Source organism: Streptomyces sp. NBC_00250 (genome assembly GCF_036192275.1).
In the GTDB taxonomy this organism is placed as follows: domain Bacteria; phylum Actinomycetota; class Actinomycetes; order Streptomycetales; family Streptomycetaceae; genus Streptomyces.
This window is the reverse complement of the sequence record NZ_CP108088.1, coordinates 7,944,634-8,002,304: the sequence shown is the minus strand read 5'-3', so window position 1 is coordinate 8,002,304 and position 57,671 is coordinate 7,944,634. Positions and strand designations below refer to the sequence as shown.

Here is a 57,671-nt window from a genome sequence, read left to right as displayed (position 1 = left end):
GCACGGAAGGGATCCCCGGGTACCGGGCGTCCGGTCACCTCCGGCAGGACGGTCCGCTCCCGTACGCCAGCGGATACGTCCGCGCCAACGGCGGCACCGGCAACGTCTGGACCGGCCTCGCGCCCCGGATGCTCCCGGAGGACTTCGACACCGAGACCTTCGGGTACGGGCGGCGGTGGCCGCTCACGTACGACGATCTCGAACCCCACTACCGGGCCGCCGAGGAGGAGTTGGGGGTGGCCGCCGACGCCGACGAGCAGCGCGAGCACGTCGGGCTGCCCTTCCCCGACGACTACGCGTTCCCGATGCGGGCCCTGCCGGCCGCGCGTCTGGACCGCGTGCTCTCGGCCCGCCTCGACGGGCGGCGCGTGAAGGATCCCGTGGCCCGGCGCGAGGTCGAGCTGCGGGTGGTGGGCACCCCGCACGCGCGCAACGGCGTCCCGGATCCCCGGTACGACGCGGGGCGCGGCTACGTGCCGCGCGGCCGGGACGGGCGGCCGGACCCGGACAGCCGGTGTGCGGGCAGTGCCAGTTGCATCCCGCACTGCCCCTCGTACGCGAAGTACACCCCGCTCAAGACGCAGGGACGCTGGAGCGCGACCGTCACGCTCCGGGACCGGTCCGTGGTGAGCCGGGTCCTCGTCGACGCGGGCGGGCGGGCCACGGGCGTGGAGTACCGCTCGTACGACGGGAGGGCGTCCGTCGCGCACGCCGACGTCGTGGTGCTCGCCGCGCACGCCGTGGAGAACGCCCGGCTGCTGCTGCTCTCCGGGCTCGCCGACCGCAGCGGCCAGGTCGGCCGCAACCTGATGGACCATCCGGTCCTGCTGACGTGGGGCCTGCTGCCCGAGGACGCCGGGCCCTACCGGGGCCCCGGCTCGGTCTCCGGCTTCGAGGGCTTCCGTGCGGGCCCCGCGCGCCGCCTGCGGGCGCCGTTCCGCGTCGAGTTCGGGACGTGGGGCTGGATCTGGGCGAAGGGACCCGTCGACACGGACGTGCACCACTTCCTCACCGAACGGGGCCTCATCGGGGCGGAGTTGCGGCGGGCGGTCGGTGACCGGATCCGCCGTCAGTTCACCCTTCAGTTCGAGATGGAGCAGAGCGCCGACCCCGCGAACCGGGTCACCCTCCACCCGCACGAGCGCGATGCGCTGGGCCTGCCCCGCCCCCTCGTCACGTACGACCTCGACGAGCACGTGCGTGAGGGGATGGTGGCGGCCCGGGCGGTCTCGGACCAGATCTTCGAGCTGCTCGGCGCAGAGGACCACACCGACTACGCACCGGTGGCGGCCTGGCCGGGGCGCTTCGAGCACGGCGGCCGCACGTACGGATACCGCGGGGCCGGCCATGCCGCCGGCACCCACATCATGGGCGACTCCCCCGCCACCTCGGTGGTGGACGGCCGGCAACGCTGCTGGGACCACCCCGGTCTGTACGCGGTCGGCTGCGGCAGCATGCCCTCGGTGGCCACCTCCAACCCGACGCTGACCATGGCCGCGCTCGCACTGCGCAGCGCGGAGCACATCGAGGCGGACCTGGCGTCCCGCGACCGCCCGGTGTCCCTCGATCCTCCTCCGCCGCCTTCCGTGACCAGCGAGACATCACCGACCTCCCGAGGAGCCTCCGCATGACCGCCCCGCTGCCCCTGCCGCCCGTCAGCGATCCCTTCCGACTCCCCTTCCATTACGGGGCGTTGCACCAGGTGGGCATCGACTGGCTGGTCGAACCGGGACCGGTTCGCGAGCTGCTCGCCAAGCACCACCCGGAGCTGACCGCCGCCGTGTTCGAGGACGGGCGGGCGCTGGTCTCGCTCAACTACCAGCTGTACTTCGCGCAGTACGCGTTCGGTGGCGGCGTCACCCAGGAGATCGAGTTCAACGTGATCGCGTTCCCGACGGGCGCGGAGGGCCGGCTGCCCCGCCTGAGCTACGCCCAGTACGCGCAGGGCTGGGACCAGACGAAACTGCTCGGCATCGCTCGCGTCCACGTCGTCTGCGACAACCCGTTCGCGATCAGGGCCGGGCGCGAACTCTACGCCGAGCCCAAGTTCCCGGGCCGGTTCGAAGTCGGCCTGCCGTCGCTCAACGGGCCCGCGGGCGAGACCTGGAACGTCGCATGCAAAGCGGCCGCGATCGGCCCGGACGACACACTGCGGGAAGACCTGGGGCCCCTGCTCGACATCACGGCGGGCCTCGACGGCCTCACCCCCGTCGCCGCCAACTCCGCTCCGATCACCGGCTACGGCACCGACCGCGAGGGGCGCCTGCTGGCCGGCCCCATGAACGTCTACCAGCCGTACCGCTGGTACGACCTGGCCGCCCCCGAACACGCCGGCCGCGCACGGCTGGCGGTACACGCGCCGGAGAGCGATCTCGGCTCCGACGTCCTCTCCCTCCTCGGCGACGGAACCGACGGACCCGACGGAATCGCGGTGACACCGGCCGCCGGCGCCTGGACCTACCAGTCGCCTCCCGTGGCAGCGCACAACCGCCCGTACTACGTGCCGACCGGGCGGCGCCCCTGATCTGCGCCGGAGTGAGGGTCCGGGGACTCCCCCGCTGCGGTACGAGCGCCCCCAGCCGTCGTCTCCGCGGTCACCCGGCAGGCCGGGCCGCTCTCGGTGTCGTGTGCCGGAGCGGTCCTCCGCGATCGAACATACGATGGGCAGGAGCCGGTGTCGGCAGCTCGTCGTGCCGGTCGTCCGGAGCGAGCAGGGCGGAGACCGCATGGCACAGGCCACCGACGCGGCACGGACCGTCATCCTGACGGTGGACGACGACCCGGGCGTGTCGCGCGCCATCGCCCGCGACCTGCGGCGCCACTACGGCGGCGGGTACCGGATCGTACGGGCCGAATCCGGCGAGTCCGCTCTTGAGGCGCTGCGCGAGCTGAAGCTGCGGGGCGACCTGGTGGCCGTGATCCTCGCCGACTACCGCATGCCGCAGATGAACGGCATCGAGTTCCTGGAGCAGGCCCTCGGCGTGTATCCGGGGGCGCGGCGCGTGCTGCTCACCGCGTACGCCGATACGAACGCGGCCATCGACGCGATCAACGTCGTCGACCTCGACCACTACCTGCTCAAGCCGTGGGACCCGCCGGAGGAGAAGCTCTACCCGGTCGTGGACGACCTCCTCACGGCCTGGCGCTCCAGCGACTACCGCCCGGTTCCCGCCACGAAGGTGGTCGGGCACCGCTGGTCGGCCCGCTCCTCGTACGTGCGCGAGTTCCTGGCCCGCAACCAGGTGCCCTACCGCTGGTACTCCTCCGACGAGCCGGAAGGGCGGCGGCTCCTCGAGGCGGCCGGGGTCGACGGCCATCGGCTGCCGCTGGTGATCACCCCGGACGGGACCGTACTGGTGGAGCCCGATGCCCCTGGGCTCGCCGCCCAGGTGGGTCTCGCGACGACACCGGCCGCCGATTTCTACGACCTCGTCGTCATCGGCGGCGGCCCGGCCGGGCTCGGCTCGGCGGTGTACGGGGCCTCCGAGGGACTGCGGACCGTGCTGGTCGAGCGCTCGGCGACCGGCGGGCAGGCCGGCCAGAGTTCCCGCATCGAGAACTACCTCGGCTTCCCGGACGGCGTGTCCGGCGCGCAGCTCACCGAACGCGCCCGCCGCCAGGCGAGCCGCTTCGGTGCCGAGATCCTCACCGCGCGCGAGGTCACGGGCCTCGAGGTGAACGGCGCGGCCCGCGTCGTACGGTTCTCGGACGGCTCGGAGGTCGCCGCGCACAGCGTGATCCTGGCGACCGGGGTGTCCTACCGGCAGCTCCTGGCGCCGGGCTGCGCCGACCTGACCGGCCGCGGCGTGTACTACGGCTCCTCCCTCACCGAGGCGTCCTCCTGCGAGGGCCAGGACGTGTACATCGTCGGGGGCGCGAACTCCGCCGGGCAGGCGGCCGTACACCTGGCTCGGGGTGCGAAGTCGGTGACGCTGTTGGTGCGCGGGGAGTCCCTGACGGCGTCGATGTCGTACTACCTGATCCAGCAGATCGAGGACGCGCCGAACATCACCGTGCGGCCCAGGACCGTCGTCGAGGCGGCGCACGGCGACGAACACCTGGAGCGGCTGACCCTGCGGGACGCCGGGACCGGCGCCACGGAAGCCGTCGACGCCCAGTGGATGTTCGTCTTCATCGGGGCGGCCCCGCTGACCGACTGGCTCCACGGGACGGTGCTGCGCGACGAGCACGGCTTCATCCTGGCCGGACCGGACCTCACGCCGGACGGGCGACCGCCGCCCGAATGGGCACTGGACCGGCCGCCGTACCACCTGGAGACCAGCATTCCCGGCGTGTTCGTGGCGGGCGACGCCCGCGCCCAGTCCGCGAAGCGCGTCGCCTCCGCCGTAGGAGAGGGAGCCATGGCCGTGATGCTCGTCCACCGATACCTGGAGCAGTCATGAGCGGTCGGGTCATGCCCTGCGACCAGCACGAGATCGCCTCGCTGTTCCTCTTCGAGAAGCTCTCGCCGGAGCAGCTCGGACGGCTGTGCGCCGAGGGGCGGGTGGAGTTGTTCGGGCCCGGCCCCGTCTACACCGAGGGCGACCCGGCCGGCTGCTTCTACGTGATGATCGAGGGCACCGTCGTCCTGTACCGCCGGGTCGGCGGCGACGACGTCGAGGTGAGCCGCACCTCGCAGCGCGGGGTGTACGCGGGTGCCATGCAGGCGTACCTGGGCGACCGGGTGCCGCAGACGTACAACAACTCCATGCGGGTGACCGAGCCCACCCGGTTCTTCGTGCTGCCCGCGCAGTCGTTCGCGGACATCATGCGGGAATGGTTCCCGATGGCGGCGCACCTGCTGGAAGGGCTCTTCTTCGGCTCCAAGAACACTCAGCGCGCCATCGGTCAGCGTGAACGGCTGCTCGCGCTCGGATCGTTGTCGGCCGGACTCACCCACGAGCTGAACAACCCGGCGGCGGCGGCCGTCCGGGCCACCGCCGCCCTGCGGGAGCGGGTCGGCAAGATGCGGCACAAACTGTCCGTCATCGCCCGGGGCCCCTACACCCGGGAGGCCCTCGCCGAGCTCATCGAGATCCAGGAGCGCACTGCCGAACGGGTCGCCAAGGCACCGGTGTTGAGCCCTCTGGAGGCGTCCGACCGGGAGGACGAACTCGCCGACTGGCTCGAGGACCACGGCATCCCGGAGGGCTGGCGGATCGCACCCACCTTCGTCCAGGCCGGTCTTGACACGGACTGGCTGGAGCAGGTGGCGGCGACCGTGGCCGATGACGTCCTGCCGGGAGCCGTCGGCTGGCTCAACTACACGGTCGAGACCGAGCAGTTGATGGACGAGATCGACGACTCCACCAACCGGATCTCCCATCTGGTGGACGCGGCCAAGCAGTACGCGCAGCTCGACCGTGCACCGCACCGCGACGTGGACGTGCACGAACTCCTCGACAGCACCCTGTTGATGCTGTCCGGCAAGATCGGTCGCCGGGTGCGTGTGGTCAAGGACTACGACCGTTCCCTTCCCGACGTGCCCGCCTATCCGGCGGAACTGAACCAGGTGTGGACCAACCTGATCGACAACGCGGTGTCCGCCATGGGGAGCACCGGCGGCGACGGCACCCTGACGGTCCGTACGGCCCGGGAGGGCGACCGGCTGCTCGTGGAGTTCCGCGACACCGGCCCCGGCGTTCCCGAGGACATCCGCAGTCGCATCTTCGACCCCTTCTTCACCACCAAGCCGGTCGGCGAAGGCACCGGTCTCGGCCTCGACATCTCCTGGCGGATCGTGGTCAGCAAGCACCACGGGAGCCTCCAGGTCGAGTCCGTCCCGGGTGACACCCGGTTCCAGGTGCTGCTGCCGCTGACCGCCCCGGAGACCGAGACGGAGACCGAGCCCGAAGCCGAGACAGAAGCACGGCCCGAGACCGAGACCGCCGAGGAGCCCGCATGACCGAGACCGACGGAATCGACGGAATCGACCCGGGCGTCCCGCCCAGCGGCGCGGGCTGCGCGGACTGCGACGCGGTGGGCGGCTGGTGGTTCCACCTGCGGCGCTGTGCCCAGTGCGGCCACGTCGGCTGCTGTGACTCCTCGCCGGCCCAGCACGCCACCGCGCACTGGAAGTCGACCGGGCATCCCCTGGTGCAGAGCTTCGAGCCCGGCGAAGAGTGGTACTGGAACTACGCCACCGACGGCCTGTACGACGCCGGCCCCGCGCTGGCGCCGCCGGGCGGCCACCCGGCCGACCAGCCCACCCCGGGCCCGGCAGGCCGTGTCCCGCAGGACTGGCAGCAGCGGCTGCACCGCTGAGCACCGGCCGGCGGCCCGATGCCGCAGCCGGCTCACATCTGGTCGCGCAGTCCCCACGGAGACCCGTACGCGTTCAGCAGGTCGAGGAAGGGGCGCGGCGGAAGGGCTTCCGGGCCGAGGACGCCCTGCCCGGCCCAGGCGCCGGTGGCCAGGAGCTCCAGGGCGACGACGGGGTTGACGGCCGTCTGCCAGACGACGGCCTGGGAACCGTACTCGCGCATGGACCACTGGTTGTCGACCACGTGGTAGAGGTACGTCTCCCGCGGCGCGCCGTCCTTGGTGCCCTTCACCCAGGTGCCGGCGCACGTCTTGCCGGTCATGCGCTCCCCGAGCGTCGCGGGGTCGGGGAGGCAGGCGGCGACGACGTCGCGCGGGGAGACGCGTACCGGCCCGTCCTTGCCGGGCACGGTCACTTCGGCGGTGGAGTCCAGGCCGAGCTCGTGGAGCGTCTTGAGCTTGGCGATGAAGTCGTCGCCGAGGCCGTACTTGAAGGTGACGCGGCGCGCGTCCACCCAGCGCGGGACCAGCAGCACCTCCTCGTGCTCGACGTTCACGCACTCCACCGGTCCGATGCCCTCGGGGAAGTCGAAGACCTCGGGCTCGCTGAACGGGGCGGTGGTGAACCAGCCCCGGTCCCGCTCGTAGACCACGGGCGGGTTGAGGCACTCCTCGATGGTCGTCCAGATGCTGAAGGACGGGGCGAAGTCGTAGCCCTCGACGGTCAGGTTCGCGCCGTCACGGATGCCGATCTCCTCGATCTCGTCGAAGAGTTCGTCGGCGGCGTAGCGGGCGAACACATCGGACAGGCCGGGTTCGACACCCATCCCGACCAGGGCCAGCCTGCCGCTCTCCTCCCAGCGGCCCGCCAGCGCGAACTGTTCGTCGCCGAGCTTCACACCGCACTCCTCGTGAGGACGCTCCGGGTGGGGCGCCGACAGGGACATGGCCATGTCCACGTAGTGGGTGCCCGCTTCCAGGGCGGCCCCGAAGAGGGGCATCACGAACCTCGGGTCGGTGGCGTTGAGCAGCACGTCGCAGTTCTGCTCGGTGAGCACCCGCTCGACCGCCTCCTGGTCGGACGCGTCCAGGCGCAGCGCGCTGAAGCGTCCGCCGCGCTCGCCCAAGGCCGCGACGGCGGCCTCGGCCCGGGCGGGGTCGTAGTCGGCGACCACCATGTGGGTGAGGAAGGCCCTACGGGCCGCGATGCGGGTGACAGCGGTTCCGACGCCGCCTGCGCCCACGAGAAGTACTCGCACGTCAAACACCTTCCTTGCGGGGAGGCGGACGCCTCCGGGCAGGGCTGATGCAACGGGATGGCACACGTTAAGGTCAATGCTGTTGGCATAAGGCGTGTCGCGGGCAGAAACCGGCGTACGGACCGGATGCGACCGCCGTACGGGCGGGACGCGGCAGGAGGACGACCGGACGACGAGAGCGGGTGGCGGGCGTGGCCAAGCAGGTGGTTCCGGAGGGGGCGCGCCGTCGGCGACGCCCCACCCAGGGCGGCACCGTCCTGTCCGAGGAGCTCTTCGTGCAGGCCGCTCTGCGGGTGCTGCGGGAGCACGGCATCACCGGATTGACGGCCCGCCGTCTGGGTACCGCGCTGGGCGCAGACCCGAGCACCCTCTACCGGTATTTCGCCGGGATGGACGACCTGACCCGCGCCATCGGGGACGAGTTGATGGGGCGGGCGCTCGACAGCTGGGAGGCGACCGGGGACTGGCGGGTGGATCTGAGGGCCCTCGGCCTGGCCGTCCACGCCTCGTATCTCGCCCATCCACAGGCGGCCGTGCTCACCGCCAGCCGGGTGAGCGGCCGGCCCCGCGAGATCGCGGTGGACGAGGCGGTGCTCGGCATCCTGCGGGGCGCCGGGCTGTCCGATCCGGCGGCGGTCCGCACGTATCACGCGTTCATCGACCAGAGTCTCGCCTTCGCCGCCCTGGACGCGGGCTCGCTTGCCCTGACGGACGAGGCCCGCGCGGAGGACGAGGCGATGTGGCGGTCGACGTACGCGCGGCTGCCCGCCGCGTCGCATCCCCACATCGCCGCGACGGCCGGCCTTCTCGCCCGGAGCATGCCGTACAGCGCCTATCCGGCGGTTCTGGAGATGCTGCTGGAGCACACGGCGGCACAACTGGCGCGAGCGGATCCCGCCGCGGGCACATCAGGGGTGTGACGGCTGTCGCCCGCCGCGCGAAGCCCTCCCGGGCTCCGCGTCGACCTCTGTCCCGTCTGCGCCATAGACTGGGAATGAGAGCGATCGCCCCCGGGAGACAGCCACATGGGCGACAGCTACCTGGACAGCACCGACCAGGATAGGATCTACGGCGGCATCGCGTGCCGGTCACCGACCGGGTGCGGCATGGAGGTGTCGGGAGATGCCTTCGGAGGCATTCCTTGTCAGTCGAGTTGAACCACACGATCGTCCACGCCCGGGACAACCGGGAATCCGCGGAGTTCTTCGCGAACCTGCTGGGCCTTGAGATCACCGCCGAGTGGGGTCCGTTCGTCGCGGTCGGTCTGAGCAACCACGTCACGCTGGACTTCGCCACGATCCCCGCGGACAGGATCACCCCCCAGCACTACGCCTTCCTGGTCTCCGAGGAGGAGTTCGACGCGGCGTACGCGCGGATCAGGCGGGACGGCGTCGAGCACTATGCCGATCCGCACCGGAAGCAGCCCGACACGGTCAACCACCATGACGGCGGCCGCGGCGTGTACTTCCTCGACCCGGTGGGTCACCTCATGGAACTGATCACCGTGCCGTACGGCGGCTGGACCTCGTAGGCGACCCCGTCGGGGGCCGCATCCAGCGCGGAGTGCGGCCCCTGACACTCCCTCGACCACGCACACTCCCTCGGTCTCGCCCTCGCCCTCGATCGCGCCGGGATCGGATCCGTGCGGTCACCCGGTGACGGCGGCGGGCACGTCGTCCCAGGCCAACGAGGACATCCGCCATCCCGCCGGGGTCAGGAGGTACTGGGTGGTCTTGTGACCGGAACCCTCGAACCACTCGCCGTTGTGATAGCCGGACTTGCGGTACTCGCTGAACCGATGGGCGATCGATCCGAAGATCTCGGTGCGCGCGGCGACCTCCCGTTCGGAGAACTCCGTCAGCGTCCCGTCGGTGAGCATCCTCTGGCGGGGTTCGATGAACGCGTCGAGGTCGTAGATCACCGGTTCGTCCCCGACGTTCGCGATGATCATCCCCTGCGGGATGAAGACGTCGCGGATGACCCCGAGGTCGGGCCGCCTGCCGCCGGTGTTGGTGAAGGCATCGACGAACACGCCCATCAGCCGGTCGAGTTCGGCCTGGACGCCGGACGCGGACCCCTCCCCGGCAGACGGCCACTCCTCGGACAGGACCGACCAGACCTCGATGTCGTGCCGCACCCCACGGTACGGAGAATGCCGCCGCAGCACGCCGTCGCGCGTCATGCCGAGCCGGCGCGCGGCCCCGATGCTGCGGGCGTTGTGCGCCGCGACCCACCATTCGACCCGGCTCATGCCCCGCTCGGTGAAGGCCCAGTCGATCAGCGTCCGGCAGGCCCGGTTCACCAGGCCCCGCCCCTCCCCCGCCTTCTCGAGCCAGCAGCCGATCTCACACACCCCGGAGGCGCTGTCGAAGCGGGTGAACATGACGCCGCCGACCAACGTGCCGTCCAGCCAGATGCCGAAGATCCCGCCGTTGTCGGTGGCCTGCCGGTCGGCATAGCGCTGGAGGGTGGCCGTGGCGGACGGCAGGTCGGTGCTGAAGGTCGCCCAGGGGATCCACGGGTCGACGCTGTCCCGCGCGCGGTCGATGTGGGCGAGGAACTCCGGCGCCTGCCAGGGCTCCAGGGGGCGGAGCCGAGCACCATCGCCGATGGGCAGAGTGAACATGTGGGCATCGCTCCCTCGGTGCGTAACAAGCGTTCGGTACGTAAGCTAGCAGCATGCCGCCCGCACCTGGAGACCGCGATGCCCGCCGCGAGGACGTATCCGAGACGGTGTGGCAGGTGCTCGCCGACAAGGGGTTCGGCGGGCTGACCCTGCGCGCCGTCGCGACCGCGATGGGTGTCTCGACCGGGATGCTCATGCACTACTTCCCGACCAAACGGGCCCTGATCACCCACGCCCTGGACCTGCTGGAGAAGCGCACCGCGGGACGGCCCCGCCGGGCCCGTCCCGCCGCGGGCCTCGCCACGGTGCGCGTCATGCTGCTGGACATCCTGCCGCTGACTCCGGGCGACACCGCGCGCAACCGCATCTGGGTCAGCTCCTGGGACCTCTCCCTCGCCGACGACGACCTCACCGCGGAGCAGGCCGGCCGCTACACCCGGCTGCGCTCGACCCTGCTCCCCCACCTGGAGGCCGCCCGCGACCTCGGTGAGCTCCCGGCAGACGTCGACCTGGAACAACTCGCCGCCACCACCGTCGCCTTCACGCACGGCCTCGTCGTCCAGGCCCTCTTCGACCCCGCCCGCTTCCCGGAGGAGGTACAGAGCGCGATGCTCGACGACTTCCTCGCGACGACCGCGCTGCCTCGTCCCGGCACCGGCGACCACCGGCGGCCCCGCGGCCGCCGGTAGACCCACGCGCAGGCTCGGCCGGGGAAGTCCACCTCGACAGAACTCTTGCCGGGGCGACGTGTGCTCTCTAATGTGAACCTTCAAATCCAGGGATCGTCATGCAGTTGAACACTTAGAGGACCGAATTTGAACGCTCAAATCCCTGTCCCGTCCGATGCCGCCACCCGCGCGGCGTCCGGCCGGGCCGCCCCCGATCACGGGCCGATGCCCGGCTACCTCGACCACGCCAGGATCGGCCCGCTCTCCCGCCGGGCCGCCGACGCGCTCGCCGCCGCGACCGCACTGGCCGGCCGCGCGGACCCCGCCGACCTCGACCGGCTGTTCGCCCTCGGTGACGCCGCCCGGACCTCCGCGGCCCGGCTCCTCGACGCCCGGCCCCACGAGATCGTCCTCGCCCCGTCCACCAGCAACGGCCTGTTCACCGTGGCCGCCGCGCTCCAGGGTCCCGGCACCGTGCTCGTGCCCCGCGGCGAGTTCCCCGCCAACGTCTATCCCTGGCTTCGCTTCGCCGGCCGCGGCGGCCCGGACGTCCGCCTTGTCGATCCGGACGGGCAGCGCCACATCACCGCCGAACTTCTGCGCCGTCATCTCACTCCCGACGTCACCGCCCTCACCGTCAGCGCCGTCGATTCGCTGACCGGCCATGTGGCCCCGCTCGCCGCTCTCAAGGAGGTCCTCGGGCCCGACCGGCTCCTGATCGTCGACGCCATCCAGGGGCTCGGTGCCGTCCCGCTCGAAGCCGACGCCGCCGACGTCCTCGTCAGCGGCGGCCAGAAGTGGCTGCGGGCCGGCTGGGGAGCCGCACTGCTGCTGATCCGCGACCGGTGCGGCCAGCGTCTCGCTCCCGGGCTCGGTGGCTGGGCCGGTGTCACGGAGCCCTTCGCCGTACGGCATCCGGCGCCCTCACTGCCCGGGGCCGCCGCCCACCTGGCCACCAATCCGGACTTCCCGGCCGCCGCGGCCATCGGCGCGGCCGTGGACGACCTGCTCGACCAGGGCGGCCCGGCCGTCGTCGGCGCCCGGATCCGGGCCACCCTCGCGGAACTGCTCGACCGGGCGCGGCGGGCGGGCGCCGAGGTCCTGTCGGACGGGCTCGGTCCCCGGGAGCGCGGAGGAATCGGCACCTTCCGCCTCCCCGGTCATGACCCCAGCACCGTCCATCGCACCCTCGAAGCAGCCGGGGTGATCGCCACTCGCCGAGACGAGTGGATCCGGATTTCTCCTCATGCCTCCACCCCGCCCGTCGCGGCGGACCTGTTCGCTGAGGCACTGCGCACCCTCACCCACGGCACCACCGGCACCACCGGCACCACCGGCACCACCGGCACCACCGGCACCACCGGCACCACCGGCACCGAAAGCAGCACCCACACTCGTACCGACGTCCAGGAGCCGACATGTCCCACCAGCTGACCCGCCGACAGATCCTGCACCTCGCCACCGCATCCGCCGCCGGGTTCGGCCTGGCCGCCTGCGGCAGTGGCGGATCCGGCGGCGACGCCGCCGGCGCCGACGGCGACAGCGGGAAGATCACCGTCTGGAGCTGGACCTCCGCGGCGGAGGCCCTGCGCGGAGTCGTCCCCTCCTTCGAGCGGGAGAACCCGGACATCAAGGTGGAGATCCAGGACGTCGGCGAACCGGCCATCTGGGACAAGATCACCGTCGGCCTGGCCTCGGGCGGCAAGGGCCTCGCTGACGTTCTCCACATCGGCGTCGACTACCTGCCCGGATACCTGGAGAAGTTCCCGGAGGGCATCGCCGACCTGTCCCGGCTCGGCGCCGACAAGCACAAGGACGCCTTCGTCGAAGGCCTGTGGCCAACCGTCATAGGGAAGGACAGAGCCGTCCACGCCCTGCCCTGGGAGGTCAACCCCCTCGGACTGTTCTACCGCCATGACTTCTTCGAGAAGGCCGACGTCGACCCCGCCACCATCACCAGCTGGGACGACCTGATCGCCGCCGGACCGAAGATCCGCGCCGCCACCGGCGCCCAGCTCATCGGGCTCGACAAGCCCGGCACCACCCAGGACATGGACTTCTTCCAGAACCTGATGCAGCTCCAGGGCGCCTTCTACTTCGACCAGGAAGGCAAGGTCACCCTCGCCTCCCCGGCGGCGGTCAAGGCCCTCACGATCATCAAGCGGCTCAACGACGGCGGCCTGCTCGCCGACACCGCCGGCCAGGGCACCTGGAAGCGGCTGGTCAGCCAGGGCAAGCTCGCCACCGCGCCGGAGGCCGCCTGGGCGGTGGGGTACATGGCGGAGAAGTTCCCCGCCCAGAGCGGCAAGTGGCGCGTCATGCAGCCGCCGGCCGCCGTCCCCGGGGGAGGGCGCAGCGTCATCGTCAACTCCACCTACCTGGCGGTCTCCGCCGCCGGCAAGCGCCGCAAGGCCGCCTGGCGCTTCATCGAGCACGCGCTGACCAAGCCGGCCGAGATCAACCGCATGTACTCCTCCGGCAGCGTCTTCCCCGCCCTCAAGGCGGCCTACGCGGACCCGATGTTCGACGCGCCGCACCCCTTCTACGGCGGGCAGCGCGTGCTGAAGTCCCTCGTCGAATCACTCTCCTCCGGATCCGAGGCGACCAACTTCACCAGCGACTACAGCCGAGCCCTCAAGCTCGCCAGCGACGCCCAGAGCCAGGTGCTGCTCAAGGGTGCCGACCCGGCCGGCGCCCTCAAGGCAGCCGCCGCGCAGCTCGCCCAGCAGACCGGCCGGCAGCAGGCAGCCTGACCATGGCCCTCGCACCTCCTGAACCCGCCCGCGCCACCGGGACCGTCGCCGCCACCCGTGTCGGTGCCGGCACCCCACCCGGCCACCGCGCCACCCCACGCCCCGGCCGCACCCGCCCCGGCCGACGCCGGCTGCTGACCCGCGGCTCCGTCCCGTACCTGCTGATCATGCCCGCCGTGCTGGGGTTCGCGATCTTCAAGGCGTACCCGATCGCCGCCTCGTTCTGGATCAGTCTCACGACCGGGAACGGCGACGCCAGGCAGTTCACCGGACTCGCCAACTACCGGCGGCTCATGGACGATCCGCTGTTCTGGACGGCGCTCAGGAACACCGCGCTGATCCTCGTCGTCCAGGTGCCGCTGATGCTCGGCCTCGCCCTGCTCGTCGCCCTCGGCCTCAACTCCACCAAGGTCTGGCTGCGACCGCTCTGGCGGCTCGGCGTCTTCGTCCCCTCGCTGACGGGCCTGGTCGCCGCCGGCGTGATGTTCTCCGTGATCCTCAACCGCGACGCCGGACTGCTGAACTGGGTCCTCTCCTTCCTCGGCATAGACCCGGTGAACTGGCTCGGCAGCCCCTTCTGGGCCCGCGTCGGCGTCGTTCTCGTCATCACCTGGCACTACACCGGCTACAACGCGGTGATGTACCTCGCCGGTCTCCAGGGCATCCCCAAGGAGCTGTACGAGGCCGCGATGGTCGACGGCGCGGGGCCGGTCCGCCGCTTCTTCTCCATCACCCTGCCCCAGCTGCGGCCGATCCTCCTGCTCACGGTGGTGCTCTCCACCATCGGCACGCTTCAGCTCTTCGACGAGCCGTACGTCCTCACCGGCGGCGGCCCCGACAACGCCACCCTCACGGTCACCATGTACCTCTACAACAACGGCTTCAAGTACTTCGACTTCGGCTACGCCTCGGCCCTCGCCTACGCACTCGCGCTGATCGTGTCCGTCCTCGGCATCCTCCAGGTCCGCCTGATGGGAGAGCGCCGATGAAGTCCCGCGGCCCCCTGCTCACCCTGCTGCTCGCCGGTGCCTTCGGGCTCTGCGTCGGCCCTTTCTACTGGCTCGCCATGGCCGCCACCCAGGACGACAAGGACGTGTTCTCCTGGCCGCCGAAGCTGCTGCCCGGCGGCCACCTCATGGAGAACCTCCAGGGCCTCCAGGACTCCATCGGTCTGACCCGGGTCCTCTTCAACACCGTCCTGGTGGCGGGCCTCCAGACCGTCGGTGCGGTCGTCGTCTCCGTCCTCGCCGGCTACGCCTTCGCCAAGTTCGACTTCCGCGGACGCAACCTCTTCTTCGTCCTGCTGCTCAGCACCCTCGTCATCCCCGACACGGTGATGCTGATCCCGATCTTCCAGATGATGATGGACCTCGGCATGATCGACTCCTACGAGTCCGTCATCCTGCCCGGGCTGGTGACGCCGTTCGGCATCTTCCTGATGCGGCAGGCACTGCGGTCCATGCCCGACGAACTCCTCGACGCTGCCCGCGTCGACGGCGCCGGCGAACTGCGGGTGCTGTGGCGGATCGTCATCCCGGTCAACCGGCCGATCATCGCGGCGCTCGCGCTGTTCGTCTTCCTCGGCGGCTGGAACCAGTTCGTCTGGCCGCTGATCGCGCTCCGCAGCCCCGAGATGTACACGCTGCCCGTGGCCACCGCCACCCTCCAGGGGCTGTCCACCACCAACTACGCGCAGGTCCTGCTCGCCAGCGCCATCGCCGCCATCCCCGTGATGGCCCTGTTCCTCGTCCTGCAACGCCAGTTCATCTCCGGCCTGCTGGCCGGGGCCACCAAGGAGTGACCACCGTGACCACCGCATCACCGCACCCGGCTCCCGAGGGCGCGGGGGGCGACGCCGCTCCGCAGCTGCCCCTCCCCGTCTGGCGCCCCAACGCGACGGCCGACGACGTCCCCGGCGCCGTCGTCCACCGGCAGCTGGCCACTGGGCTGCTCCACTCCACCGGGGCCCCGCTCACCGTCCATCTCACCGGCCTCGGCAGCGACGCGTGGGAAACCGCCGTCACCCAGGTCGACCACGGCGTGGCCCTGATCGAGGTCTCGGCGGCGGAGGCCGTCACGCTCCGCGCCGAATGGCATGTCCCCTGCCTCGGAGCCACCGCCTACTGGACCCCGAACACCGACGCCTCCCGCTGGCTGCCGCCGTCGTGGATCGCCCCCCGCACGGTCTCGCTCGCCCTCGGCGCCCCCGTCACCAGCCTGGTCGGCGCCCACGACCGCGCCCTGTGCACGGCCGCCGCCGGAGAGACCGCCGCGCCCGTGCGCGTCGGCGCCGGTGTCGTGGAGGAGAGCGGGGAGTTCGCCTTCACCGTCGAGCAGGACCTCGCCCCGGACGGGCCCCCGATGCGGCTGCGGATCGACCTCAGCGGCCGCCACTTCGCCACCACCCTGCGTGCCGTCACCGACTGGTGGGCCGAGGGCGTGGACCACCCCGGCGTCGCCCCCGCCGCCCGGATGCCCGCCTACTCCACCTGGTACAGCCTCCACCAGAACGTCGACACAGCCGCCGTCGAACAGCAGGCCGCCCTCTCCGCCGACCTCGGCATCGAGAGCATCATCGTCGACGACGGCTGGCAGACCGCCGACCGCACCCGCGGATACGGCCACTGCGGCGACTGGGAGCCCAACACGAAGGCCTTCCCCGACTTCCCGGGCCACGTGGCCGAGGTCCACCGGCTCGGCCTCGCCTACCTCCTCTGGTACGCGGTGCCGTTCATCGGCCGGCACAACGACGCCTGGGATCGCTTCAAGGGCGTGATCCTGCGCGAGATGCCGCAGCTGGACGCGGCCGTGCTCGACCCCCGCCACCCCGAGGTCCGCGGCCACCTGATCGAGAAGATCGCGCGCGCCGTCGAGGAGTGGGACATGGACGGCGTGAAGCTCGACTTCATCGACCTCTTCGCCGTCGCCGACCCGCCGCCCGCGCCCGCCGGCGCGGACCACGACACCGTCCACGAAGGCGTGCGCCGACTGCTCTCCGACCTCGACGCCCGGCTGCGCCGCACCCGGCCCGACGTGATCGTCGAGCATCGTCAGCCGTACGTCGGCCCCGGGCTCTGGCCGTACGCCACCATGGTCCGCGCCACCGACTGCCCGCTCAGCCCCGCCGAGAACCGCCAGCGCATCGTCGACTGCCGGCTCACCGCGGGACCGCTCGCCGTGCACGCCGACATGATCATGTGGAACTCCGCCGAGACACCCGAGTCCGTGGCCGTCCACCTGATCAACGCGCTGTTCTCGGTGCCGCAGATCTCCGTCGACCTCGCCGCGCAGACCCCCGGCCAGTCCGCCGCCCTGCGCTTCTGGCTCGGCGTCTTCCGCCGCCACGCCGATGTCCTCCAGTTCGGCGATCTGGAACCTGCCCGCCCGGACCTCGGGTACCCCCAGGTACGCGCCGACGACGGCAGCACCACCGTGGTCGCCCGTTACGCGCCGCTCCCCGTCGCCCTCCCGGACCGGGACGGCACGGACGGCCCGGGGACCCTGCTCGTTGCCAACGCGGACCGCGACCCCGTGGTGCTGCTCGTGGCCACCCGGCAGGAACGGGCCCTCGCCCTCGTACAGGACTGCGGTGGTGAGATCCTGTCCGAGACCGTGCTCGACCTCGTCCCCGGGGTGAACCCGGTGACGGTGCCGACCGGCGGCCTGCTCACCCTGACCCGAGAGCACTGAACGACGAAGGGGCCGGGGACGGCCGTCCGCCGTCCCCAGCCCCTCCGACCACCGCCCCCAGAGGAACGATGACCGCTCGACAGGTGACCATCGAGGACGTCGCACGCGCCGCGGGAGTCTCCCGCCAGACCGTCTCGAACGCCCTCAACGCCCCCCACCGGCTGCGCGCCACCACCCTCGCCCGGGTCACCGCCGCCATCGACGAACTCGGCTACCAGCCCGATCAGTCCGCCCGCAGTCTGCGCACCGGCACCCGCAAGGTCATCGGCTATCCCGCCCCCGTCGACAACCCCGCCGACCCCAATCCCCTGATGGGCGGCTTCCTCCAGGCGCTGGTGAGCGCCGCCGACGCCGTCGGCCACCGCATCCTGCTGTTCCGCTGCGACCCCCAGCAGGGCATCGCGGCGGTCGCCAAGTCCTTCAACGGGCTGATCGCGGCACGGCAGGTCGACGGGTTCGTCCTCTCGGACGTGGTGCACGACGACCCCCGCGTCGACGTGCTCGCCGAGGCCGGCTTCCCGTTCGCCGCCTTCGGCCGCACGGCCCCCGGCCGCCCGCAGAACTGGGTGGACATCGACTCCGCGGCCGCCACGGCAGCCCTGGTCGGCCTCCTGCTCGAGCAGGGCCACCGCAGGATCTGTTACGTGAACTCCGCGGCCTCGCTGCCCTGGCTCGCCGACCGGCGGGCCGGCCTGCAGCAGGCCGCGGCCGCGGCACCCGACGGCGCCTTCGAGGTCGGTGTGCCCGACGACGATCCGGCCGCGCTCTCCCAGGCCCTGCAGCGCCTGCTCGTCGGCCCCGACCGCCCGACCGCCCTGGTGTGCGCGAACGACTGGCTCGCCCTCGCCGCCTACCACGCCGTCCGTGCGGCCAGCCTCACCGTCGGAGTCGACGTCGCCGTCGCCGGCTTCAACGACCTGCCGCACTGCACACTGATCCAGCCCGCCCTCACCAGCGTGCGGCTGCCCCTGTCCGCCATCGCCCACGCCCTCGTCACCCGGCTGATCACCGCCGTCGAGGACCCCGAGGCCACTCCTACGAGTGGGCTGCTGCTCCCGGCGGAACCGGTCGTACGCGGCAGCACACCGGCGCGGTAGCCGCGCCGGTGTGCTGTCCCGCCATGATTCCCACGGGCACGGCCTAGCCTTCGGCCGGTCCCTCGCTCTTGGCCCAGAGGGAACGGACGTGCCCCAGGTGTCGGGTCATGCACGCCTCCGCGCCCTCGGCGTCCCCGGCGAGCATCAGGTCGAGGAGCTCCAGGTGCTCCTCGGCCGACGGAATGAGGTCGCCGCTCTCGTCCAGGGCGGTGAGCCCGTACAGGCGCGACCGCTTGCGCAGATCGCCGACGGTCTCGACGAGGCGTTCGTTGCCCGCGAGGCCGAGCAGGGTGAGGTGGAAGAGCCGGTCGGCCTCCAGGTAGCCGATGAGGTCGTGCTCGCGGGCGGCGCGCACGATCTCCACGGCCACCGGCCGCAGCGCCTCCAGGTCCTCGCGAGTGGCGGACCGGGTGACGCGGCCGACCGTCGGGATCTCGATGAGCGCGCGGATCTCGGTGTACTGGTCGAGGTCGCGTTCGTCGACCTCGGTGACCCGGAACCCCTTGTTGCGGACGGGCTCGACCAGCCCTTCGCGAGCCAGGTCGAGCATCGCCTCGCGTACGGGGGTGGCGGAGATCCCGAAGTCCTCGGCCAGAGTGGGGGCCGAGTACACCACGCCGGGCCGCAGCTCGCCGGAGATCAGGGCGGCGCGCAGGGCATGGGCGACCTGGTCGCGCAGCCGCTCGCGGGAAGCGTTCAGGTCGCGGTGGGTCAGGTGCCCCATGGCGGTGGTGATCCCTTCGGTTCGTTCTCGGTCACCACCGTACGATGTCACGTCGCTGCGCCCGCGGGTGCCAGGGTGTACGTCCGGGAGGACGTGTAGAACTCGAGAGCCGCCCTGCCCTGCTCGCGCGGGCCGTGACCGGACTGCTTGGCCCCGCCGAACGGCAGGTGGAAGTCGACGCCGGTGGACGGGGCGTTGATCCGGATCATGCCGGTGTCGAGGAGGTCGAGTCCGTACAGGGCGGTGTCGAGGTCGGCCGTGTGGACCGAGGTGACGAGGCCGTACGGCACCGAGTTGGTGATCCGTACCGCGTGGGCGAGGTCGTCGGCGGGGAGCAGGGCGGCGATGGGTCCGAAGACCTCCTCGTTGAGCAGTCGGTGCCCCGGCGGGACCTTCTCGACCAGGGTCGGGGCCGCGTACCAGCCGGGTGTCGTCGGTGCGGTGGCGCCGGCGAGGACGGGGAGCCCCTGCCAGGCCTCGACGACCCGCTCGCGCGCGCTCTCCTGGACGAGCGGCCCGCACACCGTCTCCGGATCGGCGGGGTCTCCGACCCGGACGGCCCGGAACGCCTCGGAGAGGGCTTCGCGCAGGGGGTCGAGGGCGGCTCCGACCGCGACGATCCGGCTGGTGGCGGTGCACTTCTGGCCCGCGAACCCGGCGACGGCGGCCGCGATGTGGGCCGCGGCCCGCCCGATGTCCGCGTCGGGCAGGACGATCGCCGCGTTCAGGCCGCCCATCTCGGCCTGCGCGGGTACGCCCCGCGCGGTCGCCGCGCGGACGACGGCCCGGCCCACGGGGGTGGAGCCGGTGAAGGAGACGACGTCGGCGGCGGAGACGAGGGCGTTGCCCTCGGTGGGGCCGCCCGGCAGGACGGCGAACACGTGCTCGGGCAGGGCCTGTCGGACGATCTCGGCGAGTCGCTGGGCGCACGCGGTGGCTTCGGGGGCAGGTTTGAGGACGACCGTGTTGCCCACCGCGAGTGCCGGGGCGGCTTTCCAGCTGGGGATGGCGAACGGGAAGTTCCAGGGAGTGACGAGCCCGGCCACGCCGTGGGGGCGGCGCCGGTTGAGGAGCAGTCCGGGTCCTGCCGCGGTCTCGTGGACGGTGCCGGTGGGCTCGAAGGGCGCCTGGGCGTAGTAGCGCCAGATCGCGACGGTGCGCGCGATCTCGGCCCTGGCCTCGGTGAGGGGCTTGCCGACCTCGCGTACGGCGAGGGCGGCGAGTTCGTCGGCCGCGGCCTCCAGGCCGGCGGCGACGGCGCCGAGCGCGGCCGAGCGGGCGGCTGCTCCGGCGCGCAGCCAGCCGGGCTGGGCGGCGCGGGCCCGCTCGACGGCGTCGGCGGCCGCGAAGGCGCCGGGGGCCGGGAGGCTGACGAGCACGTCGGTCGGGTCGGCCGGGTTGCGGGAGACGAGGGTGGACAGGTCGGTGATCACAGGAGGAAGCCTCCGGGGAAGGGGTCGTCCGGGTCGAGGAAGTACTGGGCGGTGCCGGTGATCCAGGCGCGGCCGGTGACGGTGGGGACGACGGCGGGCAGGCCGCCGACCTCCGTCCCGGCGGTGAGCCGGCCGGTGAACCGGGTGCCGATGAAGGACTCGTTGACGAAGTCGCGGTCGAGGGGGAGTTCGCCCCGTGCGTGGAGTTGCGCCATGCGTGCGCTGGTCCCGGTGCCGCACGGGGAACGGTCGAACCAGCCGGGGTGGATGGCCATCGCGTGCCGCGAGTGTGCGGCGTCGGAGCCGGGCGCCGTGAGGTAGACGTGTTTGAGTCCGGCGATCTCGGGCTGACTGGGGTGCACGGGTCGGTCCGGGGAGGCGTTGATCGCGTCCATGATCGCGAGTCCGGCGGCGAGGAGGTCGTCCTTGCGGTCGCGGTCGAACGGCAGCCCGAGGTCGTCGAGGGAGACGAAGGCGTAGAAGTTGCCGCCGAAGGCGAGGTCGTAGGTGACCTTGCCGAATCCGGGGACGTCCACCGCGCGGTCCAGGCCCACGCAGAAGGCGGGCACGTTGGTGAAGGTGGCGGACGTCGCCGCGCCGTCCTCCACCTGGACGTCGACGGAGACGAGACCCGCGGGGGTGTCCAGGCGGACGGTGGTGACCGGTTCGACGACGGGCACCATCCCGGTCTCGACGAGGACGGTGGCGACGCCGATGGTGCCGTGGCCGCACATCGGCAGGAGGCCCGACACCTCGATGTAGAGGACTCCGTAGTCGGCGTCGGGGCGGGTGGGCGGCTGGAGGATGGCGCCGCTCATCGCCGCGTGCCCGCGCGGCTCGAACATGAGGAGCGTCCTGAGGTGGTCGAGGTGCTCGATGAAGTGGAGCCTGCGCTCGGCCATGGTGGCCCCGGGGATCACGCCCACACCTCCGGTGATGACCCGGGTGGGCATTCCCTCGGTGTGGGAGTCGACTGCGTGGAAGACATGACGCGTACGCACGGAGTTCCTTTCGGTCCGGTCGGTGAGTCCGGTCGGTGGGTCCGGTCAGCGGTGGCCGTCGGCCACGGCCTTCTCCGTGGCGGTACGCACGGCGGTCTCGGTCGCACCGGTGAGGGGGAGGCGCGGGGGGCGGGTGGGGCCGCCGCGCCTCCCGGCGATGTCCATGGAGAGCTTGATGCACTGGACGAACTCGACCTTGGAGTCCCAGCGCAGCAGGGAGTGCAGGGAGGAGTAGAGCGGCCGGGCGGTGGCCAGGTCGCCCGCCACGGCGGCGCGGTACAGCTCGGCGCAGCTCGCGGGGAGGGCGTTGGGGTAGCCGGCGATCCAGCCGACCGCACCGGCCAGGGCCAGCTCCAGGAGGACGTCGTCGGCGCCGATGAGCAGGTCGAGTTCCGGGGCGAGTTCGGCGATCTCGTAGGCCCTGCGGACGTCGCCGCTGAACTCCTTGACGGCGACGATGCTGCCGTCGGCGTGCAGCTTCGCCAGCAGGCTCGGGACGAGGTCGACCTTGGTGTCGATGGGGTTGTTGTACGCGACGACCGGGATGCCGACCCCGGCCACCTCCGCGTAGTGGGCGATCACGGAACGCTCGTCGGCGCGGTACGCGTTGGGCGGCAGGAGCAGGACGGAGCCGCAGCCGGCCTCGGCGGCCTGCTCGGCCCAGCGGCGGGACTCGGCGCTGCCGTAGGCGGCGACACCCGGCATGACCCGCGCGCCGTCGCCCGCGGCCTCGACGGCGGTGCGGACGACCCGGGCGCGCTCGTCGGCGGTGAGGGTCTGGTACTCGCCGAGGGAGCCGTTCGGGACGACGCCGTCACAGCCGTTGGCGATCAGCCAGGCCACGTGCTCGGCGTAGGCGTCGTAGTCGACGGAGAGGTCTTCCTTGAACGGCAGGGTGGTGGCGACCATGATGCCGCGCCAGGGGCGGTCGGTGGTCCAGGTGGTGGTGTTCATCTCGACGACCTTTCGATGGTGTGTGACGTCTCAGGAAGGGACTGGGTCGGTCGGACCGTCGGACGCGGGGATCGGGTCCGGCGGACCGTCGGACGCGGGGGTCGGGTCCAGCGGTCCGTCGAGCGCGGCCAACACCGCCAGCGGGACGGGAACGGCGAACGGACGTCGCTCGGACGGTGGTTCAGGGGTGGCTCCGTCGGCGGCGAGGCACGACACGGCGGTGCCGCACATCCGGCCCTGGCACCACCCCATGCCGGCCCGGGTGAGGAGTTTGACGGTCCGGGCGTCTCGCGCGCCGAGCTCGGCGACCGCCTCGCGGACCCGGCCCGCCGGGACCTCCTCGCAGCGGCACACGTCCGTGTCGTCGGTCAGCCACCCGGTCCAGCCGGGGCCGGGGGCGTGCGCGGCGGACATGACGTCGGCGAAGGCGCGCATGCGGTCCCGGCGCCGCCGGAGTCCGGCGGTCGCGCCGACTCCGGTACGGCGGCCGAGGAGCCGCGCGGCGATCGCCCGGCCAGCCAACTCTCCCTCGGCGCGAGCGAGTTCCGCACCGCCGACGCCTCCGGTCTCGCCCGCGGCCCACAGGCCGGGGACCGAGCTCTCCTGGAGTGCGTCCAGGGCGAGCCCCAGGGTGCCGTCGGGCAGCGCGCGGGTGCTGCAGCCGACCGCCACGGCAAGCTCGATCTGGGGCACGAGGCCGTGTCCGACCGCGAGGGCGTCGCAGGCGATCCGGCGGCCCGTCCCCCGTACGGGCCGCCAGTCGCGGTCCAGTCGGCTCACCGTGACGGCCTCCACCCGGTCGGTGCCGTGCACCTCGGTCACCGCGCTGCGGAGCCGTACGGGCACCCGGTGACGGGCCAGCGCGGCGGCGTGGACGAGGGCCTCGACCGCCTTGCGCGGGTTGGTGACGAGCGCGCGGGGGGTGCGCCCGTACCGCAGGTATCCCGCCGCCTCGACCACCGCCGGCACCCGTGCGCCGGCCGAGGCGAGCGACGAGGCGACGGCGAGCAGCAGCGGGCCGCTGCCGGCCACGACGATGCGCCGGCCGGGCAGTACGAGCCCGGACTTGAGCATGGCCTGCGCTCCCCCGGCGCCCACGACGCCGGGCAGGGTCCAGCCGGGAAAGGGCAGTTGGCGCTCGTAGGCGCCGGTGGCGAGCAGCAGGGCACGCGCCCCGATCCGGACGGGCGCGTCCGCGCTTCCGTCCGCGCCGGTGAGCGCGTGCGCCGTCCATGTTCCGTCGGTCTCCTTCGCGACGGACCACACATGATGTCCGGTCAGGTGGTCGACGCCGCTCGCGTCCAGGCGTCGGCGCAGGTCGGCGAAGGCGGACCAGTCATGGTGGAGGGCCTCGGGCCGTACCGCGCCCAGGGTGGGTGCCGGGTGCCGGTAGAACTGCCCGCCGGGCTGGGTCGATGAGTCCAACAGGGCGACGGAGAGGCCGAGTTCGGAGGCGGCGACGGCTCCGGCGAGTCCGGCGGAGCCCGCGCCGACGACCACGAGGTCGTACGACACGTCCGAGCGTCGAGCCGCGTCGGGCAGGGAGTCGGCGACGGTCCCGGCCGAGCCCTTCGGTTCGGACGCCGAGGGAGGCCCGGCCACGTCGTCGGGTTCAGACGCCGAGGCGGTCATGGCCGTGCCCTTCCTGGGTGGTGATCGCGTCGCCGGGGCGGGCCGGGACCAGACAGGCGCGGCGGTTGGGCTCTCCGTTGACGGTGGCGAGGCAGTCGTAGCACTGGCCGATGCCGCAGAACGCGCCGCGCGGGCGCCCTCCGTCCCGGGTGGTGCGCCAGGCCAGGATGCCCGCGCCCCACAGGGCGGCGGCGAGGGTCTGGCCGGGCAGGGCGGGGACGGGCCGGCCGTCGAAGGTGATCTCGAACGGCGGATCGGGCTGTGCCCCGACGAGGCCGATGGGGGTGCGGGCCACGGGCCCTCCTCTCGTGACGGTGGGTGCGCGCCTCAGTGTGCGGTGGCGTCGAAGCGCTCGGGTCGGAACGGGTGGAGGTCGAGGGGAGGTTCGTCGCCGGTGATGCAGGCCGCGACGATCCGTCCCGTCACCGGCGCGAGCCCGATTCCGGCGCCTTCGTGGCCGCAGGCGTGCAACAGTCCGGGGACCCGCGGGTCGGGCCCGATGGCGGGCAGATGATCGGGCAGGTAGGGGCGGAAGCCGGGGTAGGTCCGGATCGCCCGTACGGTGCCGAGTACGGGGAACAGTGCGGTGGCCCCGGCGGCGAGGCGGCGCAGGACCTCGGTGGAGAGCGTCCGGTCGAAGCCGACGCGCTCGCGGCTGGCGCCGATGAGGACGGGTCCGGCAGGGGTGCCCTCGACGACGGCCGAGGTCTGGAGGGCGGCGGAGCCGCTGGCCACGTCGGCCACGTAGTCGGCGGCGTACACCTTGTGGCGGACGACGCGCGGCAGGGGTTCGGTGACGAGGACGAAGCCTCGGCGGGGCAGGACGGGCAGGTGGACCCCGGCGAGGGCGGCGAGGGCGCCGCCCCAGGTGCCCGCGGCGTTCACGACGTACGGGGCGTGGAGTTCGCGGGTGGTGGTCCGCACGCCGCGGACCGCTCCGCCCGCGCCGGTGAGGAGGCCGGTGACCTCCTCGCCCGGCGCGAGGCGGACCCGGTCGCCGGCGGCTCGGAGGAGCTGCGCGGCGGCATGGGCGGGCATCACCTGGGCGTCCTGGGGGTAGTGGACGCCGCCGGTGAGGCCCGGTGCGAGGTGGGGCTCCAGGTCGTGGAGCCGGTCACCGGGCACCTCGTGCGTGACGACACCCGCTTTCTCCTGGCGGGCCGCGAACTCCCGCAGGGCGCGCAGTCCCGTCTCGCCGGAGGCGACGACCAAGCCGCCCTTGGCCTCGTACTCGACGGCGGGCGGGAGCCTGTCGGCGAGTTCGGTCCACAGCGCGGTGGAGAGGAGGGCGAGTTCGAGTTCGGGGCCGGGTTCCTTGTCGGAGACCAGGAGGTTGCCCTCACCGGCTCCGGTCGTGCCGCCCGCGACGTAACCTCGGTCGACGACGGTGACGGAGAGGCCGGCGAGGGCCGCGTAGTAGGCGCAGGCGGCACCGACGACGCCGGCGCCGATGACGATGACGTCCGAGGTTTCTCTCGTGGGCACGGCAGTAATATTTCACATTGCACTTGCCTTGCCAAGGCCCCGACCACCCCCTGTCGCCCCCGACCGCCTTCCGGACACGGATGGGTAACGGCCGACCCGACACCTTGTCAGTACAATTTCACATTACTATGTTACCGGTCACATTCCAGCTGCCTCAGGCGCTGTCCGACTGCTCCCCGGAGTGACCCCGTATGAACAAGCGCACGCGCACCCTGGCCACGGCCCTGGTGACGACCCTGGCCCTCGCCGCGACCGGCTGCTCCGGCGGAGACACGTCCGGGGGCGCCCGGAACGGCAAGAACCCCGCGGCCGCCAACGCCGGGGCGGTCCTCGGCGGCACCCCGCAGAAGGGCGGCACCCTCACCGTCCTGTCCAACCAGGACTTCACCCATCTCGACCCGGCCCGCAACTGGGTGATGGGCGACATGGACTTCGGCACCCGCCTGCTCTACCGCACCCTCGTCACCTACAAGGCGGAACCCGGCGCCAAGGGCGGCGAACTGGTCCCCGACCTCGCGGAGAGCCTCGGCACCTCCTCCGACGGCGCCAGAACCTGGACCTTCAAGCTCAAGCCGGGACTGAAGTACGAGGACGGCACGCCGATCACCTCGCGGGACATCAAGCACAACGTGGAGCGGTCCTTCTCCCCCGACCTGCCCGGCGGCCCCGACTACGCGGCCCGCTACCTCGCCGGCGCCGAGGGCTACCAGGGCCCGGCGGGCGGCAAGCACCTCGCCTCCGTGAAGACCCCCGACGACCGCACGATCGTCTTCGAACTCCGCACGCCCTTCGCCGAGTTCCCCTTCGCCGCCACGCTGCCCACCTTCGCGCCCGTGCCCCCGGCCCAGGACAAGGGCCCGCAGTACGACAACCGGCCCTTCTCCTCGGGCCCGTACAAGATCGACTCCTACGCCCGCGACAAGCAGCTGGTCCTCGTCCGCAACACCCACTGGGACCCGAAGACCGACCAGGTGCGCAAGGCGTACCCGGACAAGGTCGTCGTCACCATGGGCCTCAAGGCCAACCAGATCGACGACCGGCTCATCGCCGCGACCGGCCCCGACGCCTCCGCCGTCCCCTGGGACAAGCTCCGCCCGGAGTCCACCCCCAAGGTGCTCACCAAGCCGGACATCAAGGCCCGCCTCCTCGCCGAGTCGACCAGCTGTACCGAGATGGTGCAGATGCACACCGGGCGCGCGCCCTTCGACGACGTCAAGGTCCGCCAAGCCGTGCAGTACGCGCTGGACCGCGAGGCCGTCCTCACCGCCTCCGGCGGACCCGCCCTCAACGACCCGGCCACCGCGCTCATGCCCGGCTTCCTCTTCGGCGGCAAGCAGCCCGACACCCTCGGCATCCCGCTCACCGGCGACGTGCCCAAGGCGAAGGAGCTGCTCAAGGAGGCGGGCAAGGCGGACGGCTTCACCACCCGCATCACCGTCTCCAACGGCGACAAGGCCGTCGGCGAGGCCGTCCAGCAGTCCCTCGGCCGAGCCGGGATCAAGGTCACCATCGAGACCGTCGACCCCTCCGCCTTCTACGACACGATCGGCGACACCAAGAACCGCACCGACCTCGTCTACACCGGCTGGTGCCCCGACTACCCCTCGGGCTCCACGTTCCTGCCGTTCGTGTTCGACGGCCGCTTCATCAAGGAGAAGGGCAACTCCGGCAACCACTCGCTCTTCCGCGACGACGCAACGATGAAGCGCATGGACGAGATCGCGGCGATGGCAGACGCCACCCAGGCCGCCAAGGCCTGGCGGGAACTCGACGGAAAGATCCTCGCCAAGGCGCCCACCGCGCCCGTCGTCGTCGAGCGCAAGCCCCTCCTCATCGGCACCAACATCGCCGGCGCCTTCGGCCACACCTCCTTCGGCGGCCAGCTCGACTACGCCACCGTCGGCCTCAAGGACCCCTCGAAGAGCGGGAACTGAGGCCGAACGTGACCACCACTCCACCGTCCCCCGTGCCGACCACCCGGCCGTCCCCCGTGACCTCGGCCTCACCACCTCCCGCCCGCGCGGCCCACGGCCCCTGGCAGCTCGTCCGTGCCGAACTGCGCCGCCGCCCGGCCGCCCGCCTCTCCCTCGGCGTGGTCGCCTTCTTCGCTCTCCTCGCCGCGGCCGCCCCGCTGATCGGCGCGCTCGGCGGCTGGGGCCCTGACGAGTTCGACAAGAGCGCCGTCGACCCATACCTCGGCGGACTGCCCATCGGGCCGCTCGGCGGCGTCTCGGCGGAGCACTGGCTCGGCGTCGAACCCGTCACCGGCCGCGACCTGTTCGCCCGGGTCGTGCACGGCGCCCAGGTCTCGCTGCTCATCGCCTTCTCCGCGACGGCGATCGTCGTCGTCGCGGGGACGGCGGCCGGCATCGCCGCCGGCTACTTCGGCGGCCGCACCGACACCGCGCTCTCCCGGCTGATGGACCTCACGATGTCCTTCCCCTCCCTCATCTTCATGATCGCGATGATGTCGGTGGCCCGGGACGTCAACCGGATCGTCCTCATGACCGCGGTCATCGGCCTCTTCGGCTGGCCCGGCATCGCCCGGATCGTCCGCGGCCAGACCCTCTCGCTCAAGCACCGCGAGTACGTCGACGCCGCCCGCGTCGGCGGCTCCGGCCCCTTGCGCATCCTCGTCCGCGACATCCTCCCGGGCGTCGCCGGGCCCGTCATCGCGTACACGACGCTGATCGTCCCCGGCATGATCGCCACCGAGGCCGCCCTCAGCTACCTCGGCGTCGGCGTCCGCCCGCCGACGCCCTCCTGGGGCCAGATGATCGCCGAGAGCGTCGCCTACTACGAGACGGACCCCATGTACTTCGCCGTCCCGAGCCTCTGTCTCTTCCTCACCGTGCTCGCCTTCACCCTGCTCGGCGACGCACTGCGCGACGTCCTCGACCCGAGGGGAGGCGGCGCGTGATCCTCTACCTCGGCCGGCGCCTCCTCGGCGTGCTCGGCGTGCTCGTCGCCATCGCCGCCGTCACCTTCGCCGTCTTCTACGTCCTGCCCTCCGACCCCGCCGCCGCGGCCTGCGGCAAGTCGTGCAGCACCGAACGCCTGGAGGCCATCCGCGCCAACATGGGCCTGGACGCCCCGCTGTGGCGGCAGTTCGCCGACTTCGTCACCGGCATCTTCACCGGCCGCACGCTGGGCACCGGCCAGTACGCACTGCGCTGCGACTTCCCGTGCCTCGGTTACTCCTACGAGAACAGCGAGGGCGTGTGGGACCTCCTCGTCGACCGGCTGCCGGTCTCCGCGTCCCTGGCCGTCGGCGCCGCCGCGATCTGGCTGCTCCTCGGCCTCTCCGCGGGCGTCACCGCCGCACTCCGCAAGGACACGCTCACCGACCGCGTCCTGATGGTCGGCGCGGTCGCCGCCGCCTCGCTCCCCGTCTACTTCACCTCGGTGATGCTCATCTACGGGCTGATCCGGGTCACGGGCCTGCTCCCCTACCCGCAGTACGTGCCCTTCGGCAGCGACCCCCTCTCCTGGGCCTCCAACCTGCTGCTCCCCTGGCTGGCGCTCGCCCTCCTCTATGCCGCCATGTACGCGCGGCAGAGCCGGAACTCGATGATCGAGTCCATGGCGGAGCCGTACATCCGCACCGCCCGCGCCAAGGGGCTGCCGCGCCGCACCGTGGTCGTCAAGCACGGTCTGCGCGCCGGGATGACACCGATCCTGACGATCTTCGGGATGGACCTCGGCGGGCTCCTCGCGGGCGCCGTCATCACCGAGTCCATCTTCGGGCTGCCCGGCATAGGACGGCTCTTCTACGGCGCCCTGTCGACCGGGGACCAGCCGGTCATCCTCGGGGTGACGCTGCTCGCCGCCACCTTCATCGTCGTCGCCAACCTGGCCGTCGACCTCCTGTACGCCGTCGTCGACCCGCGAGTGAGGTACTGATGGGCGACTCCGCCCCCCTCCTGTCGGTACGGGACCTCACGGTCACCTTCCCGACGAAGCGCGGCCCCGTCCGGGCCGTCGACTCCCTCGCCTTCGACGTGCTGCCCGGCCGGACCCTCGGCATCGTGGGCGAGTCCGGCTCCGGCAAGTCGGTCACCTCCCTCGCCGTCATGGGCCTGCACACGGGCGCCGAGGTCACCGGCTCCGTCACCCTGGACGGGCAGGAACTGCTCGGTCTCTCCGACCGCGAGCTGAACGGGCTCCGCGGCCGGCGGATGGCGATGATCTTCCAGGACCCGCTGTCCAGCCTCCACCCCTACTACACCGTCGGCGAACAGGTCGCGGAGCACCACCGGGTCCACTTCGGCTCACGCCGGGCCGCCGCCCGCGAGCGGGCCGTCGAGGCACTCGCCGAGGTCGGCATCCCCGAACCGCGGCGCCGGGCCGGCGAGTACCCCCACCAGTTCTCAGGCGGCATGCGCCAGCGGGTGATGATCGCGATGGCCCTCGTCTGCGAACCCGACCTCCTCATCGCCGACGAACCCACCACCGCGCTCGACGTCACCGTCCAGGCCCAGATCCTGGAGCTGATCGCCCGCCTCCAGCAGGAGCGGGGACTCTCCGTGGTCATGATCACGCACGACCTGGGGGTGGTCGCCCGGGTCGCCCACGACGTGCTCGTCATGTACGGCGGCCGGGCCGCCGAACACGCGCCCGTGGACGCCCTGTTCGCCTCCCCCGCCCATCCGTACACCCGTGGTCTGCTCGACTCGCTGCCCCGCCTCGACGACCCCGACGACGCCCCGCTGCGGGCCATCCCGGGCAGCCCGCCGTCGCTGCTCGAACCCGCACCGGGCTGCGCGTTCGCACCCCGCTGTCCCCGCGCCGCCGTCGGCTCCGAGGAGGAGCGGACCCGCTGCGCCACCGAACGCCCCTCCCTCGGCGGCCCGGACGGACACCCGGCCGCCTGCCACTTCCCCGCGTACGAAGGCGTCGCCCCATGACCACGACCCCCTCACCGCCCCTCCTCCGCGTACGGGACCTCACGATCACGTTCCCGGGCCGCCGCAGGGGCTCGGCCCCGATCCGGGCCGTCGACGGCATCGGCTTCGACGTGGCGGCGGGCGAGACCCTGGGCCTCGTCGGCGAGTCCGGCTGCGGCAAGTCGACCACGGGCCGCACGATCGTGCGGCTCCTGGAACCCACCGCCGGCTCCGTCTCGTACGAGGGAAGGGACATCAGCCATCTGTCACAGCGGGCGCTCAAGCCGCTGCGCCGCGACCTCCAGATGGTCTTCCAGGACCCCCACTCCTCCCTCAACCCCCGGCAGACCGTGGCCCGGATCATCGCCGACCCGCTCCTCGTACAGGGCGGCACGGCGACCGAAGCACGCAAGCGGGCCGTGGAGCTGATGGAACTGGTCGGCCTCATCCCGGAGCACATCGACCGCTACCCCCACGAATTCTCCGGCGGACAGGCACAGCGCATCGGCATCGCCCGCGCCCTGGCCACCGACCCCCGGCTCGTGGTGGCCGACGAACCGGTCTCCGCCCTCGACGTCTCCGTACAGGCGCAGATCGTCAATCTGATGGAGCGGCTCCAGCGCGAACTCGGCCTCGCCTATCTCTTCATCGCCCACGACCTCTCCGTCGTGAAGCGGGTCTGCGACCGGGTGGCCGTGATGTACCTGGGCCGGATCGTGGAGATCGGCGCCAAGGAGAGGGTGTACGCCGCCCCTGCCCACCCCTATACGAGGGCGCTGCTGTCCGCCGTACCCCTGCCGGACCCGGCGGCCGAACGGAGTCGCGAGCGGATCACCCTGCTCGGCGACCCGCCGAGTCCCGCCGCTCCCCCGCCGGGCTGCACCTTCCACCCGCGCTGCCCCAAGGCGCGGGAGATCTGCCGTGCCGAGGCACCGCCGCTGCGGACCCTCGTGCCGGGCGAGGCGCGTGAGGTCGCCTGCCACTTCCCCGAGGACGTCTGAGCACGCGAACGCCCCGGTCCCGCGTGCGCGCGGGACCGGGGCGCCGGTGTCCTCAGGCCGAACGGGCGGCCCGATACAGGGCGGTGGCGACGGCGAGGTCCTCCCAGGCCATGCCCACGCTCTTGAAGAAGCGCGGACGTCCGCCCGACGGTTGCCGGCGACCGGTCACCAGGTCGGCGAGGTCGCCCGCGATGTGGTCGGCCCCGATCACCCCCTCGGACAGCGGGACGAGGAGGTCACCCGCCTCCCGCAGCGCGGCGGTCCGCGCCTCGACGTAGACCTCGGAGCGGACGACGAGCGCGCTGTCGGTCTCGCGGGCGGTCGGCTCGTGCGAACCGCCGGCGACGACGGTGGCGCCGGGCGCCACCAGGGTTCCGTCGAAGAGCGGTTCCCGCGCCGTGGTGCAGCAGACGACGAGATCGGCCTTGGCCACCTCGTCGGGCGTGCCGGTGCGGGCGAGGACGCCGAGGGTGCGCGCGTACCCGGCGAGGGCACGTCCGCCGACCGGCTCGCGTGCGACGACGACGGTCTCGGCGACCTCGCGGACGGCGAGGACGGCCTCCAGGTGACCGTACGCCTGGGGCCCCGCCCCGAAGAGGACGAGGCGCAGGGGCCGGTCGGCCGGTGTCAGCGCGCGGACCGCGAGGGCGGAGACGGCCGGCGTGCGGAGCTCGGTGAGCGCGGCCCCGTCGAGGAGGGCGAGCGGCCGGAGGTCGGCGCCGTCGAGCAGGAGGTAGGAGCCGGTGATGCGGGGCAGACCGCGCGCGGGGTTGCCGGGGGCGACTCCGGCGACCTTGACGCCCGCGAAGGAGCCGAAGGCCGCGGGCATCAGGAGGAGTTCACCGGCGGGGACGGGAACGGCCGAGCGGGGCGGTCCGGCGTCGGGGTCGAGTCCGGCCCGCAGGACGTCGGCGAGGACGTCGGTCACCGCCGCGGGACCCATGAGGCGGGCCATGGTCGCGGCGTCGAGGAAGAGGGGCGGGCTCACAGGAGGAACCCCGCTCCCAGCTCGTCGTCAGGGTCGAGGACGAAGGCGTGGGTGCCGGTGCGGTGGGTGGTTCCGCTGACTTCGGTGATGCCCGCCGTGAGGAGGCGGCCGGTGAAGAGGGTGCCGACGACGGACTCGTGCCGCAGGGTGTCCCCGACGGCGAGGCGTCCGTCGTCGCCGAGCAGGGCGAGGCGGGCGGAGGTGCCCGAGCCGCAGGGTGAGCGGTCGATCTGCCCGTCGGCGAAGACGGTGACGTTGCGCTGGTGGAGCCCTTCGGGGGCGTCGGGGAGCTCCTCGTACAGGATGACGCCGTACACGTCGTGCGCGGGGAGCGCGGCGCGGATCTCCCGTCCGGCTCGGACGAGTTCGGGCAGGGCGGGCACGGAGACGTCGAGGCCGAGGTCGCGGGCGGCGACGGAGACGTAGAGGGCGCCGGAGTGGGCGAGGTCGGCGTCGACGGTGCCGAGCGTGGTGGTCACCTTGACGTCTCGGGCGACGATGCGGGTCGGGACGTTGCGGAAGGTGACGCCGGTGGTGCGGCCGTCCGCGCGGTGCACGGCGGCGGTGACGCGTCCGGAGGGCACGTCGATCCGCACGGAGACGTCGCCGTCGGCGGGAGCCGGGACGCGCCCCGTGTCGACGGCCCAGGCGCCGAGGGCCATCGTGCCGTGGCCGCAGGCGGTGGAGTAGCCGTCCTTGTGCCAGAACAGCACGCCGAAGTGGGCGCCGTCGTCGTCGGGCGGCACGATGAAGCCGCCGTACATGCCCGCGTGCCCGCGCGGCTCCCGGGACAGGAGGCGGCGCAGGTCGTCGAGGGGGCCCGGTCGCGGATCCGTGCCCGATCCGCCGGTCGTGAGGGCGGTGGCGCGGCGCTCGGCGACGGTGTCGCCCGGGATCGGGGGCAGGTCCTCGTCGACGATCCGGAAGGGTTCGCCTGCGGTGTGGTAGTCGGTGGTGCGGACCGTGTGCGGGGTGGTGCTCACGAAGTACGGCCTCCGGGAAGGTGGTTCGGGGTGTGCGCCGGGCCGGTCCCTCCGCATGGAGGGACCGGCCCGGACGGGGTGGGTCAGCTGCGGAGGGGGCCCTCACAGCTGAAACTCGACGTGCCGGCGACCCTGGTGGACCAGATGTCGATCGGCCCGAAGGAGCAGTTCATGTCGGCCAGGTTGTTCGAGGCGGCGCCCGCGCGGTCGAGGATGAAGTAGTCGACCGTCTCGGACATGTCCTTGAAGTTCTGGTCCGGGCTGCCCCAGTTGGACAGGTTGGCGGTGATCCGGCCGGTGCAGACGAACCGGCGCTTGCCCGGCTCGCCCTTCTCGACACAGTCGGGGGTGTTGTAGGTGGCGGTGGCGAAGGTGGACTTCACCGTGTCCAGGGCCGCGTCGCGCAGCTGGGCGTTGGGCGTGAACGTGGTGTTGGGGACGTAGAGCGTGTCGACCTTGGCGATCTGGGCGTCGAGGAAGCGGTTGTAGTCGCTCTGGAGGCCCGCGTCGTTGCCGAGGCGGACGCGCCAGGCGTCGTACGCGGCCACGTCGTTGTTCCGCAGGTGGGTGTACATCTCGCGGATCAGCGAGGGCTTCTCGTTCCAGAGGAACTCGAAGAACGTTCCCGCGTAGTTGTAGAAGCGGAAGCCGTCGCCGTCGTAGGTGGCGTTGAGGATCTGCCGGAGGTTCATCCGGGGGCCGCCGCCCGCCGTGTCGTTGATGACGCCGCGGACCAGGGACTTGCGGACCTTGATGCCGTCGTCGCGGGTGGCGCCGTCGAAGAACTCGGCGGTGCCCTCGTCCATGAAGGTGGTGCGGTCGCCCTGGTACCAGGGGCCCTCGCCGAAGAAGCCGGGGACGGCGTAGCGGCCGTTGAGGTAGTGGGTGTACTCGTGGCGGAAGAGCTCTTCGAGCGTCAGGGACGAGTCCTGCGGGACACGGCGCTGGTAGGTGTAGAAGGTGGCACCGCGCTCGATGTAGATGCCGCCGTTGTTGGTGTCCATCCCGGTCAGGATGGGGTGGTAGTTCTCGTAGTCGGCCCGGGAGCCGTACAGGACGATGGTGAGGGTGGTGTTGGGGTCGCCGGCGAGCGGCTGGTCGCTGCCGAGGACGCGGTGGAACTGCGCCTTGACCTGCTTGCTCGCGTAGTAGAGCTGGTCGACGGTGGCCCGGTCGAGCCCCGTGCGGACCTTGATGGCCCCGTTGTCGTAGGTGTACGTGTACGGGAAGATCTGCGCTTCGATGTCCGCCTTGCAGACGCCGTACGGCTTGCACGCGTCGAAGTAGTTGAGCCAGGAGACGATCTTGGCCCACTGCTGGCTGCCGCGGCCGAAGGTGGTCACGACCTGGCCGAGCAGGCCGCCGAGCTCGGCGGTGATCTCCGTCCGCAGGCTGGGGATCTCACCGAAGCGGCCGTACTCGCCGAGGGCGTCGCGGGCGACCCAGTCGTTGGCGGTGCCCTTCAGGTGGCCGTAGCCGACGAAGGCCTTGAAGACGGCGCGGTACGCCGGGTCGGCGGCGGCCGCGGCCTGGAAGGCGGCGTCCTGGTTGCCCGGGTAGACGCCCAGGTAGTTGACGGAGAGCGCGGCGAGCGCGGCCCCTGCCCAGGACGGGTCGAGGTGGGTGGCGGTGTGCGAGGGGTCCATGGTGGCGAGGACCCGCTTGATCAGGCCCAGTTGGTGCTGCCGCAGCCCGGGGGCGCTGGCCGCGTAGAGGGCTTCGCGCAGGGTGACGGCATTGCTCTTCGTGACGTCGAAGGTGCGGGCCGCGTTGCCGAAGTCGGCGACGGCCTGGCGGACGGCGTTCACGGTGGGTGCGTCGGTGGTGTCGATCTCGTCGCGGGAGTAGTCGTGGTACGCGACGGCGTGCAGGTAGGTGAACATCTCCTCCAGATGGGAGGAGTTGCGGCCGTCGTGGGAGGCGGCCAGGCCGGATATTCGGCGGGCGACGGCCTGGACGTGGGCGTCCGACATGACGGGCGTGAGCCGGGCGTCCCAGGTCCAGATGAGACCGCGCAGACAGTCGTCGGCGAGGACGGCGGGGTCGGCGAGGAAGTCGGCGAACTGCTCGGGGCCGAGCCCGGTGATCCCGTCGAGGGTGCAGGGCACGCCGGCTGCGGTCGTCTTGGTGTCGGCCGAGAAGGTCCGCGCGGCGGTGGCCTTGGCCGGGGCCCGGCCGGGGACGCGCCCGGTGGCGAGGCTCCCGGGGGCGGGCGCGGGGCCGAAGGTCTTGCGGGGAGCGGTGGCGAGGCGCTCCACCTCGTCGAACGGGTTGGTTCCGTGATCGGCCCGGGGGGCCGGAGCGCCGGTCGACGCGGCGGGGACAGCGGTGGCGCGGGCGTCCGTGTCGGCCGCCGAGGCCCCGGTCTGGCCCGAGGAGGCCAGGAGGGTCACCGCGATGGCGGAGGTGAGCAGGGACGAACGCACACGTCTGTGGATGGACAACAGAACTCCATGAGTGGTGGGGGAACGTCAATGGGGTGTGACGAGAACTGTTGTGGTGCGCACGGTGTTTGACGAAGGCTCATCGAACCGTGTGACGTGTAACATAGTAATGTGAAATTGCACTGACAACCCCTGTGCGGCCACCAGTTACCCGAGGTTCATCCAGAGCCGCTCGTCGACGAACTGGTGGCCGAGGACCACCACCCGTCCATCGGCGCGTACGGAGAGGAGGTCGCCCGGACCCCGGCACCGGCCTGCCCGCTAGCCGACCCGGCAGCCCGCCCCCTCCGGCCCGGGAACCGTTCCCCCGTATCCTGCGTGACCTCTTGATGTGTTGTCGGCTGGTGGCGAGGGGACCGGAGGAAACCGGATGCGAGCTCGCACGATGGTGAACGTGGCGGTATCGGCCTGCGTGGCGCTGGTGGCGTGCGCGTGCGGTCCGGCGGATTCGACGGAGGGCGCCGGCGCGAAGCCTTCACAGCCGTCCACGTCCACGTCCGCGTCCGCGCGGGCCGAAGAGCCGCCGACCACGCCGGCCGCACCGACCACTCCATCCGCATCCGCTCGGACCGAGAAGCCGTCGGCCACCTCGACCGGCGAGCAGCCCTCGCCCAAGACCGAGGAGGGCGCGATCCGGCGGTACGAGCAGTACCTCCACGCCCTCGGCCATGAGGACATCCACACGGTCTGCGAAGTGGCCGGGCCCGCCGCGAAGCAGGCAGAGGACCAGGGACTCGGCCCGTGCACATCGACGTACACCGCCGTCTTCCAGATGATCTCCCCCGCGCAGAAGAAGGCCCTGCAGACCGCGACCGTCGACCCTCGGCGCATCGTCGTCCGCGGGCCCGGCAAGATCGAGATGCCGGCCGCAGCGGTCAGGTCCGCCGCGACCTTCTCCGACAGCGACCTCGGCAGCTACACCCTGGAGTACCTCAAGAGCGACTGGTACATCACCGACTGACACCCGCCCGGCCCCACGGTGCCGCCCGACGGCCGTGCGAGGTCCAAGGACGCGGGTCAAGCAGACGCTCTTCCGGCCTCAGTCGACGATCCGGTCGCTCGGCGACCTCTGGGGTTGAACTCGCCGGCCGCCCGAGCACCGCCTGCTCCTGGTCGCGGCACCCGTGCGTGGTCGCACGGGTGCCCGGCCGACGGTGGTCATGGGGGGGCGTGGCGGCGGCGGTCGTGGCGGGCCGTCGGTCGTGGGGCGGGTCAGGACAAGCGGTCGGCGGCGAGCTGGGCGGCCAGGGCCGGAATGCCGAGGGCCTGCTCCTCGGCGGGCGTGGCCTGGTGGAGCTTGTTGGTCAGCTGGTGCGGGTCGCTCGTCAGGTCGTAGTACTCACGGAACTTCACCTGGCCGGTGCCGGACACCGTCCCGTTCCCGTCGGTCGTCAGGTCGTAGTACTCCGTGTACTGCTTGTCCTTGGCGACGTACGAGGACCAGGTCGGCGCCCCGCCGGTGCCGGTGCCCTGCTTCCACCACTCCACCAGTAGGTGGTCGCGGCTGTAGGTGGAGAGCAGGGACCGGCCGTCCTGGGGTGCGGCCGGGGTGATGCCGGCCGCGTCGAGGATCGTCGGCGCGATGTCGATGTTCGCGACGACGCGGTTGTCCACGGTCCCCGAGCCTCGTCCGCCGGCCGGCCAGGAGAGGTAGAACGGCACCTCGTGCGCCGGGCGGTAGGGCACCGACTTGGCGGTCCAGCCGTGGTCGCCCCAGCTGAAGCCGTTGTCGCCGATGTAGATGACGAGGGTGTTGTCCAGCTGGCCCAGGTCCTGGAGCTTGTCCTTGAACGCCTGCACCGCGTCGTCGACGGAGAGCAGTGTGCGCAGCTGCTCGGCACGGATGGCCTGGCCGTCGGCGAGGGTGCCGGTGGCGTTCCGGATGTAGGCCGGCTTGTCACTGCGGTCGCCCTCGGAGACCGAGGGCCTGCCGTTCCAGTCCGGTACGGCGGTACCCGCGTACTTCGCCTCGGGGGTGCGCGGACCGTGGGAGGCGTACGGGGTGACGTACGCGAACCAGGGCCTGGTGTCGGTGGCGGCCTTGTCGAGGAAGTTCAGCGTGCGGTTCTTGATGATGGTGGTGGTGTAGCCGTTGATCGCCTGGACGGTGCCGTCGACGTTCCATTGGGCGTTCACGTATCCGGGCTGGAGGAGGGCGAACTCCTCGAAGTGCGGCGGATTGTCGGCCAGGGTCCAGGAGTTGAGGTACTTGCCGAACAGGCCGGTGCGGTATCCCGCCTGCTTGAGGTACCTCTGGACGGTGGTGCTCTGGTCGAGCTCGTGCGAGGCCTTGTTGTTGCGCACGCCGTGGTTGTGGGCGTGCCGTCCCGAGAAGACGCTGGAGCGCGAGGGGGAGCACAGCGGCGTGGTGACATGACCGTTGGAGAAGCGCACGCCCTGGTCGGCGAGCCAGCCGACGGTCTTGGGCAGGGCCCACTCGGTCTGCTTGGGCTGGTCGTCGGTGACGATGAGCAGGATGTTCGGGCGGGCCGCGGCGGCGGCAGGGGCGGCTCCTGCGATCTGTGCGAGGCCGGGAAGCGCGGTGGCGGCGGCGACGGCGGCTCCGCCGAGGAAGCCGCGGCGGCTCACCTGTGGGCGTCGGTTCTCACTCATGGTGTGCGTTCCTCCTGGGTACGTCGGCGCACGGGGGCGCGACGGACGGGCGGCTACGAGCCGCCGGCCGGGATGCTGGGAAGAGTGCGTGCGGCGGGACCCGGGCGAGGGCGCCGGGTGGGAGTCCCGCGGGGAAGGAGGCGTTCAGCGCGCCCGGGCGACCGTACAGAGGGCGCTCGCCGCGCGCCCCTGGTCGACGTGACGGCGCACAGTGAGGATTCCTGTTGCCATGCGCACGACACTAGGCATGCCCCAACTCCGTTTCCATATACGGAAGATGAAATGACGGACCCTGTGTCGGCATGACATCCCTAGGGGGTGAGCCAGCCGCGCAGGAGTCGGCTCACCGTGGGCATCGCCACGTAGGTCATCAGCACGTTGAAGACGCAGGCCACGACCGCACTGCTGAGCAGGACCGGGAGCATGGTCAGGCGTGGTACGAGGAAGAGACTGCCGAGCACGGAGATCGGATAGATCGCCAGGGTCGCGCTGATCGCCATCTTCCACCGGGGCGGAGCGGGCCGTGTCGAGCCCGGCTTGGTGAACCAGGTCTCCATGCCGGTCAGTTGGCGCCGGGCGACCTCCGTGTGATGGTGCCCCCGGCAGTCGGCGAACCAGGCCGCCCGCTCGGGCGACTCCTGCCAGGCCCGGCATGCTTCCGCGTCCCGGAAGCGGTGGACGAGGAACCACGGGGCGTCGCCGCCGGAGGAGCGGAAGAGGCCGTATCCCAGGTGCCCGGGGAAGGCGGCGGCGCTGTCGAGGATGCCCTTCGCCCACAGCTCGAACGCGGCCTCGTAGCCGGGCTCCACCCGGCGGGCTATCAGGAGGGTCACCTCGCCGGTGTCGGCGGGGACGGTGGCTTGCTCAAGGCTGACGGCGGTCACCCATACTCCTCATGATCACACCGCGCCCGCGCCTACTCTACGCGCCGATCGGGGCGGAACGGCGTCCCGCCCCGTGGCGCTCGGGACCTCGCTCTGCGGGCCTACCCGGCGCGGGGGTAGCCGAAGAGCGGGAGGTCGGTGGTGAGGGCGTCGGCGAGGATGGTCGTGCCGAGTTCGTTGGGGTGGAAGGACTGCTGGCTCATCGGGGGGTTGAGGCCGGGGAATCCGCCTTCCTCCCCCTCGCCGCGGGTGGGCTTGGGAATGCCGGCGTTGACCGCCTCGGGGTTCCCGCACACGCCTCGTGCTCCGAACCGGTCGATCGGATCGGTGAAGTGGACGTCCAGCCGGTCGGGCCACTCGCGGAGGTTCTTGACCACGCCGGCGAGCTCGTCGCGCAGGTGGAGCGTGATCTCGCCCATCCACTCGACCTCTCCGGCCTCCGGGTTGAGGGCGGCGGTCTGGCCGGGCTGGGACGTGGCATCGCATGAGGCGGTGAACAGCTTCACGTAGCCCATGACGACGATCTTGGCGTTGGGTGCGGCCTTGGCGATCTCTTGCAGGGCCGTCTTCACCGAGGGCGCCACCTTCTCCGTGATCCGCTTTCTCGTCGTGCCGTCCAGGTTCAGGACGAGGTTCTCGTGGCAGGCCACGGTGACGAAGCAGGTTTTGAAGATGTCCGTGAACCCGGCGTCGTTACCGCCGATGGACAGCAGGACCAGCGTGGTGTTCGCGTCGAGGAACCCCTTGTCGAGCTGCGGGGGCTCGCGGTGCTGGCCCTCGGCGGACAGCCCGAAGGCATTGCGTACGGGTTCCTGACCAGGGGCGGCCATCGGCAGGAGCATCTGTGTGAGGGCCCCGCTGCACGCCAGGAGGTGCGCGTCGACGTCCGGGTCCCAGACGTCCGTCCGGTATCCGAGCGTGTGACGGCTGTCCGGCAGACGCGCCTTGCGGGACCACGCCGCGTACGAGCGGTGGCAGGCGTTGCGGTAGTCCGTCAGGCCCATGCGGTCGGACTCGGGGTAGTACTTGGACCCTGTGATGGGCGAGGCGCCTTCGCCGGCCGCGAAGGAGTCGCCGAGGGTGACGACCTGGTGCCGCGGCTTGCCCGGCAGGGGTTGGAACGCGATCGCGTCGAAGGCGATGTCCTCCTTCCCGTCGGGCGCACCGCCGGTGACGGAGGTCAGCTCGACGCGCGGTCGCCCCGTGAACCGGAAGGCGCCGAGGGGCACCCAACGATTCTCCTCCGTGCGCTGGAGCAGGGTCCGGCGCTTCGGACCGTCCGCGGTGTGGACGGTGTACGCGGCCTGTTGGGTGTGGGCGCCGTGATCCGGCATGTGCACCATGACGCGGGCCCAGCCGTCCAGCTCTCGTCCGAGCTCCCAGCACCCGGTCACCTTCAGACGGTCGCCGAGGGCCCCGGCCCGGCTGTGGGTGAACCAGAAGTGGCCGCCGAATCCTCCGCCGATCTGATGGAGGTCGACCTTGGAGAGGAAGTCCCCGGTCTGGCCGTCCTTGGCGAAGTCGAAGGTGAACGTGCCGTCGCTACGGCGCGGACACGCGGCGGGGGTGACGGCGGGCACGTCCGCGGGGACGTCGTCCACGACCAGGACTCCCTGGGGAAGGTCCTCGGCCTGGCAGTTCGGCTGATGGACCGCCACGTCGGGCGGAATCGAGTGCTCTCCCGCGTCGAACCGGATCTTCTCGTGGCCGCACTCCGTGGCGCAGTCCTTCTTCCATGCCACCGGCTCGTGCCACCAGCACTTCAGGTCGTACTTTCCTGTGGCCGGGTTGATGTGCCCGCAGTGGCTGGGCGGTTCGGGCTTCTCCCCGGCCTTCGTGGGCATGACCGACGGGTCGTCGGGGACGAACATGAGGTGCCCGTTGCAGTCGTTGGCCTTCACCTGGCAGAACAGCATCCGCGGCGGCTTGACCTGGGCGCGCTGGTCGTTCGTGTTCCACCAGGCGGGCTGGAAACCGGCTCCGTTGTTGCCGGTGGTCTTGCCGATGGAGTGCGCGGCCCAGCCCATGACCTTCTCCGGGTAGGGCCATTCCTGGGGGTGCGAGGCGTCGCCCGGCCGGCCGTCGAGGAACGGCAGCCGGTTCTCGCGGTAGTGAGCGTTGGCCGGGTTGTTCAGCCAGCCGAGCCCCCACGGCTCGCCCGCTTCCTGCTTGGGGTAGAAGCCGCTGTTGTACGCCCAGATCGCCATGAACCAGTTCTCCAGGCGCGACGGGTCCCCGTCGTGGACCCTCATGCCGGCCGCGGCCTGCTCGTTCCACTTCTCGGCCAGGATGCGGGCGGCCGCCGCGAGATTCGCGACGTAGTCCACGGCGATGGCCCGCTGCTGGTCGGGCGGCAGGGCGACCTCATCGGGCTTCGTCCGGCCGGCCATCCGCATGCCGTCGGTGACCTGAGTGACGCCGTAGCCGCAGTCGGCGTGCTTCCAGTCCACGTCCCACTGGTTCTCGTCGGCGGCGACCTTGAACGGGATGCCGTAGTAGTTCCCGATGAGCGGGTTGCCGGTCAGCCCTTCCACCGTGTGGCGGGACGCCTGCCACATGTTGGACTCCTGGGCCGTGATGCCGAGCAGGATCTGCGCCGGGATCCGTCCGCCGCCCGCGAGGGGAACCGGCGGGAACATGCGGTGCGGCGCGTACGCGGGCAGGCCCGAGCCCTTCCAGTCGGCCGGCCGCTCCAGGTCGAGACCCCCTTGGGCGAGCATGTCGGCGGCCCACTCCACCTGGTGAGGGGTCGGTTGGTAGACCTGCGTACGGACGTCGCCCCGGGCGATGGAGCAGGTGCGGTCGACGTCGACGGGGTCGTGGGGGTCCTCGAGGGCGCGCGGCCCGGCCTGCGGACGCGCCCTGGTGCTGGGCGACGGGGCATGACCCTGTTCCGGGAGGGCGGGCACGCGTCGTTCGTCGGGGACACCCTCCACGCTCCGTCGCCCGGTGCGCGCGGTCACGGTCGTGATGCGCGGCCCGGCGGCCCGGCGCCCCTCGCCGTACTCGGTGTCGGCGACCGCGAGCGCGCCTGCCGAGGAGGCGTCCGCCGTGGCCGGCACGGCGAGCCAGGACGCGGTCGCCGGCAGCGTGCCCTCCGCCGCTCCCGGGCGGACGGTGCTCTTCGGGAGTCGCCTCTCGCTCGGAAGGCCCGTCAGGAACACCCGGCCGCCCGCCCCCGGGGAGAGGCCCACGTGTCCGGTCGCGCCGAGGGCGTAGGAGCGGGTGCCGTCGGTGTGGTGGCGTCGGACGCGCACCTGGTCGTGCGTGCGGTCCATGAACCACACCCCGCCCTCGTTGTCGGGGTGGAGTTCGAAGGGTGTGCCTGTCGAGCGGGCCAGGGTGTGCAGTGAGCCGTCCGGGTCCACGCGTACCAGTCGGGGGCCGCCGGCCGCGACGAGCCCCTGTGGCGTCGGCACGGCGGACGTGAGCTGACCGGCCGCCGTGACCGGAGCCTCCAGGGTGCCCGAGGCCGCGTCCAGCCTCATCAGGCGGGTCTTCCCGAGGTCGCTGTCGCCCGCCTGTGTGAGCACGGCCTCTTCACCGGCCCCGCACCCGGGGTTGTAGTACGCGAGGGTCGTCCGCACCGGAAGTTTGCGCACGGCTCCGGTGTCCAGGTCCACGACCGCCGTGAACCCGCCGCGCAGGAAGAGTTCCGGCCGGTTCGTGAAGGACCTCGGGGCGTACACGACCACGAGCCTGCGGCCGGAGGCCGTCAGGCAGGCGTTGCCGATCCACCGGTCGGTCTCGATGCCGGGTTCGGACAGTGAGGTGACGGTGCGCCAGTCGTGCCCTTCCGACTCCCGGGCGCCGAAGACATGGAAGCCGTCCGCATCACCGGCGGTGGTCCATGCGAGGTCCCCGCCGGTCTCCGCTCGCTCCGCGGAGACCGGCCGTGGACTGCTCCGGGGCGCGGGCTCGGGGGTCGTGGCCGCGACGAGTCCGATCGCGGCCGCGCATGCCAGGGCAGCGGCGAGCAGGCGCATGGGGACCTCCTGGGACGGACGGCGTGAACACCCCGAACGTTACGGAGCGTAATCACTGCTGGCCATCCCCCGCATGGGTGGCCATGTGGCGAGTCCTCGCCACACCCGTTGCTTCAGAAATCCCACTGCATGTGGTTCGGGACGATGTAGGGAACCTGCCACTGCTGCGCGCGGGCCCCGTTGGCCCGCGAGCCGTCGGCGATCTCCAGGGCCTTGCCGCTGTGGAAGTTGTAGATCATCGTCCGCCGGTAGCTGGCGTACGGGAAGTCCCAGATCTGGGAGCCGACGTTGGCGCACGTCCACTGCTGGGCACGAGCGCCGTCGGCATGCGAGAAGTCCGCGATCTCCAGGCACTTGCCGCTCTCCACGTTGATCAGACGGTAGTTGTGGCGCTCCTGCTGCCACTCGTCGTACCAGATGCCCCTCAGTTCCCATCGCCAGGACTGCTGCCGCACCCCCACGCAGTCCCACTGCTGTGCTCGGGCACCGTCCGCGTGCGAACCGTCGGCGATCTCCAGGCACTTGCCCGTGCCCACGTTCACCAGCCGCCCGACGTGGCCGTCGGGCGGGAAGATCGACGGCCGTAGCTCGACGCCGCCACCCGCCGAGGCGGGTGCGACGGTGACGACGGCGAGCAGGGCGGCGCCGGTGAGCGCGCGGAGGAAGCGGGGCAGCCGGACACGGTGCGACACGGTGACTCCTCGGTGGGGGGTGCACAAGATCGGCACGGTGAACGTACTGGTGGGACGCGGCATCGGGCATCGGCCATCCGTGTGAGCCGCGCGCCCGACCCGTAACCCCGCCCTCACACGTACGGCGTCAGGACCCCCATGAGTCCGGTGGTGACGGCAGCCGCCAAGCTCAGTTGCGTAAGTGAGATGCCGCGGCCCGCCGGTGCGACGGGCAGGTCGGGAGCCGTCCGGGGACTCTCGGCCGGCGGGGTCTCGTGATGCAGGGGAATCCCTCGGTGCCAGAACAGGCAGATCCGCTTCCAGCGTTCCCGCTCCGCTTCCGGATCGGAGCGCCGCTCCTCGCCGAGCGCCTCCAGGAGATCCAGACGGTGCAGGTCGAAGGCGACCCGAACGTGCTGCCCGTACACCACCGCGGCGTTCAGGGCGCCCCGGTAGGACGTCCAGGCCACCAGGACACCACCCCAGAGGCAGGCCGGCAGCAGGGTGGGCGGGCCGCTCCGGATCGCCACCCAGGCGGCGCCGAGTACGGCGAAGGCGCAGGCGAGAACGGCACGGGTCAGGAGCGCGGACAGCTCCGCGCGCGCCGTCGCCAGCGCTCCGGCCAACCCTTCCGGGAGCAGGGGGAACAGACGGGGCCAGACGAGTACGGCATCGATTCCGTAGCGCAGCTGTGGGTACAGCTCCGCGGCCTTGAGAATGTTCCCCAGGCGGGTCGGCCGCACCTCGTGCAGTCGTGACCTCGGTGGGTAGAGGTGCTGTGGCGATACGTCGGCGGACCTCAACAACCGCAGCCGGTGACAACGGCGTCCGAACCGGCCGAGCGACCGGTCCGCGAGGTGGCCCCAGTACCCTTCGGCGTACCTCAGTACGGCGGACTGGGCCGAGTCCAGGAACGCGGAGACGAGCAGCACAGCGGTCAGGAACCCTCCCACCAGCAGTGCCTTGAACTCGACGGGTTGGGCCCTCCAGGTACGCAGAAGGGCGCTGGGAGGCTGCTCTCCGCCGACCAACGCGACGACGCCCAGCAGGGAGCAGAAGACGAGGCTGGGCAGCAGCGCGACCCGGACGAACCGGCGGCCCGCGAACTGGGCCGCCTCGCCCAGCGTCGTGGTGAACACCGGTCACTCCGCCCTGATGGCCAGCGGATGCGGTGTGGCCTCGGCTCCGGACCCGGGGCAGGCCGGCGGGAAGTCGGGGTCGTACTCGGTCAGGGTGGTGAGCAGGCCGCAGCGGCAGACGACACGCGCGACGGGGGTGGCGTAGGCACCTGCGAGGACGGAGTCCAGGGGCGACGGAACGTCGTTCCGCAGCGTGCCACGGGCGGACAGGGTGACCAAGTACGCGGAGACGGTGTGCTGTTCCAGCACACCCAGAGTGCGACCGCCGTCATGGACCAGCGCACCGTAGGGGTTGAGGGCCAGCAGATCGAGTGCACCGCCGGTGCACAACGCCACCATGGTCATCGGTGCGGGCAGCAGCACGGCCGGGGGAAGCCCTGCGTCCGCGTTGTCGAGCCTGCCGAGTGCGGTGGGCCAGCCCTCCGCGTCCATCGTCATGACGTAGCCGCCGTCCGCCGCGGCTTCGGACAACGGGGTGACGGGAGCCAGGGGCAGTTCGCCGAGTGTCATCGCCAGTCTCCTACCAGGGTGAAGGGGGCCCAGAAGAACGGGGCGGCGAAGGCGGGCAGCGAGTAGTCGGCGCGCAGCCGGCCGTGCTGGAACCGGGCCTGTCGCCTCAAGTTGGTCAGGGCCTGGTGTTCGTCGGTGCCGTGGCCGGTGTCCGCCAGCAGTCTCTCGATCTCCGCCAGGGCCCCTGCCGCGTCACCGGCCCGCAGTCGCAATTGGGCGAGGTCATGACCCAGCCGAACGGCGATCGGCCGGTTGGCCGACAGCTTCCGGAGCCGCTCGCACTGCACCACCGCGTCGCGGAAGCTCATCGTCCGGACCTCACCGCGCGCCGTGGACAGAGCCGCCGCGACGGGTCGCCCACTCCCGAGCTCCCGGTAGAGGCCGGTCATCAGCAAGGCGGTGGAGACGTCGTTGACCGCCCACTGGCTGACGACCACGGCTCTGGCCCCGGCATGCAGCAGGGCCCTGGTGAGGCCGATCAGTTCGTTGCCCTTCCGGTTCTGCTGGGCCCCGGTCTCGCATCCGCTCACGACGACCAGGGAGGCGTCGAGCCGCACGGAGAGGAAGTCCTCGACGGTCAGTCGCCCATCGGCAAGACGGACCGCCGACCCGGAGGGCTGGGCCCGGTCGACCCCGTAGTGGCAGGCGAGGTGGAGCACGTCGTACGGCTCCGAACCCAGCCGTTCGAGAAGCAGGCGGCGGGTCGCGGACCCACCGGTGTGCACCTCGGCCTGCGGCAGGAGGGAGCCGATGAGATGAGCCTCTGCCCGGGCGTGCGGCAGGTCTCCGTCCGGGTCGGCCATGACCAGCGCCCGCCGGACGCCCGAGGTCGCGTCCCGGCCGAGCCGGTGCCGCAGGAGCGACGCGCTGGGCGTGACGCAGAGCGGATTGCGCTCGCCGAGCGGAACCCCGGCCACCTCCACCGCGTGCAGGGGCAGGTCGTGCAGGGACCCGTCGGGCACCAGCCACACGGTCTCCCCCGGTGCGGAATGCTGGGCCACCGCCCGGGCAAGGAGCCACAGAGGCTTCCCCCAACGAGCCGGACCGGCCGGTGCGGGCAGCTGCAACAGGTCGGGGTCCTCGTCCAGCGGGACCGCGAAAGCAGCCGGCGCCGGCCGGTCGGCACGCACCACGAGCACCAGCATCCGCGAGCCGCGGCGGACGAGTTCGCAGAGCACCACGCCCGGCGGGAGAACAGCGCGCAGCTCCTCGAACGTGGCGGGTTCTCCCCGCCGGTGTCTGACGTACGCCGCGCCGAGCGGCCCGGACGCCTCCAGCTCCGCCCAGACCGTTTCGCGCGCCGCCCGGTACCGACGCTGATGGGCGGGGTGGATGTCCCGGTGCGCGAAGTCGGTGCCTCCCGGCTGCGGGAGGACGCCCTCCCGTACGCGCCCTTGCTCCATCCCCCGTTCCCGCTCACGCAGATTCGCCAGCCGCACCGGAAGTTCCGGATCTACGGAGGAACCGAACACCTCAAGGAGTAGACGGGAGCGGCTGCGTTCGGCCAGCTCGACCGCCTGGGCCGGGCCGAGGTGCGGGGCCCGCCCGTCGACGACGAGTTCGATCAGCTGCGCGCAGGAGGGTGAGAGGTCCAGGTCGATCCGGGTGTCGCCGTCACTGACCCGTTCCCGCATCCGCTCGACGAGATCCACGACGGCCAGAAGTTCGGTGGTGAGATCCGCCCACCGGTGCTCCGCCTCGGCGATCCGAGCCAGCAGGCGACGGGCCTCCGCCTCGTGCGGCAGGTCGCCGAGGGAACGGGCGGCAGCGACCACCTCTTCGGCGATGGCGCGCGCGGCGAGGTCCGAGGCGGCGGTGACCGGCGCGGAGATGCCTGGCACGTGGGTTCCAGGCGAGGCGATGCCAGGCACGGCGACGTCTGGCACGCCGGTGCCTGGCGCGCCGGTGGCTGGCGCGCCCGTGCCCGCCACGCCGGTCGAGCCGCTCTCCAAGGACTCACGCGCGCGTTGCAGCGCCTGACGCAGATCATGGGCGGCGGGCATCTCGTAGAGATCCAGGAACGAGGTGTACATGCTGCGCGTCCGGGTCTGGGCGGGAAGTCCGGGGCCGAGGGTCTCGGCCATGGTGGCGAAGCGCTGCTCGACCAGCCGTACGAAGGCGATCTCCTGGTGATAGTGGCTGCCGAAGGGCAGCCAGGTCGGCAGCTCGTCGAACAGTCCCTTGGCGGACCGGAGGTCGAGCGGCATCATGCGGGCGGCCGCCAGGCCGGCCGCCCTGTCTCCTGCCACCGCCTTCAGCACCAGGGCGAGACAGGCCACCGCCCTGGGCAGATCGGGCCGGTCGGCGACCTGTTCCACCTCTCCTACGGCTTCCTCCGGCCGTTGCAGATCGAAGACCAGCACATCTGCCGCGAGGCAACGAGCAGCTGCCGCGTTGCCGTGGAGGCCGGCGGCGGCGTACAGCTCGGCGGCGTAACGGCGGTTGCGGAGCGCGTAGTCGAACTCACCCGAGGAGCAGCTCACTTCCGCTCGTGCCATCGCGGTCATCGCAGTGACGATCCGCGCCGTGGTCGACAGTTCACGGCGCTGGACGGAGTCCCGTCCGATGTGCTGGTGGCACAGCCGGCGCAGCGACTCCGCGGATGCCTCGGCGGCGCTGATCCACGGCTCCCCCTCCGAGGTGGGAACGGCGCTCAAGGGCCGCCAGACCATCGGCACCAGGTCGTATCCCTTGCGGGAGGACAGCAGTTCACGATGGCGCAGCCACAGTTCCCACAGTGCCAGGTCGGGCCGGTGCGGTGGCCGTGTCGCCGTTTCCCACCATCGCTCGCGGGCGATGGCGTAGAGACCCAGGGGGAAACGGTCGCGGGCGATCCGCGTCGTCAGAAGCTCGACCGCGGCATCAGCGCGCAAGGCCCAGTCGCCGGCCCGCCATGCGCCGAGGGCGAAGCCGATCTCCAGGACGGTCATGGCCGTCGCCGCGGGCAGGAGGACGACCGCGTCCGGCTGTACCACGGCGATCAGCGCCGGAATCCAGCCGTAGCAGAATCCGGTCCGAAGGCGGCCGAAGCCCCGTACCCAGAACGACGACACTCCCCTCACCTGCGGCCACGTCCGGAACTCGTACAGGCAGCCGAAGAGGGTGACCGCGGAGGCCAGCACCGCGCACAGAACCACCTCCCACAGGTCAGGTGTCGCTCTGCCCGACGGCAGCAGCGCCGCAAGACCGGTCCCCGTCCACAGGAGCGCGGCCTCGCTGCGGCACCGCCCACGCCTCGCCGCCCGGCTGATCGCACGCATGCGCCGTTCGCCGATTCCCGCCCGCAACAGGATGAGCCCGGCGAGGAGCAACCGCAGGACGTCGGAGCCGGCCCCCGAGTCCGGCTGCCCCGACCGGACCACGATCAACAGCGGTACGGCGGCCCCGGCCAGCCGGACCGCGCGCCACCAGCGATCGTGCAGGCCTGTGGGTTGGGCCTGGATGTCCTCGTAGCGCCGGAGCCGCTCTCGGCTGGGCAGCCGCATCGCACTCATCCCCCGCGTGGAAGTAGATCGACAACCAGGCTAGGGGCCCACCGCCGCGAGATTCGGCCCCACGAACCCTGTCACCCGATCGTGGCAACCGCAGGTCTCCGGACGGCGATGCACTCCTACGCCGTCGAGAGCAGCACCCCGCCGGCATCCGCGTGCATCGAGGGGACGGGACGGGCGGGGGTCAGTCCCACTGCTGGTCGGCGAGGGAGTCCACGGGCTGGGGCTTGCCGATGACGGCCAGGGCGATGAAGAAGTTGATCTGGCCGATCGCGATGGTGAGGGTGGCCAGTGCCTTCTCGTCGTAGTGCCTGGCCACCTCGGCGTACAGCTCGTCGGAGACGCGCTCCCTGCCGTGCGGGGCGGGCTGGAGGGTGGCCTCCACGAGAGCGAGGGCGGCGCGCTCGGCGTCCGTGAAGTACGGGGCGTCCTGCCAGGAGGAGACGGCCGTGATGCGCGCCTCGGACTCCCCGGCCTTGCGCAGGAAACCGGTGTTCAGGATCGTCAGGTACGTGTTGCCGACGATCTGCCCGGCGCGCAGGTGGACGAGACTCATCGTGGTGCGCGGCACCGAGCGGTTCCCCGTCGCCCGGAACAGGGCGGCACTGACGTCCTTCAGCTCGGGCACGAACTCGGAAGGGTCGGGCATCCGGGAGATAGAGGTGTTCGTCATGGCTGCTCTCCTTGTATCGCGACGTGCATGCGGCTTGTGTGTCGGCCGGGTTGGCGTCTTCACAGCACTGACGGAGCGGCACACGAAGATGTGACCGGAGCCGGGAAGATTCTTTGGAGAGCGCGGCCGATGCGCACGGGGGGGGGAGAGAGACCGCAACGCGCGCACCTCGCCTTAGACCGCCACCACGGGTCGCCTCCCGTACGCATCAGCGGGCCACCACCAGGACCACCGACCGATACAGCCCGCCCAACGCGGGCCGTCCGCCCGTCCGCCAGGCCTCGCGACCTCGCGACCTCGCCGAGCGGCTCCGCACACCGCCTGCACAGCAAGTCCGTTGCCCGCCGCAGTACCCCGTGAGATCATCAAGATTCAATGGTCCGTCTCCTTTCGTTCGCGCCTCGCAAGGCGAATGAAAGTGTGCGGGCCGTTTCCATGTCCACGGCTCCGCGGGTCGTGCATCAGAGTGCGAAGGGCAGGTACGGCTTGATGGACACAACAGAGCTGGCAGAGGCCTGCATCGAGGATACGAGCACCATCTTGGTGACGCCTTCGACGTTGCAAGACAACGACGTGATCAGGAACTTGATCAGGGACTTTTTCGGGTCCACCATCACGCTGGAGGACCTTGCTTCCGGTTCGGCCGACCTCGCGCAGAAGACTGTCTATCTCTGTGGCGACGTATCGGCCATCAGCGACCACCAACTGCGTGCGGCGGCCAGGGTATTCGTCATCCGGGAACTGTCACACGGTTACCACGAGGAAGTCGACAGGCTCTGGACCCTCGTCGACCTCGGCCGAGTTCCCCTCCGCATACACGGCGCCGGCGTGTACTACCGCCGCTTTTTCGACCTCGGAGTCGATCACTTCGGACGGATCCACGCGGAGCACGCGTTCCAGTCCCTGACGGAGTCCACCAAGCCTGGAACAGCCCATCGCAGCGGGATCTACCTGACGCCCGTCACACAAGACGGCGACGAACTACATTTCCGTCTGCTCCGGTGCTCCACGAATCTCTCGGGGCCGACCGAGAGCTTTCGCCCCACCGACACGCACATCGTCGAGGCTCTGAACCGCGAGGCGGCCACCGTCTTCCGGAACCAGGCGCCGCTGAATCACGTGCTCGCCCAGACGTATCACAACACCCTTGCCACGACCGAGCGCAAGCAGTCCAAGGCCAAGATCTCGGCCCATGCCGACAAGACCAAGGACATGCCCGTCAATGGGATCATGGCCTTCTGTACCTTCTATGACGGGCTCGACAACCTGCAGCCCCTGGCCGAAGACACCTTCGACCACGGCGTGAAGGGTGCCAGCGGGCTGACCAGACTCCATTTCCGCCTCAAGGAACCGGCCGCAGAACGCGACGGGGTCGCGCTCCCCTCGCAATTCACGCTGACTCTGTACCCCGGCTCCGTGTTCTTCATGCCGCTGTCCACCAACCGCCTGTACACACACGAGATCCGGCCCTCAACCCTGGACGCCGAGTTGCTCCCGACCCGCCTGGGATACGTGGTGCGCTGTTCGAGCGCCGAAGCCGTTCACAAGAACGACCACACGTTCCTCAAAATGGCCGGAGAACTCGTGAAGTTGGGGCCACCCACACCGGACGGAATGAACGAGCTGCGCAGGCTGTACGCCGAGGAGAACAGGACCTCGTCCTTCATCGACTACGGCGACAAGTTTCTCTTCAGCATGAACACGGGAGACTACATTGCCCCCCGAATCTAGGATTTCGGACGAGATCCTCTCGTACTCCTTGCCGACCCAGGAGAATCTCTTTGCGGAGCTGTCCGCGTCGGCTCGCCTGGAAGACGTAGGGAAGGGCCGACGAGGCGCCACCCTCACCAAGATCGACGAGGAAGCCGGCGCGCCTCTCGTACGGACGACCACTCGATACGGCATCCCGACGCAGCGTTTCCAGGCGGTGCACGAACGGCTGGCGCAGCAGATTCAAGAACGCGCCGGGATTCCGATCGGCTTCAACAACGCCCTCATCGAGAACTACACGAACGCTTACAGAACCATGGGCAGCCATTCCGACCAAGCCCTCGATCTGGCCGACGAGTCGTTCATCGCCGTCTTCTCCTGCTATCAGCACCCCGAAGCGAGCCCGCCGCGGAAGCTGATCTTCGAGTCGAAGGCGCCCGGTGGTGAACAGTTCGAGATCCCCCTCGCCCACGACGGTATCGTCGTGTTCTCCGTCGACTCGAATCGGCGACTCAGGCACAAGATCGTACTCGACACGCCCGTCCCAACGGCGGACAACCAATGGCTGGGCGTGACGTTTCGAACGTCGAAGACCTTCGTTCGGTTTCGCGACGGACATGCATACCTCCCGCAGGGTACGCGCCTCGTCTCGGCCAACGACGAGCAGCGGCGCGAGTTTTACCAACTGCGGCGCCGTGAGAACAACGAAACGGACTTCGTCTACCCCCCGCTGACGTACACCGTCAGCGAGAGCGACCTCACGCCGCCCGTCTGACCTAGAGGGCGGACTCAAGTCTCCTGGAGGTCGGGCCGTTCTTCTGCCGAGGCTTTGGACTGCCCGGCCTGCGCATCACCCGCCTCGGGTGCTCGGCTGGGGCGCTTGGGTGCTCGGCCCGTGGGTGCTGGGGCGCGTGGATGCTGGGGCGCTTGGGTGCTCGGGCGCGTGGGTGCTGGGGCGCGTGGAGGAGATGGCTCCGTGCAACGATCGTCGTGTGGAGACTCCTGATGCTTCGTTCCGTCGCCGTCTGCTGATCGAGTCGCTGACCGTGTTGGCGGCTGATGCCCAGATCCAGGCTGCCTGGTTGGACAGGCACGGCGTGGTGACGGACGAGATCGCTCTGGACTTCGATCATGCCTTCGGCTTGGCCGACGAGCTCGTGGCCCAGGGCCGGCTCACCAGCGGAGTGATGGCTGATCTGGAGGGGATCGACGTGATCCTCAGCGGGATGAGCGGGGGTGAGAATCACGATCGGTGGACGAGGGATGCCTTGTCCACCGACGAGGGGTGGGCTGAGGCCCGCCGGTTGGCCCGCCGGGTTCTCGTCGCAGAACTGGGTGAATGGGAGCGGTCGCTTCCGGAGATCACTGTTGTCCGGTGACACGCCTCGCTGCTGTCCGCGCTGATCAGCCCACCCGGCTGTCCCGCTCCCCGGCTGCGCCCCGATTCCTGAGGCGGTGAGCCGGGCCGTCGATCGAGCCCTTCTCGTCGCGTGGGGAGATCACCCGGGCGACGAGGTTCACCTCTTTCACCTCTGCTCGATCCAGAGATCGGTGGCCGGCCCGGCAGGCCGATCGCGGCCCGGCAGCCGCGAGGGGCACCGGGCAGCCACGAGCCGGGCCCTGGATCTGGACCCGGCGTGGGATTACGCCTGTCGTGTGGACGTCGTGCGTGGCGGGGAAGCGATACGAACGGGGGCACTGGTGGGGAACGTAGTCTCGGGCCGCCCTTACGGCGTACACCCGGCTCCCGCGCATGCCCGCCACGGGCTACGCCTGCCCGGGAGTGGACCGCCCCGCCCGCACACATGAGGACCCGTCATGACCGCACAGGACACCGCCCCGCCCCTGCTCACGCCAGACCGGCTCGACGAGGTCGAGGGATGGTTCTTCGACGCCGACCGGTTCCTCTTCGACTGGCTCCTGACCCATCAGCGGGACCACGGCATCCGCGGCGACCTGCTGGAACTCGGCGTCTACAAGGGCAAGAGCGCCATCCTCATCGGCTACCACGCCTCCGAAGGCGAGCGGTTCACCGTCTGCGACCTGTTCGACGCGGGCGAGGCCCCCGACGACTCCACGGCCACCGAGATGCGGGTGTACTACCCGACCCTGACCCGCCAGGTGTTCGAGGCCAACTATCTGCGCTTCCACCGTCGGCTTCCCACCGTGATCCAGGGGTCCTCCTCCGAGATCACCGGCCATGTGCCCGCCCGCAGCTGCCGCTTCGTGCACATCGACGCCTCGCACCTGTACCACCACGTCCGCGCCGACATCGCCTCTGCCCGCGAGCTGTTGACCAGCGACGGAGTGGTCTCCCTCGACGACTTCCGCAGCCCCCACACCCCGGGTGTCGCGGCGGCCACCTGGGAGGCGGTCCTCAACGCCGGCCTCAAGCCGGTCGTACTCACCGAGAGCAAACTGTACGGAACCTGGGGCTCCGCCGATGTCCTGCGCGACACCCTCGCCGAACGCCTGACCACCCACCCCACCCTCTGGGGTGTGACCGAGGACGTGGCCGGACACACCTTGCTGCGAATTCACTCCCGTTGAGTCCGCCGGCGGCGGCCAACGGGCACAGTGTCGAACCCGTTCCCGAGGAGGACCTCTGATGCGCAGCGTGACCTACTCGATGGGCACCTCACTTGACGGCTACATCGTCGGGCCGGACGGCGGCTTCGACTGGACGGCGCCCGACGACGGGGTCTTTCGTTTCTGGATCGACGAGATCCGGGGAGTCGGCGTCCATCTGTTGGGACGACGGCTGTACGAGACGATGCTGTACTGGGAGACCGCCGACCAGGATTCACTCGACGACGCGGAGCGCGAGTGGGCCGCGCTCTGGAACCCGCTCCCCAAGGTGGTGTTCTCCACCACGCTGTCGACGGTACAGGGCCATGCCCGCCTGGCCTCCGGCGGCCTGGCGGAGGAGATCGAGCGGTTGCGGGCCGAGCCGGGAGAGGGCGACATCGCGATCGGCGGCGCGGCTCTCGCCGCCGAGGCGGCCGCGTCGGGTCTGATCGACGAGTACCAGATCATGGTCTACCCGGTCCTGGTCGGCGGTGGCACTCCGTTCTTCCCCCGCCACGAGCGCCAGGTGGATCTCGAACTCGTCGAGACCCGCACCTTCAACTCACGAGTCGTCTACCTCCGCTACCGCGTGGCGCGCCAGGCTGCGCCCTGACCCTTCGGGGGGCTGCGGCCGGTACCCCTGGCGACGGGACGCATGTGAAGGCCCCGAGGGAAGGTCCTCCCCGTCGGCCGACTGTGCCTGCGGCGCGGCTCGTACGCGTTCCGCCGACGCTCTCGCCACCGTCACGAGCCCCCGCGCCGCCCGCGTTCGCCGCCCGTCGGCCGGGGGGATCGGCGAAGGGCTCGGCATGGACCACGACCACCTCACGGGCGGTCGATCCGGCTGCGGGCGAGCCGTGGCTCAGCCCGCGACAGGGGCTGTGGGCCGCGCGTGCCCACGGGCTGTGGGCCGCGCGTGCCCACGGGGTGCGTGACGCGTGTACGCGCGGGTCGGGTGACGCGTGTACGCGCGGGTCGGGTGACGCCCGTATCGGTGAGGCACGTCCGCCGACCGGCCCTGGTCGGGGCGTGCCGCGAAGCCGTACGGCTCCCGGCCTGCTAGGCAGGCAGATGCCCCGATCGGGTCTCGCGGCCCGGCTCAGGGCCGGGGCGCAGGCCCGCCGCCCACCGCACCCAGGGAGATCCGCACGTGCCCACCCGCACCCGCGGCCGCCGCCTGCGCACCGCACTGTCCGCCACCGCACTCACCGCCGCCGCACTCAGCGCGACGCTGCTCCAGCCCGCGCAGGCCACCGACGGCGGCCCGCCGCGGCACGACCAGCGCCTGCAGCGGCAGCTGGACCGGCTCGTGGCCCAGGACGACGGGCCGCCCGGGGTGATCGCCCTGCTCACCAAGGGTGACCGTACGCAGGTGTACACCGCCGGCGTCGGCGACATCGCCACCGGCCGCCCGCCGCGCCCCGACGACCACATGCGGATCGCCAGCGCCGCCAAGGCGTTCAGCGGCGCCGTCGCCCTCCGGCTCGTCGATCAGGGCCGACTCTCCCTCGACGACACCATCGCCGAACGGCTACCGGGACAGCCCGCGGCCTGGGGTGCGGTGACGCTGCGCCAGCTCCTGGCACACACCAGCGGCCTGCCCGACTACTCCGCCGACCCCGAATTCAGGGCCATCCTCATCGCCGACCCCCGCCACGTCTTCGACCCGCGCCGGCTCCTGGACTTCGTCGCCGACAAACCGCTGCTCTTCCGCCCCGGTTCCCTGTACGAGTACTCCAACTCCGACAACATCGCGGTCGCGCTCATGGCGGAGGCCGCGACCGGCCGCCCGTACGAGAAGCTCCTCGACGAGCTCGTGAACCGGCCCCTGGGCCTGCGCCGCACCAGCCTCCCGCTGGGCTACCGGCTCCCGCGGCCCTTCCTGCACGGCTACGCGGTCGCCCCGCCGGCCGCGCCCGAGGACGTGAGCGAGACCTTCGGCGCGTCCGGAGCCTGGGCCTCGGGCGGCATCGTCTCCACCCCCAGAGACCTCGGCGCCTTCATTCGCGCGTACGGCGGCCCCGCGCTGCTCTCGGACCGGACCCGCGAGGCGCAACTCGCCTTCCGCCCCGGCGACTCCTCCGAGCCGCCGGGACCCGGCACGAACGCCGCCGGGCTGGCGATCTTCCAGTACACCACCCGCTGCGGCGTGCTCTACGGCCACACCGGGAACACCGCCGGCTACACCCAGCTCGCCGCCACCACCCCCGACGGCACCCGCTCCCTGACCTTCTCCATCAACACCCAGACCAGCCCCAGCAACAAGCCCGCCCTGCTCGCCCTGCTGCGCACCGTCCAGGAGGACTTCGCCTGCGCCCTCCTCAAGGACGGGTGACATGCACGGCGGGACCGCGCGCCGCTGCCGGACAGCCGGGCCGAGGTCGTTGATCACGGCCCATAGACTCTCCGTACCGCAACCAGCGCGCGACGAGTCGGCCTCCCCTGTCCGCTCGCCTTCCAGGAGGATTCCCGTGTTCAAGGTCAACGAATACTTCGATGGCACGGTCAAGTCGATCGCCTTCACCCAGGAGCAAGGCCCGGCGACCATCGGTGTCATGGCTCCCGGCGAGTACGAGTTCGGTACCGCCGCCCCGGAAATCATGCACGTGGTCAGTGGCGCCCTGACCGTCAAGCTGCCTGACGCCGCGGATTGGGAGACCTTCGCCGCTGGTGGCCACTTCAAGGTCCCGGGCAACAGCACGTTCCAGCTCAAGGTCGCGGTCGAGACCGCCTACCTCTGCGAATACCGCTGAGCCACTGTGCAGCGTGGCCGGTCCGCCGGCCGACAGCCTGGACCTGGTCGCCCGTGAGGCCGACCGCGACGCGGGTCGTCGCGGCGGCCCGCAGGCCTTGAAGCCGTCCAGGCCCAGGGGCGCCCTCTGCCCGGTATCCCCCGGGACGAACGTGGGGCAGTTGATGCTGGAGGCCGGCCGACATGTCGAGGCTCAGCAGTCGACGGTGCCCCTGCGCAGCGCGTGGCCGCTGGTGTTGCTGTCGTCCGCCCAGTACACGGGCTTGGTGCCGCCGACGCACTCGTCGGCGCCGGATACGGCGAAGCCCTCGTTGTTGAGGTCGGGCATGCCGCTCGGGCGCTGGTAGGTGGCGGCCGGGGCGAACGTGCCCGAGCTGCCGATCTTCATCGTCCCGTGCCGGCCCCCGCAGGTGTCGTCGCAGACCGTCCACAAGCGGGCGGCCTGCGGCTCCCACTGGAGCTCCATCACGCCGGCCATGCCGCTCGCGATCGTGGCGACGCGGGTGGCGGTGCCGCTGTCCTGGAGGACGTACGCGTGGACCGCGCCGGTGCCCTCCACGCCGAGCAGGAACACGCCGCCGGTGTGCGTGCCGTACCGGTTCGGGTCATAGGCCGCGCCGGTCGACTCGTCCTTGAAGCCGGCCGCGACGAGGGTGGTGTCGGGGATCCAGGTGATCGCCTCGAAGCCGAGGTTGGAGCCCACGGCCGGCAGACCGGCGGTCAGGTTCCACTCCTTCGTGGCGGTCAGGGCGCTGCCGGTGCCGGTGGCGACCTCGTAGCGGAGGACGG

General features: G+C 71.4%; 48 protein-coding genes (2 of these 48 only partly in view). 27 read left to right on the top strand and 21 right to left on the bottom strand.

All coding sequences use genetic code 11. From position 1 onward, the window contains the following. The 5 genes from OG259_RS36260 to OG259_RS36240 all read left to right on the top strand — a co-directional run. A protein-coding gene (locus OG259_RS36260) for a GMC family oxidoreductase (RefSeq protein ID WP_328946100.1) crosses the window boundary here: on the top strand, positions 1-1,631 show its 3' portion. 295 nt of this gene lie to the left of the window's left edge; 1,631 of the gene's 1,926 nt are visible here — the last part of the coding sequence; its start codon lies beyond the left edge, outside the window; it ends in the stop codon at positions 1,629-1,631. Continuing rightward, positions 1,628-2,524: a hypothetical protein gene (locus OG259_RS36255; protein WP_328946099.1), complete on the top strand. Its 897-nt coding sequence runs from the start codon at positions 1,628-1,630 to the stop codon at positions 2,522-2,524. Before OG259_RS36260 ends, OG259_RS36255 begins: the two co-directional genes overlap by 4 nt. Positions 2,525-2,726: 202 nt before the next feature. Further along, positions 2,727-4,403 carry an FAD-dependent oxidoreductase gene (locus OG259_RS36250; protein ID WP_328946098.1) on the top strand — a complete coding sequence of 559 codons (1,677 nt, stop codon included), beginning with the start codon at positions 2,727-2,729 and terminating at the stop codon, positions 4,401-4,403. Beyond that, positions 4,400-5,905, top strand: a complete 1,506-nt coding sequence (locus OG259_RS36245; protein WP_328946097.1) for an ATP-binding protein — start codon at positions 4,400-4,402, stop codon at positions 5,903-5,905. The genes OG259_RS36250 and OG259_RS36245 overlap by 4 nt, the downstream gene beginning before the upstream one ends. Further along, positions 5,902-6,264, top strand: coding sequence for a UBP-type zinc finger domain-containing protein (locus OG259_RS36240; RefSeq protein WP_328946096.1), 363 nt, complete (start codon positions 5,902-5,904; stop codon positions 6,262-6,264). The genes OG259_RS36245 and OG259_RS36240 overlap by 4 nt, the downstream gene beginning before the upstream one ends. Positions 6,265-6,296: 32 nt before the next feature. Here the strand turns inward: OG259_RS36240 and OG259_RS36235 are convergent, their stop codons facing one another. After that, entirely contained in the window at positions 6,297-7,520 is a 1,224-nt protein-coding gene (locus OG259_RS36235) for a saccharopine dehydrogenase family protein (RefSeq protein WP_328946095.1), read from the bottom strand. A 191-nt stretch (positions 7,521-7,711) separates the two neighbouring features. On the opposite strand from OG259_RS36235, the gene OG259_RS36230 reads away from it, so the two are divergent. Continuing rightward, positions 7,712-8,440, top strand: coding sequence for a TetR/AcrR family transcriptional regulator (locus OG259_RS36230; RefSeq protein WP_328946094.1), 729 nt, complete (start codon positions 7,712-7,714; stop codon positions 8,438-8,440). A gap of 221 nt (positions 8,441-8,661) precedes the next feature. Next, positions 8,662-9,051, top strand: coding sequence for a VOC family protein (locus OG259_RS36225; RefSeq protein WP_328946093.1), 390 nt, complete (start codon positions 8,662-8,664; stop codon positions 9,049-9,051). A gap of 117 nt (positions 9,052-9,168) precedes the next feature. Here OG259_RS36225 and OG259_RS36220 read toward each other — a convergent pair whose 3' ends face one another. Continuing rightward, complete coding sequence (locus OG259_RS36220; protein WP_328946092.1) at positions 9,169-10,146, bottom strand: GNAT family N-acetyltransferase; 978 nt, start codon at positions 10,144-10,146, stop codon at positions 9,169-9,171. 53 nt (positions 10,147-10,199) lie between these two features. Between OG259_RS36220 and OG259_RS36215 the strand changes: the two genes are divergently transcribed. The 7 genes from OG259_RS36215 (at position 10,200) to OG259_RS36185 (ending at position 18,354) form a co-directional block, all read left to right on the top strand. After that, positions 10,200-10,835, top strand: a complete 636-nt coding sequence (locus tag OG259_RS36215) for a TetR/AcrR family transcriptional regulator (RefSeq protein ID WP_328946091.1) — start codon at positions 10,200-10,202, stop codon at positions 10,833-10,835. A 126-nt stretch (positions 10,836-10,961) separates the two neighbouring features. Further along, positions 10,962-12,248, top strand: a complete 1,287-nt coding sequence (locus tag OG259_RS36210; protein ID WP_328946090.1) for an aminotransferase class V-fold PLP-dependent enzyme — start codon at positions 10,962-10,964, stop codon at positions 12,246-12,248. Next, entirely contained in the window at positions 12,233-13,567 is a 1,335-nt protein-coding gene (locus OG259_RS36205) for an ABC transporter substrate-binding protein (protein WP_328946089.1), read from the top strand. The genes OG259_RS36210 and OG259_RS36205 overlap by 16 nt, the downstream gene beginning before the upstream one ends. A 2-nt stretch (positions 13,568-13,569) precedes the next feature. Next, entirely contained in the window at positions 13,570-14,556 is a 987-nt protein-coding gene (locus OG259_RS36200; RefSeq protein ID WP_328946088.1) for a carbohydrate ABC transporter permease, read from the top strand. After that, positions 14,553-15,368 (top strand): carbohydrate ABC transporter permease, encoded by an 816-nt coding sequence (locus tag OG259_RS36195; RefSeq protein WP_328946087.1) that lies wholly within the window; start codon positions 14,553-14,555, stop codon positions 15,366-15,368. Before OG259_RS36200 ends, OG259_RS36195 begins: the two co-directional genes overlap by 4 nt. Before the next feature lie 5 nt (positions 15,369-15,373). Further along, complete coding sequence (locus OG259_RS36190) at positions 15,374-17,257, top strand: glycoside hydrolase family 36 protein (protein WP_328946086.1); 1,884 nt, start codon at positions 15,374-15,376, stop codon at positions 17,255-17,257. Positions 17,258-17,325: 68 nt separating this feature from the next. Beyond that, positions 17,326-18,354 (top strand): LacI family DNA-binding transcriptional regulator, encoded by a 1,029-nt coding sequence (locus OG259_RS36185; RefSeq protein WP_328946085.1) that lies wholly within the window; start codon positions 17,326-17,328, stop codon positions 18,352-18,354. Between the two features lie 43 nt (positions 18,355-18,397). Here the strand turns inward: OG259_RS36185 and OG259_RS36180 are convergent, their stop codons facing one another. From OG259_RS36180 to OG259_RS36150, 7 genes are read right to left on the bottom strand one after another with little or no spacing between them, the layout of a single operon-like run. Next, entirely contained in the window at positions 18,398-19,078 is a 681-nt protein-coding gene (locus OG259_RS36180; RefSeq protein ID WP_328946084.1) for a GntR family transcriptional regulator, read from the bottom strand. Between the two features lie 47 nt (positions 19,079-19,125). After that, positions 19,126-20,511 carry an aldehyde dehydrogenase family protein gene (locus tag OG259_RS36175; protein WP_328946083.1) on the bottom strand — a complete coding sequence of 462 codons (1,386 nt, stop codon included), beginning with the start codon at positions 20,509-20,511 and terminating at the stop codon, positions 19,126-19,128. Further along, the gene (locus OG259_RS36170) at positions 20,508-21,512 is read right to left on the bottom strand and encodes a proline racemase family protein (RefSeq protein ID WP_328946082.1); all 1,005 of its coding nucleotides are present in this window, start codon (positions 21,510-21,512) and stop codon (positions 20,508-20,510) included. Before OG259_RS36170 ends, OG259_RS36175 begins: the two co-directional genes overlap by 4 nt. A 45-nt stretch (positions 21,513-21,557) precedes the next feature. Next, positions 21,558-22,466: a dihydrodipicolinate synthase family protein gene (locus OG259_RS36165; protein WP_328946081.1), complete on the bottom strand. Its 909-nt coding sequence runs from the start codon at positions 22,464-22,466 to the stop codon at positions 21,558-21,560. A 30-nt stretch (positions 22,467-22,496) separates the two neighbouring features. After that, entirely contained in the window at positions 22,497-24,098 is a 1,602-nt protein-coding gene (locus tag OG259_RS36160) for an FAD/NAD(P)-dependent oxidoreductase (protein ID WP_443052078.1), read from the bottom strand. Then, positions 24,079-24,393, bottom strand: a complete 315-nt coding sequence (locus OG259_RS36155) for a (2Fe-2S)-binding protein (RefSeq protein WP_266975830.1) — start codon at positions 24,391-24,393, stop codon at positions 24,079-24,081. The genes OG259_RS36160 and OG259_RS36155 overlap by 20 nt, the downstream gene beginning before the upstream one ends. Before the next feature lie 32 nt (positions 24,394-24,425). Beyond that, a complete protein-coding gene (locus OG259_RS36150; protein WP_328946080.1) occupies positions 24,426-25,583 on the bottom strand; it encodes an NAD(P)/FAD-dependent oxidoreductase in 1,158 nt (385 codons plus the stop codon). A gap of 191 nt (positions 25,584-25,774) precedes the next feature. On the opposite strand from OG259_RS36150, the gene OG259_RS36145 reads away from it, so the two are divergent. From OG259_RS36145 to OG259_RS36125, 5 genes are read left to right on the top strand one after another with little or no spacing between them, the layout of a single operon-like run. Beyond that, positions 25,775-27,517: an ABC transporter substrate-binding protein gene (locus tag OG259_RS36145; RefSeq protein WP_328946079.1), complete on the top strand. Its 1,743-nt coding sequence runs from the start codon at positions 25,775-25,777 to the stop codon at positions 27,515-27,517. A gap of 56 nt (positions 27,518-27,573) precedes the next feature. After that, entirely contained in the window at positions 27,574-28,503 is a 930-nt protein-coding gene (locus tag OG259_RS36140; RefSeq protein ID WP_328947281.1) for an ABC transporter permease, read from the top strand. Then, on the top strand, positions 28,500-29,486 hold the full coding sequence (locus OG259_RS36135; RefSeq protein WP_328946078.1) for an ABC transporter permease: 987 nt from the start codon (positions 28,500-28,502) through the stop codon (positions 29,484-29,486). Before OG259_RS36140 ends, OG259_RS36135 begins: the two co-directional genes overlap by 4 nt. Then, positions 29,486-30,490 carry an ABC transporter ATP-binding protein gene (locus OG259_RS36130; protein WP_328946077.1) on the top strand — a complete coding sequence of 335 codons (1,005 nt, stop codon included), beginning with the start codon at positions 29,486-29,488 and terminating at the stop codon, positions 30,488-30,490. The genes OG259_RS36135 and OG259_RS36130 overlap by 1 nt, the downstream gene beginning before the upstream one ends. Beyond that, positions 30,487-31,470, top strand: a complete 984-nt coding sequence (locus tag OG259_RS36125; RefSeq protein ID WP_328946076.1) for an ABC transporter ATP-binding protein — start codon at positions 30,487-30,489, stop codon at positions 31,468-31,470. Before OG259_RS36130 ends, OG259_RS36125 begins: the two co-directional genes overlap by 4 nt. 52 nt (positions 31,471-31,522) lie before the next feature. Here OG259_RS36125 and OG259_RS36120 read toward each other — a convergent pair whose 3' ends face one another. From OG259_RS36120 to OG259_RS36110, 3 genes are all read right to left on the bottom strand, one after another. Further along, the gene (locus OG259_RS36120; protein ID WP_328946075.1) at positions 31,523-32,458 is read right to left on the bottom strand and encodes an ornithine cyclodeaminase family protein; all 936 of its coding nucleotides are present in this window, start codon (positions 32,456-32,458) and stop codon (positions 31,523-31,525) included. Further along, positions 32,455-33,441 (bottom strand): proline racemase family protein, encoded by a 987-nt coding sequence (locus OG259_RS36115; protein ID WP_328946074.1) that lies wholly within the window; start codon positions 33,439-33,441, stop codon positions 32,455-32,457. The genes OG259_RS36120 and OG259_RS36115 overlap by 4 nt, the downstream gene beginning before the upstream one ends. An 83-nt stretch (positions 33,442-33,524) precedes the next feature. After that, positions 33,525-35,867 carry a collagenase gene (locus OG259_RS36110; RefSeq protein ID WP_328946073.1) on the bottom strand — a complete coding sequence of 781 codons (2,343 nt, stop codon included), beginning with the start codon at positions 35,865-35,867 and terminating at the stop codon, positions 33,525-33,527. Positions 35,868-36,255: 388 nt separating this feature from the next. Between OG259_RS36110 and OG259_RS36105 the strand changes: the two genes are divergently transcribed. Continuing rightward, positions 36,256-36,846 carry a hypothetical protein gene (locus tag OG259_RS36105; protein WP_328946072.1) on the top strand — a complete coding sequence of 197 codons (591 nt, stop codon included), beginning with the start codon at positions 36,256-36,258 and terminating at the stop codon, positions 36,844-36,846. Positions 36,847-37,097: 251 nt separating this feature from the next. Here OG259_RS36105 and OG259_RS36100 read toward each other — a convergent pair whose 3' ends face one another. The 8 genes from OG259_RS36100 to OG259_RS36065 form a co-directional block, all read right to left on the bottom strand. Beyond that, positions 37,098-38,498 carry a sulfatase family protein gene (locus OG259_RS36100; RefSeq protein ID WP_328946071.1) on the bottom strand — a complete coding sequence of 467 codons (1,401 nt, stop codon included), beginning with the start codon at positions 38,496-38,498 and terminating at the stop codon, positions 37,098-37,100. 311 nt (positions 38,499-38,809) lie between these two features. Then, on the bottom strand, positions 38,810-39,382 hold the full coding sequence (locus OG259_RS36095; RefSeq protein WP_328946070.1) for an antibiotic biosynthesis monooxygenase: 573 nt from the start codon (positions 39,380-39,382) through the stop codon (positions 38,810-38,812). Between the two features lie 101 nt (positions 39,383-39,483). Next, positions 39,484-43,368 (bottom strand): SGNH/GDSL hydrolase family protein, encoded by a 3,885-nt coding sequence (locus tag OG259_RS36090; protein ID WP_328946069.1) that lies wholly within the window; start codon positions 43,366-43,368, stop codon positions 39,484-39,486. Between the two features lie 113 nt (positions 43,369-43,481). Then, positions 43,482-44,060, bottom strand: coding sequence for an RICIN domain-containing protein (locus OG259_RS36085; protein WP_328946068.1), 579 nt, complete (start codon positions 44,058-44,060; stop codon positions 43,482-43,484). Positions 44,061-44,173: 113 nt separating this feature from the next. Continuing rightward, on the bottom strand, positions 44,174-45,178 hold the full coding sequence (locus OG259_RS36080) for a hypothetical protein (RefSeq protein WP_328946067.1): 1,005 nt from the start codon (positions 45,176-45,178) through the stop codon (positions 44,174-44,176). 3 nt (positions 45,179-45,181) lie between these two features. After that, entirely contained in the window at positions 45,182-45,688 is a 507-nt protein-coding gene (locus OG259_RS36075) for a hypothetical protein (protein WP_328946066.1), read from the bottom strand. Beyond that, a complete protein-coding gene (locus OG259_RS36070; protein WP_328946065.1) occupies positions 45,685-49,173 on the bottom strand; it encodes a CHAT domain-containing protein in 3,489 nt (1,162 codons plus the stop codon). The genes OG259_RS36075 and OG259_RS36070 overlap by 4 nt, the downstream gene beginning before the upstream one ends. A 190-nt stretch (positions 49,174-49,363) precedes the next feature. Then, positions 49,364-49,852 carry a carboxymuconolactone decarboxylase family protein gene (locus OG259_RS36065; protein ID WP_328946064.1) on the bottom strand — a complete coding sequence of 163 codons (489 nt, stop codon included), beginning with the start codon at positions 49,850-49,852 and terminating at the stop codon, positions 49,364-49,366. Between the two features lie 489 nt (positions 49,853-50,341). Here OG259_RS36065 and OG259_RS36060 point away from each other — a divergent pair, with 489 nt between their 5' ends. From OG259_RS36060 to ppnP, 7 genes are all read left to right on the top strand, one after another. Beyond that, the gene (locus OG259_RS36060) at positions 50,342-51,583 is read left to right on the top strand and encodes a hypothetical protein (RefSeq protein ID WP_328946063.1); all 1,242 of its coding nucleotides are present in this window, start codon (positions 50,342-50,344) and stop codon (positions 51,581-51,583) included. Beyond that, positions 51,567-52,337 (top strand): hypothetical protein, encoded by a 771-nt coding sequence (locus tag OG259_RS36055; protein ID WP_328946062.1) that lies wholly within the window; start codon positions 51,567-51,569, stop codon positions 52,335-52,337. Before OG259_RS36060 ends, OG259_RS36055 begins: the two co-directional genes overlap by 17 nt. 217 nt (positions 52,338-52,554) lie before the next feature. Then, positions 52,555-52,941, top strand: coding sequence for a hypothetical protein (locus tag OG259_RS36050; RefSeq protein WP_328946061.1), 387 nt, complete (start codon positions 52,555-52,557; stop codon positions 52,939-52,941). A gap of 439 nt (positions 52,942-53,380) precedes the next feature. After that, the gene (locus OG259_RS36045; RefSeq protein WP_328946060.1) at positions 53,381-54,112 is read left to right on the top strand and encodes a class I SAM-dependent methyltransferase; all 732 of its coding nucleotides are present in this window, start codon (positions 53,381-53,383) and stop codon (positions 54,110-54,112) included. A gap of 58 nt (positions 54,113-54,170) precedes the next feature. Beyond that, positions 54,171-54,743, top strand: a complete 573-nt coding sequence (locus OG259_RS36040; protein ID WP_328946059.1) for a dihydrofolate reductase family protein — start codon at positions 54,171-54,173, stop codon at positions 54,741-54,743. Between the two features lie 537 nt (positions 54,744-55,280). Next, on the top strand, positions 55,281-56,465 hold the full coding sequence (locus OG259_RS36035; protein WP_328946058.1) for a serine hydrolase domain-containing protein: 1,185 nt from the start codon (positions 55,281-55,283) through the stop codon (positions 56,463-56,465). A gap of 136 nt (positions 56,466-56,601) precedes the next feature. Continuing rightward, positions 56,602-56,883, top strand: coding sequence for a pyrimidine/purine nucleoside phosphorylase (gene ppnP, locus OG259_RS36030; protein WP_328946057.1), 282 nt, complete (start codon positions 56,602-56,604; stop codon positions 56,881-56,883). A 192-nt stretch (positions 56,884-57,075) separates the two neighbouring features. On the opposite strand, the gene OG259_RS36025 is transcribed toward ppnP, so the two are convergent. Then, positions 57,076-57,671, bottom strand: partial view of a lamin tail domain-containing protein gene (locus OG259_RS36025; RefSeq protein ID WP_443052077.1) — the 3' end only. 832 nt of this gene lie beyond the right edge of the window; 596 of the gene's 1,428 nt are visible here — the last part of the coding sequence; its start codon lies beyond the right edge, outside the window; its stop codon occupies positions 57,076-57,078.

Excerpts from the sequence above, each read along its gene's own strand:
- OG259_RS36125 (WP_328946076.1), top strand. The coding sequence starts at position 30,487 with ATGACCACGACCCCCTCACCGCCCCTCCTCCGCGTACGGGACCTCACG.
- OG259_RS36130 (WP_328946077.1), top strand. The coding sequence starts at position 29,486 with ATGGGCGACTCCGCCCCCCTCCTGTCGGTACGGGACCTCACGGTCACC.
- OG259_RS36040 (WP_328946059.1), top strand. The coding sequence starts at position 54,171 with ATGCGCAGCGTGACCTACTCGATGGGCACCTCACTTGACGGCTACATC.
- OG259_RS36075 (WP_328946066.1), bottom strand. The coding sequence starts at position 45,688 with ATGACACTCGGCGAACTGCCCCTGGCTCCCGTCACCCCGTTGTCCGAA.
- OG259_RS36185 (WP_328946085.1), top strand. The coding sequence starts at position 17,326 with ATGACCGCTCGACAGGTGACCATCGAGGACGTCGCACGCGCCGCGGGA.
- OG259_RS36220 (WP_328946092.1), bottom strand. The coding sequence starts at position 10,146 with ATGTTCACTCTGCCCATCGGCGATGGTGCTCGGCTCCGCCCCCTGGAG.
- OG259_RS36255 (WP_328946099.1), top strand. The coding sequence starts at position 1,628 with ATGACCGCCCCGCTGCCCCTGCCGCCCGTCAGCGATCCCTTCCGACTC.
- OG259_RS36250 (WP_328946098.1), top strand. The coding sequence starts at position 2,727 with ATGGCACAGGCCACCGACGCGGCACGGACCGTCATCCTGACGGTGGAC.
- OG259_RS36240 (WP_328946096.1), top strand. The coding sequence starts at position 5,902 with ATGACCGAGACCGACGGAATCGACGGAATCGACCCGGGCGTCCCGCCC.
- OG259_RS36215 (WP_328946091.1), top strand. The coding sequence starts at position 10,200 with ATGCCGCCCGCACCTGGAGACCGCGATGCCCGCCGCGAGGACGTATCC.
- OG259_RS36100 (WP_328946071.1), bottom strand. The coding sequence starts at position 38,498 with ATGAGTGAGAACCGACGCCCACAGGTGAGCCGCCGCGGCTTCCTCGGC.
- OG259_RS36205 (WP_328946089.1), top strand. The coding sequence starts at position 12,233 with ATGTCCCACCAGCTGACCCGCCGACAGATCCTGCACCTCGCCACCGCA.
- OG259_RS36105 (WP_328946072.1), top strand. The coding sequence starts at position 36,256 with ATGCGAGCTCGCACGATGGTGAACGTGGCGGTATCGGCCTGCGTGGCG.
- OG259_RS36070 (WP_328946065.1), bottom strand. The coding sequence starts at position 49,173 with ATGCGGCTGCCCAGCCGAGAGCGGCTCCGGCGCTACGAGGACATCCAG.
- OG259_RS36195 (WP_328946087.1), top strand. The coding sequence starts at position 14,553 with ATGAAGTCCCGCGGCCCCCTGCTCACCCTGCTGCTCGCCGGTGCCTTC.
- OG259_RS36060 (WP_328946063.1), top strand. The coding sequence starts at position 50,342 with ATGGACACAACAGAGCTGGCAGAGGCCTGCATCGAGGATACGAGCACC.
- OG259_RS36200 (WP_328946088.1), top strand. The coding sequence starts at position 13,570 with ATGGCCCTCGCACCTCCTGAACCCGCCCGCGCCACCGGGACCGTCGCC.
- OG259_RS36090 (WP_328946069.1), bottom strand. The coding sequence starts at position 43,368 with ATGCGCCTGCTCGCCGCTGCCCTGGCATGCGCGGCCGCGATCGGACTC.
- OG259_RS36045 (WP_328946060.1), top strand. The coding sequence starts at position 53,381 with ATGACCGCACAGGACACCGCCCCGCCCCTGCTCACGCCAGACCGGCTC.
- OG259_RS36145 (WP_328946079.1), top strand. The coding sequence starts at position 25,775 with ATGAACAAGCGCACGCGCACCCTGGCCACGGCCCTGGTGACGACCCTG.
- OG259_RS36245 (WP_328946097.1), top strand. The coding sequence starts at position 4,400 with ATGAGCGGTCGGGTCATGCCCTGCGACCAGCACGAGATCGCCTCGCTG.
- OG259_RS36065 (WP_328946064.1), bottom strand. The coding sequence starts at position 49,852 with ATGACGAACACCTCTATCTCCCGGATGCCCGACCCTTCCGAGTTCGTG.
- OG259_RS36160 (WP_443052078.1), bottom strand. The coding sequence starts at position 24,098 with ATGACCGCCTCGGCGTCTGAACCCGACGACGTGGCCGGGCCTCCCTCG.
- OG259_RS36165 (WP_328946081.1), bottom strand. The coding sequence starts at position 22,466 with ATGAACACCACCACCTGGACCACCGACCGCCCCTGGCGCGGCATCATG.
- OG259_RS36180 (WP_328946084.1), bottom strand. The coding sequence starts at position 19,078 with ATGGGGCACCTGACCCACCGCGACCTGAACGCTTCCCGCGAGCGGCTG.